Here is a 57,324-nt window from a genome sequence, read left to right as displayed (position 1 = left end):
GTCAGCTCCATGATGGCGCCGCTGCCGGCGTACTGCGAGATCTGCCGGTAGTCGAGCTGGACCACGTCGGGGATGCCGCCGCCGGCCGCCTGGGTGGCCAGCTTCTGCAGGTAGGACCCGAAGTCGGCGTTGGACGTGCGGACGGTGATGCCTGGGTGTTCCTTCTCGAAGAGGCGCACGGCCTTCTCGGTGCGCGCGGCACGGTCGTCGTTGCCCCACCAGGAGAACGTGAGGGAGACGCCGCCTCCGCCCGCTTCCCCACTGGCGGTGGAGCATGAGGTGAGCGTGGTGGTCAGGGCGGCACCGAGACCGACGGCGGCCGAGGCCAGGACGGCGCGGCGGCTGGGGGGTCGGTGCCCGCCGCTTCGGGGCTCGGGCATGGGGGCCTTCCGGGGACGGTGGGACAGGGCGTTGACGGTGGGACGGGAGGGCAGGCGGGTCAGATGCCCGGGTAGACGTCCAGGCGGCCGCACATGCCGAAGCGTCCGCGTGCGGTGGGCCCGGTCGCGGTGACCCGGGCCCCGGTCAGGTGGTGTGCGTCCTGCGCGCGCAGGGCGTCGAGTTGGGCCCTGGTGGCCTGCGCGGCCGTGTGCGCGCCCTCGCGCCACCGCTGCTCCCACGCGTCGAGCCGGGGGCGTACGAGCGCGGCGGCCGCCTCGTGGAAGGCCGCGAGCGGGCGGGGGTCGCCGTTCTCGGTGGCCTGTCGCAACTGGAGGAAGCGGCGCGTGGCCAGGTCCCTGCGGGTGCGCGCGGCCGCCACCTGCTCGGCCTCGGGAACGTCGGCAGGTATGCGCACGGCGTCCGCGTACGTCGCGGGGTCGGTGAGCAGGTCCTGGGGCAGGGTGAGTACCGCGTCGCCGGCCTCGGGCAGGCCGCTGTTCTGCATGACGACGGTGATCTCCAGGCCGCCGCCGTTGGTCAGGCGGTGGATCGTGCCGGGTGTGAACCAGGCGACGGTCCCCGGCTCCAGCGGCGTCTCCTGGTATCCGGTGGTGGTCAGTGTCTGCACCGTGCCGCGGCCCGCCGTCACCACGTACCCCTCGGTGCAGGTGAGGTGCAGGTGCGGTGTGCCGCCGCCGGGCAGTTCGTCGACGGTGGGCCAGTCGTACACGGTGAGCCTGGACACCCCGACCGCCCCGGGGAAGCCGTCGTATGCGGCGCTCACCAGGCGTGCCCGCGCAGCTGGGCGGCCACCCGGTCGCGGTCCCACGCGCCGTCGGCGACGGTCACGCGGTAGGCGCGGCTGAGTGCCTCACCGGGGGCGAGGACGAGCTCCTCGTGGAACGCCCAGGAGGGCGCGACCGCGGCGAACGGGTCGCTGCGCACGAACCAGTGTGCCGGGTGGGTGCCCTTGTCGCCGCGGTGGTCGTTGGCAGGTGCGTGCTCGAAGACCATCGTGGCCTGCCCGTCCCGCCCGTCGTGCTCGCCGACGTACGCCAGCCATGCGGCCTGGGTGCCCATCAGGTCGCCGTCGTCCGCCTCGGCGCTGAAGACCTGTCCGCCGCGGAAGGCGCGCGGGCCGCGCCAGAACAGGCCCGTGTAGCCCGCGGCGGGCCGGCCGTGGGTCGTGGGACTGCCGAAGCGCAGCGGCTCCGCACGCCGGTTGACGACGGACGAGGTCCAGGTGAGCGACCAGCTGCCGGCTTCCGGGTCGACGTCGGACACCTCGACGCGGCGCTCCTCCTCGGCCCACAGCTCGCCGTCGTACGGGTGCCAGGTCAGGCGTTCGGCGATGACGGCACGGTCGCCGTCCGCCGACACCTCCTCGAAGCCGGTGTGCGCCATCGAGCCGATCTTCTCCGGCAGGGCGAGGTAGCCCTCGCCGTGCACGTACGTGTTGCCGCCCCACAGGTTCTGGCCCGAGAGGTGCGAGGCAGTGAGTTGCAGCCCCTTGTGCCAGCGGTGGTCGTTGGGGCGGTAGTCGGTGACGACCGCGCCGGACAGCGTGCGTATCGGGTGCAGGTAGGGCTTGGGCGCCTCCCAGGCGGCCTCGGGACGGTACACGTAGGCGAACAGCTCGGTGCCGGTGGCCTCGTGGGCCACGGTGACGCGGTCGCCGTGGACGTGGGTCAGTGCCAGGGTCATGCGTGGTCCTCCTCGCCGGAGCCGGCCGGCGCCCAGCCGGGGGCGCCGCCGTGCAGTTCGGTGTAGTAGGGGTCGCCCGGGCCGATGTCACCGGCGTGTACGGGAGCGTCCGTGAACGCGGACTTGTACAGGGCGGTGATGAACTCCAGCGTCCTGCGGCCGCCGGGACCGCTGGTGGAGTGGCGCCGCCCGGACCCGATGTCGTCGACGAGGCAGCGCAGTTGGGCGAGGTGGGAGCTCGGCTCGTCCTCGCCGAACGCGCGCCAGCCCGCCACGGTCGCCTCGGGGACACCGGGGGCCGGTGTGATGCGCCAGTCCGCGTTGCGGTAGCCGTACAGATGGGTCAGCTCGATCGTGGCCCGCTCGCAGTCGATGCGGATCCGGCTGACCTCGTCGGGTGAGACCACGCTGTTCACCAGCGTCGCGACGGCGCCGCCCTCGAAGCGGACCTGCGCGGTGGACACGTCCTCGGTCTCCACGTCGTGCACGAGCCTTGCCGCCATACCGCGCACCTCGCTCCACGGCCCCATCAGATCGAGCAGCAGGTCCGTCTGGTGAATGCCGTGCCCCATCGCGGGACCGCCGCCCTCCGTCGCCCAACGGCCGCGCCACGGCACGGCGTAGTAGGCGGCGTCGCGGTACCAGGTGGTCTGGCAGTGGGCGACGAGGGGGCGGCCGAACGCGCCGTCGCGCAGCAGGCGCCGCACGTGCCGGGCGCCGGAGCCGAAGCGGTGCTGGAAGACGATCGACGCGTACGGGTCGGCGTCGCCGCCCTTCTCCGCGCCCTCGATGGCGTCGTAGTCGGCCAGGGAGGGACACGGCGGCTTCTCGCACCAGACCCAGGCGCCGGCGCGCAGCGCGGCCACGGACTGCTCGCGGTGGACTGCCGGCGGGGTGCACAACACCACGAGATCCGGGCGCACTTCGGCCAGCATCGCGTCGAGGTCCGTGGACGCGTACGGGATGGAGAACGAGTCGGCGAACGCGCGCGCGGCGGGGCCGTCCACGTCGACCGCGGCCACGACCTCCGTCCTCCCCTCCGCTGCCAGCGTGCGCAGGGCGGGCAGGTGGCTCGAGCGCGCGATGCCTCCCGTGCCGACCACGGCCGTGCGCAGTGGAGCGTCCGAACGATGCGGAGACATACGGTCCCTCTCGTGAGACGAGCACGGCAAGCGCTTGCTGCCGCTCGCATCAACGGCAAGCGCTTGCCATCGGTTCCAACGTTGTAACCGCCCGGCGTCCGCAGGGTCAACCCTTCGTTCGAAAACAGCTGAAGCCCGTGGCACTTGCTGACAGAAAGCGCGTGCGCGTGCATACTCTGGGGAGACTTCAGCGAGGGGCCGTCCGGTGGCAGCAGTGACACTCAAGGACGTGGCCGAGCGCGCGGGGGTGTCGATCAAAACGGTTTCCAACGTTGTACGCGACGCCCCGCGGGTGTCAGCGGCCACGCGGGAACGGGTGACGCGTGCCGTGCGCGAACTCGGCTACCGGCCCAACCCGTCGGCACGCCGGCTGCGTACGGGGCGCGGCGGCCTGATCGCCCTCGCCGTCCCGGAACTGACCACGCCGTACTTCGCCGACCTCGCCCACCACGTGCGGACGGAGGCCACCGCGCTCGGCCTCACCGTGCTGATCGAGGAGACGCTCCAGGACCCGACGGAGGAGCTGCGCCTGGCCACCGGGGTCGGTGCGTCGCTGCTCGACGGTGTGATCCTCTCGCCACTGCACGTGACGGCCACCGAACTCGCCCCCGTGGCCGACGCGTTCCCGCTGGTCCTCCTCGGCGAGCGCAGCTACGGGACCGAGCGGGTGGTCGCCGACCACGTGCTCATCGACAACGCGGCGGCGGCGCGCGACGCGACCGCGCACCTGGCCGGCCTGGGCCGGACGAGGATCGCGGCCATCGGCGCGGACAGGAAGGCGTCGGCGACGAGCCGCCAGCGTCTTGAGGGCTTCCAGCTGGCGCTGCACGGGGCGGGGCTGCGCTTCGACCCCAGGCTGGCGCCGCCTGTGGAGGAGTTCGACCGGCGTGACGGCCTGCTGGCGATGCGCGCGCTCCTGGGCCTGCCCGCGGATGTACGGCCCGACGCGGTGTTCTGCTTCAGCGACACGCTGGCCGTCGGGGCGCTGCGTGCGGTGCACGAGGTGGGCCTGACCGTGCCGGGGGACATCGCCCTGGCCGGCCTCGACGGGTCGCAGGAGGCCCTCTACAGCACGCCGTCCCTGACGACCGTCGTCCCCGACATGAGCGCCATCGCCTCCCTGGCCGTGAAGTGCCTGGCCGTCCGCATCCGTTCGGACCGGCCCCTGCCGTTCGAGGTGCACGTGGCCCCGCACTGGCTCGAGGAGAGGGAGTCCACGGCCGGGGTGCGCCGCCCCCTGGAGGTCTGAGGAAGCCGGGAAGCCACCCGTCAGGGTTTGCGCAGCGGGGTGACCACCGGCCGCCCCTCGGGGTCCTGGGTCACCGCCACGCGCGCCGCGTAGACGCGGGCGATCAGCTCCTCGGTGATGACCTCGGCGGGCGTGCCGTTCGCGGCGACGCGTCCGCCGTCGAGCAGCACGAGCCGCTGCGCGTACTGGGCGGCGGTGGTCAGGTCGTGCAGGGTGCTGACCACCGTCAGCCGCCGGCTGCCGCGCAACTCGTCCACCAGGTCGAGGACGTGCTGCTGGTGTCCCAGGTCGAGCGCCGAGGTGGGCTCGTCGAGCAGCAGCATCCTGGGTTCCTGCGCCAGGGCGCGGGCGAGCGCCACGCGTTGTCGCTCCCCGCCGGAGAGCGCGGACAGCCGGCGGTCCGCGAACCGGGTGAGGTCGAGCGCGGCGAGTGACTCCTCCCCCGCCCGCTGGTCGCGGGCGCCCGGGTGCGCCAGGTAGCCGAGGTGCGGCGTCCGGCCGAGGAGCACGTACTCCCGCACCGTCATGTCCGGCGGCAGCACGGGCGCCTGCGGCACGTAGGCGATCAGCCGTGCCCGCTCCCGGTCGCGCAGGCCGCCGACGTCGGTGCCGCCGACGAGGACGGTGCCGCGGTGGCGGGCCAGTCCCGCGATGGCACGCAGGACGGTCGACTTGCCGGCGCCGTTGGGCCCGATCAGCGCGAGCCAGCCGCCCGGCGCGACGGTGCAGGACACGGCACGCACGACCGGGGTGCCGTCCAGGTCGACGTCGAGCCCGGTGACGTCGAGCCCGGCCGGGCCGGGAGCCGCGTCACCGGGAGCCGCGCCGCCGGGAGCCGCGCTGGTCGGCACGGGCCGTTCCTGTCCGGCCTGCCCGGGGACGGAGGGCGCGGGCCGGCTCATGTGCGCACCGATCGCGTGGTGCGCAGGATCAGCACGAACGCGGGCGAGCCGACGAGCGCGGTCACGACGCCGATCGGCAGTTCGGCCGGTGCCACCAGCGTGCGGGCCGCGGCGTCGGCGAGGATCAGGGATCCGCCGCCGAACAGGAGGGACAGCGGGAGGACGACCCGGTACGAGGTGCCGGCCAGCCGCCTGACCGCGTGCGGCACGACGATGCCGACGAAGCCGATCAGCCCGCTGACCGCCACGGCGCTCGCCGCGGCCAGCGCGCACCCCGCCACGACGATCAGCCGGATCCTGCCGGGGTGCAGGCCGAGGGAGCGGCCCTCCTCGTCGCCCACGGCCAGCACGTCGAGGTGGCGGCCGTGCAGCAGTACCACCACGGCGGCGACCGCCAGGTAGGGCAGGATCTCCCCCGTCTGGTGCCAGGTGGCGGCGGAGAGGGAGCCGAGCAGCCACGAGTAGACCTGCTGGATGTCCTGGCTGGAGCGTTGCAGCACGTACGTCTGGACGGCGGCGAGGAACAGCGAGACCGCGAGGCCGGCCAGCAGCAGCGTGGACGTGCCGGGGCCGCCCGTGACGCCGACGAGGTAGGCGATGGCCACCCCGGCGAGCGACCCGGCGAACGCGGCCGCGGGCACGGCACTCGACGCCGCGCTGCCCAGCGCGACGATGGCCAGGGTCGCCCCGAGGCCGGCGCCGGCCGACGAGCCGAGCAGCGAGGAGTCGACGAGCGGGTTGCGGAACACGCCCTGGTAGCCCGCGCCCGCGAGCGAGAGCGCCCCGCCGACCAGCGCGCCGAGCACCACGCGGGGCAGCCGGATCTGGAACAGCACCGCGTGATCGAGCGGGCTCAGCCCGGAGTGCAGATGGACGAACGGCAGCCGGTCGAGCAGCGCGGCGGCCGTGGCCGCGGGGCTGAGGCCCGCCGCCCCGGCCATGGCCCCGACGAGCACCGCGCAGGCGAGGAAGACCACCGCGACCGCGTACAGGCGCACCGTGCGGGAGCGGGCGGCTGCACGGATCACGGCCTGCGCTCGTTCCCCGTCACCGCGAAGGCGCCTTCTCGACCGCCCGGGCGATCGCGTCGACGAGCTGGGGCAGGCGAGGCCCCCAGCGGGAGGCGACGTCGCCGTCGAGGCCGATGACCGCCTTGCTCCGCACCGCGGGGATGCCCGACCAGCCGGGGCGCGCCGAGACGATCGCCGGGCTCTGCCCGCCGTCGGACTTCCCGCTGTCGCCGAGGAAGATCAGCCGCGGTTTCGCGGAGACGATGTACTCCTGCGAGAGCTGGGGGTATCCGCCGTCGGACGCCTTGTCCGCCTTGTCGGCCACGTTCTTGAGGCCGAACAGCGACGCCACCCTGCCCACGAAGGTCGAGGAGGTCGCCGAGTAGTAGGGGCTGGCGCCCAGCTCCCAGTAATAGCTGAGGCCGGAGTGATGGCTGCCGGCCCGCTTGAGCGTTGCGGCTATCCGTGACTTCATCCCGGCGACGGTGTGCTCGGCCTGCGCGGTGTGACCGGTGGCCCGGCCTATCCGGTCGATCTGCGTGTAGGCGTCGTCGATCGTCGCCGCCGCCGGCTCGATCATCACCGGGACGCCGAGCTTGCCCAACCGGTCGACGAGGCCGCCCGAGTCCTGGGATGCGACGACGAGGTCCGGGCTGTACTTGGCGATCGCCTCGATGTTCGGGGTCAGGCCGCTGAGGCTGGTGACGGGCGCGCTCGCGGGGTAGTCGGAGTCGGCGTCGACGGCGACGACCTGCTTGCCCGCGCCGACGGCGTAGAGGTCCTCGGTCGCGGTCGGCGAGAGCGACACGATGTGCGCGGGCCGTGCGGCGATGGTGACCTTGCCGTTGGCGGCCCGCAGGGTGACCGGGAACGACGCGGCGGGCGATCCCGAGGCCGAGGAAGAGGCCCGGGATGATGCGCCGTCCGACGATTTCCCGGAACCGCAGCCGGCGATGAAGGTGGTGGCGGCGAGGGCGGCGGTGGCGGCCGACAGCGCGCGGAGGAACGGCGCTCGGTGGAGTATCCGGCGTCGGCCGGGGCGGTGCGTCATGTGCGCTTCCTCCCGTGAGGACGGGAAGAAGCCGATCCATCGACAGGCCGCGACACGTGGACGCGCACAGGCGAAGACGGATCGCCCTTCCACGAGGGTCGATGTCTTGGCGCGGCAGGAGGCGACCTGGCTTCGGCCGCGGTGGGGCGGCCTTCACAGTTGCGGGACAGCGCCGGACTGGCCCGCTCGACACGGGCTTCACCGGCTTCGCTGCCTGATGCGCCACCGGCGCCCGGTGAGGTCACATGGGCGTCGGCCGCCGAAAAGTAGCACGCCGGGAACCGCACTGTAAATCGCACGACTCCGGGCTTTCGGGACGTGGGCGCACGCCTGGGGCGCGAGTGCCCGCATGGGTCAGCGGAAGACGCCGGTGTGCCCCAGGGAGTAGCGGCCCGGCTGCGGGTACACGCACAGGCCGTGCGGGCCGTCGCCGACCTTGATGCGGTGGATCAGGTGTCCGTCGGCGGTACTGATCGCGTAGACCTCGGAGTTGTAGCGCCCGGACAGCCACAGCACCTTGCCGTCGGCCGAGACGCCGCCCATGTCGGGGCTGCCGCCGCCGGGGAGATGCCACTTGGCGACCGGCTTGCCCGTGGCGAGGTCGAGGACCGAGATCGAGCCCTCGCCGCGGTTGGAGACGTACAGCCGCCGCGAGTCGCGGCTTACGTACAGGCCGTGTGCTCCCTTGCCGGTACGCAGCAGGTGCGGGCGGCCGAACGTGTCGCCGTTCAGCGTCCACACGCCATTGGCCACCATGTCGGCCACGTACCACGTCTTGCCGTCCGGGGAGATCTTGACGTCCTGCGGCTTGGCGCCCGCCATCGGCAGTTTCTGCCGCGCGACGATCTCCATCCGGGCCGTGTCCACCTTGAGCAGGTCGCCGGAGAACTCGCACGAGACGATGAAGTACCGTCCGTCGGGCGAGAAGTCGGCGTGGTTGACGCCGCCGCACTCGGCGGGCACCGACTTCACGACCTTCATGGTGTGCGCGTCGCGGAACACCAGTTGGCGGTCCTTGGACGCCATCACCACCGCGTACTTGCCGTCCGGGGTGAAGTACAGGTTGTAGGGGTCGTGCACCGGGACCGGGCGGCCCGCCTTGCCGGTGGCCGGGTCGATGGGCGTCAGGCTGTTGCCGAGATCGTTGTTGACCCACAGCGTCTTCAGGTCCCAGGACGGCACGACGTGCTGCGGCTCGTGCCCCACCGGCAGGGTGGCGATCACCTTGTACGTCGCGGGGTCGATGACGCTGACCGTGTCCGACTTCGTGTTGGGCACGTAGACGCGCGACGGGAAGTCCTTGACGACGGGCGAGAGCCGGCCGGGGCGGTCCGCGGCGTAGAGGTCGTGCGGGTCGAGCGGCGGCGGCATGCCGGGCAGCAGGTCCTGGCCGGGGCCGACGGCGGCCCGCGTCGCGGAGGGGGCCGCCGGGTGGGACGCGGCGCGGGCGGCGCCCGCCGGGTGGCCGTCGCCCGAACTCGTGCAGGCGGCCGCGGCGGTGGCCAGGACCATGGCGAGGAGGGCGGCGCGGGCCCTTGGCCGCCTCATGCCCGTACCATCCGCGTGGCGGTGACGGCGCTCAGGCCGCGGCCCCGGAGGCCGTCGAGGATGCCGGGCAGGGCTTCGAGCGTTCCGGTGTGTCCGAGGTGCATGCTGACGACAGAGCCGGGGCGCACGGCCGCCAGTACGGTCCCGCGCACGGCGTCCGCGCCGGGGTCGGTGTAGTCGAGGGAGTCCACGTCGTAGGACAGGCAGTGCGCGTACCCCGCCTTGCGGGCCTGCCGCTGGACGAGCGGGGTGGCCAGGACGGCCTGCGAGGGGCGGAACCACGTGCCGGCCGAGCCGGTCAGCCGGCGCAGGCGCCGCGCGCAGTCGTCGATCTCCCGGTACGCGTCCGCCGCGTTCATCGCGGAGATGTCGACGTGGTGCTGCGTGTGGTTGCCGAGGTCGTGGCCGCCGGACAGGATGCGCCGTGCGATGCCCGGATGGGCGTCGAGCCACGTGCCGACGGCCAGCACGGTGAGATGGGCCCCGGCGCGCTCCGCCGTGGTCAGGACCGCCTCGGCCAGGGCCGGTTCGCCCTGGCCGTGGAAGGTCAGCGCCACGTTCGGCCGGTCGCGGGGGCCGTGCCGCACCTGGTCGGGAAGGTGCGGCGGGAGGGCGGCGGGGGACGCCACGGCCCGGGACGCGGCGCTCGTGGGCGCCGCGTGCCGTGCGGCGGGCGAAGGCGACGCGGTCCCGGGCCGCTCCGGCGGGGCCGCCGTGGTGTCGGAGCAGGCGCCGAGCAGGGTCCCCGCGGCGCCGGCCGCGGTCGCCCCGCACAGATTCCTCAACACGCGTCGGCGTTCGACCGCCATGGCTGGCACCTCGCAGGTCGCTGCGGCCGGCCGCGGGACGCGGCCGGCTCCTCGGCGCGGCGACCGCGGGCAGCCGTCGCGGACGGCCGCATCCGCCGTCCTCAGCACGGTAGGCAGGCGGTACGCGGCCGCGCACTCCGCCGGGGTCCGTGCGTGTGACGCCGGCTCTCCGCGCCGCCGAACACGTTCGTTAAGCTGGGCGTGTGACGCCGAGTACCCCCGCACCCCGCAGCCGCCGCGAGCGGCCCGCCAAGCCCGCGCTCACCTACGAGGGCATCGTCGCCACGGCGGTGCGCCTGATGGAGGCCGAGGGGCTGGGGCGCGTGACCATGCGCCGCCTCGCCCAGGAACTCGACACGGGCCCGGCGTCGCTGTACGTGTACGTGGCCGGCACCGCGGAACTGCACGCGGCGATTCTGGAGGAGCGCCTCGGCGCCGTCGACCTGTCGCCCGCCGCCGGCGGCGTCGACGACTGGTCCGATCGGCTGGTGCGGTTGCTCGGCTCCTACATGAGCGTGCTGTTCGAGCACCCGAGCCTCGCGCGCTCCGCCCTGGTCGCCCGGCCTTCGGGCCCCAACTACCTGGCGCTGGTCGAAGGTGTCCTGGCTCTCCTGCACGAGGGCGGTGTGCCGGGAGGGCAGGCCGCGTGGGGCGTGGACGTCCTGCTGCAGATGGCCACCGCCGACGCGGCGGAGCACTCCTCGCGCGGTCAGTCCTCCGACGCGGAGGCGGAGCACGGCGCGGCCATGGCCGCGCTGTCCGGCGCGTCCCCCGCGAGGCACCCGCGGATCGCCGCGCTGGGCGACGACCTCTTCTCCGGGGCCCCTGGGCAGCGCTTCGACTGGGCGTTCCACGCGGTGATCAACGGCATCGCGGCGACACCGCGTCCGGCGCGGTGAGGCGCCCGGCACCTGCCCGCGGGCAGGTGCCGGGCGCCGGGCGCCGCGGCTCGTTCAGACCAGCAGGTTGAAGATCTGCCAGCCGGTACCGATCTCGGCGCGCGTCGCGAACGGGGCCGACGCCTTGCCGGTGCCACGGTAGAACCACAGCTTGCCGGAGGTGTCCCGGGCGATGAGGTCACCGATTCCGTCGCGGTTGAGGTCACTGGGACCGGCGAGTGTGTTGTACACCTGCCAGCCCTTCCCGATCTGGGTGCGCGTCGCGAACGGCGCTGCCGCGTTGCCGGTGCCCCGGTAGAGCCACAGCATGCCCGAGGCGTCCCGGGCGACCATGTCGGGCTTGCCGTCGCCGGTGAGGTCGCCCGTGGACGTCATCATCTTGTAGGTGTTCCAGCCGGTGCCGATCTTCTGCTTGGTCAGGAACGGCCTCGTCATCGTGCCGGTGCCGCGGTACAGCCACAGCATGCCCGAGGTGTCGCGGGCGACCATGTCGGGCTTGCCGTCGCCGGTCAGGTCGCGTGCGCCCCAGATCCCGTTGAACTGGTTCCAGCCGGTGCCCACCTTGGCCTTGGTCCTGAACGGCGCACTCGGGTTGGAGCTGCCGCGGTAGTACCAGAGCGTGCCGCTCTTGTCGCGAGCCACCATGTCGCCGGTGCCGTCGGCCCGCAGCGCGGTCAGGGGCGTGATCGCGCTGAACTGCTGCCAGCCGGGGCCGACGCGGTAGCGCTTGAAGAACGGCGCGGTGGCGCTGCCGGTCCCCTGGTACTGCCAGAGCACACCGGAGGAGTCGCGGGCGACCGCGTTGTAGCGGTCAGTGCCCGGGTCGGCGGGCGTGCTGGTGGCCACCTGCACGTCGCTCGACTTCACCCATGCGATGCGGTGGTTGTAGCGGATCGGGTAGAACGTCGTCGTTCCGGTGACCAGGGTCCTGTCGTGGGCCGCGGTGCCGGAGAACGTCCCCGCGTACCAGTAGTCACCCGCCTTCGCGGGACCCGCCTGCACATAGGCCTGGCCCGCCGGAAGGCTGTACTTCGTCAGGGAGGCGCTGTTGCTCGCCTGCACGGGCACTCCGGTGCCCGCGTAGGCCGCGTCCTCCGGGTAGGCGCGTCCGTACACCGGGATGGACGAGGCACCCGCCTTGGCCTTGAGCACCGGCGTCCCGCTCTTGCCGACCGGCGAGGTGAACTGGCCGCTGGAGTTCCAGAACCAGGCCTTCCTGCCGCCGTACCAGATGGCGGTCCAGCCGCCCTTGGTCTCCGCGACGACGTACTCGCCGCCGGCCACGACCTTGTCCCCCCAGTTGGGGCCGTCGGTGGACCTGACCGACGGCATGTAGGGGTCGGCGATCTTCGCCGAGCTCGTCGAGGGCGAGGTGTAGAGGTAGCCGAAGTTGGCCGGCTGCTTCGCGACCGTGCTGCCGCCGTAGGTGATCGTCGGCTGGTTGTCGGTCGTGAACGGCGGTACCACCCGGACCACTTGGCCCACCTTGAGCGGACCGCCGGCGCCACTCGCGCCGGTGGGGGCGCCGAGCAGGGACATGTAGTGGTTCCAGTCCCAGAACGGGCCCGGGTCCCAGTGCTGGGTCGCCACGTTGGCGTTGAGGACGCCCGGCACCTCGTCGTGGCCGATGATGTGCTCGCGGTCCAGCGGGATGCCGAAGCGGGCCGCCAGGTACTTCACGAGCGTGGCGGAGGACTCGTACTCGGACGGGGTGTACCAGCTGCCCGCCTTGATGGCGTAGCCCTCGTGCTCGATGCCGATCGAGTGCATGTTGATCGTCTTGTTGGCGGCGTGCCAGGCCTCGTCCTTGGTCGGCACCATCTGGGTGACCAGGCCGTCGGACGCGCGTATCAGGTAGTGCGTGCTGGCGTACGTGGCCGAGTTCTGGAAGCTGGCCACCGAGCCCGCGTAGCTGCCCTCGGTGTCGTGGATGACGATGTAGCGGATGTCCTCGCCGCCGGACGGGCGGTTGGCCACGTTGTAGTTGCCGAAGTCGTCCGAGGTGCTGCTGTTCTGCTTGAACGCGGCGGGCTTGAAGTCGCAGGCGAGCCCTGACGGGCACTCCGGCGCCTGGGTCGTCGTGAGGGCCGCCTGCGAGGCCAGCGGCACCTTCGACGCGGTGTTCGGGTTCACGGACGGGTCGGCCGGCAGTGACACCTGCTGCCCATCGGCCGTGACGTCGCTCTGCCCGCTCTTGACCGTGTCGAAGACGCGCTTGGCGAACAGCCCGGCACCCTTGCGGTCCGGGGACTGGCTGTAGCGGGCGACGGCGGCGTACCACTGGCCCGGGTCCTTCGAGAGGGAGCCCTTCGCGTCGTGCTGGTACTTCGCCAGCAGTGCGGCGCCGGCGCGGATGCTCTGGGCCGGGTCGTGTCGCACGGCGGTGGCCGGCTTGTCGATGAGCTTGGCGCCCTCGTCCAGCGTGTGCAGCCGCGGACTGCTGGTGTCGACCGCGGGCGGTGCCGACTTGAGCGCGCGCTTGGCGTCGAAGTGCTTCATGACGGCCGGGTCGCCGCTCATGTTGAGGTGATCGAGGCGCTGCCGGTCGGTGGGGGTCGCCACGTCGCCCGGCGTGACCTGGGTCAGGCCCATGACGTTGTAGGAGCCCGTGGTGCTCGGCTGCCCGTCGTGGGTGTCCCAGTTCGACGACTGGTAGGAGACCGCCATCAGGACGCTCTCGGGGACGTGGAACTCACGTGCCGCGCTGTCGAACTGTGACTGCAGACGCGCGTCCGCGGCCACGCTTTCCGGGGCCGCGGTGCCCTGGGCGGCGAGGGCGGCCGTGCCGGCGGCGGCCGCGATGACGACGCCGGAGGCGACGCCGTAGATCAAGAGCCGCTTCTTGCGGTCTCTTCGGTGCTGCTTCAAACCCCACCCCTGTGCGGTGTCACGGGTTGCTGAGGAACCCGTGGAATCTGAGAAAGATGAGAAAGCCGAGAGACACGGAATGTAGCAAGCCCCGGAGACGTCCGCGACGTTGGTGTGCCGATAGCGCCCCGGGCCCGTGCGACGCCGGTGCGCGGGTGGGGCGGTGGGGCTGTGCCCCCGCGGTGGTGCCCCGGGGCGGGCCCGGGGCACCGGTGACCGGTCGTGCTACCGGTGTGCGGGGAACTCCACGACCTGCTGGTAGGTGGGCCGGTTCTGCCAGGAGATGCGGTCGTCGGTGACGCCGCCCAGCGGGCGCTGCACGATGCTGTCGGCGCACCACTGGTCGCCTGTCGCGCAGCCGTCGTCGCCGGGGTAGACCTGGCTCGCGGGCTCGGCCGCCGCCTGCTTCAGCGAGTCGAGGAGCACTGTGCGGCACGCCGAGAGGTCGCCGCCGCCGCAGTACTCCTCGCCCAGGGCGCCGCTGACCGGCTTGCCGAGCACCGACCTGAGGTCCTTGTCGACGTAGGACCACCAGCCGTACTGGAAGGCGCTGCCCGCGTGGCTGCCGGTGGGTCCGTGGCCCGCGGAGGGTGCCTCGTCGACGGTGAGCGAGGCGGTCAGCGCGGAGTACAGGCCGTCGCCGAGGCCGGGCCGGAACTCGGCCTTGACGAGCGCGGGCCACCACGCGTCCATGACGCGGATCGCGTCGGAGTCGGCGTAGGTGCCTGAGCCCTCGCTCGTCTCGCGGCGCTTGCTGCCGTCGGCCACCCAGTTCTCCAGCTTCTGCACGGTGTCGCCCAGTTGCGGGTCGGTGATGGGCGCGCTGCGCAGCACGGCGAGGAGGTCGGGCAGGACGTCCTCGCCCCGCAGGTCGGTCACGGCCGCGTCGGCCATCGCGCGGGTGAGCCGGGCGCGGGTCACACCGCCCTTGGCGACGAGCGCCTTGACCCGGTCGTCGAGCAGGTTCGCGCGGTGCACGGAGCCGTTGCCGAAGGTGGCGGAGTCGTACCCGGTGGCCTGCTTGTTGTTCCAGGAGACGTAGTAGTCCTGGTCGACGGAGTGCGGGTGCTGTGCGGGCGGCGTGTAGTCGGCGGTGTTGCCGTCCGGGTCGAACCCGCGCCACTCGTAGGCGGGTTGCGCCAGCACGGGAAGTGACGCGTCGACGCCGGGCGCCCGCACGGGGTTGCTGCCCGAGTTGTAGTAGGCGGTGTGCCGGCTGTCGGCGTAGAACCAGTTGAAGGTGTAGTCGATGTGCTGCGCCGCGCTCTGGAAAGTGGCCGGATCGTGCACGTAGCCGGGGTCGTTGAGCATCTGGAAGCCGATGATGGAGTCGGCCTCGTGCCGGTAGGAGCTGCGCAGTGTGGTGTAGGCGACGGGTTTGCCGTCGATGGTGGCGCGGTACTGCACGGGCCCGTACTTCGTGCGGTACACCTGCATGCGGTAGGAGCCCTTGGCGGTGGAGTCGGCCAGGGTCGGCGACCAGGAATCGGTCCGCTCCAGCTTCTCCATCGGCACGCAACTGCCGTGCCACAGGTAGGAGGTGGCGTCCTTGGACGGCGTCCCGCCGTCCGGGTCGCACAGCTGGACGGCGTAGGTGTCGGTGACGTCCTGGGCGGCGGAGGTGGCGCTCCAGGCGTAGTCCTGGCCCCTGCCGAGTTCCACGTAGAGGCTCAGACCGGCGAACGCGGCGCCGCGTGCGCTGATGCCGGGGCCCTGCAATTCCTCCAGCATGAGGAGTTGCGGTGCGAAGTACCCGGTCTGCGGGCCGAACACGGCGACGGGGTGGCCGCTCGCGGTGTGCGCTGCCGACACGAGGAGGGCGTTGGACATGCCCTTGCGCGGGGTGGCGAACAGGTCGGCGGGCAGCACTCCGTGGTCGAACACGCCCTGGAGCGGCTTGAGGTTCGCGGGCGCCTTGACGGGGGTGCGCTCGGCCGCCGCGCCCTGCACGGCGGACCCGGTGCGGTCGTACACGAGCGGTTCCTGCGTCACGGAGCCCGGGTCGGGCATCGCGGTGCCGCGTGCGTGTGCGGGTTTGACGGCGTACGGGAAGGTCTGGCCGTCGTGCAGGGTGCGGACGGCCTCGGGGTCGTCGCGCTCACGGAAGGACTCCCAGACCTTCGTGCCCCGCGTGACGCCGTACTTGGCCTGCGCGGCCTGCAGCGAGAGCGCGCTCTGCACCTCTCCCCCGCCGCCCGAGCCGAACAGGGCGCCCACGACGGAGGCGAGGGCGATCAGGTCGGTGAGCTTGAACTTGTCGATGGACCCGGCGTTGGTGATGGGGTCGATGTGGCCCGTCAGGTCGTACTCGCCGGGGAAGTACCGCCCCGGCTTCGCCTTGGCTATGTAGGCGTTGATGCCGTCGACGTACGCCTGCGCGTCCGCGAGCGCCTGCGCGCCGCGTTTCCCTTGGGCGGCGAGGTGGTCCACCTGCGCCTGGAGGTCGGCCTCCGTGTAGGGGGCGGCACGCCAGAACTGCTGCTCCAGGCCCTGGTTGGCGGCCGCGCCACCGGCGAACGAGGTCAGCTCACCGCGTCCTACGTGGCGGAAGAGGTCCATCAGCCACAGCCGGTCGTGGGCCGCGGCGTAGCCGGCGCCGAACTCGGTGCCCGAGCGGGTGGTGCCCTTGATGTGCGGCACGCCGGTGGCCTTGTCACGGGTGATGGTGACGTCGGCGCGCGGGCTGTAGGTGGAGGCGACCTGGTCCTCGGGCACGCCGAAGGAGGAGTCGTTGTAGAACGAGCCGATCTTGGCGTCGGTCAGCCCCTGATAGCCGGAGGCGAGGTCGGCGTAGGGGCCGAGCTGGTCACTGGTGTGTGCGGGCCGGGTGCCGAGCACGCGGTTGGCGAGGATGTCGGCGAGGGTGGCGTTGCCGTTCTCGCCGGGCGGCAGGATGTCGCCGCACTGGCTCTGGCAGTAGTCGTCGGTGGGGCCGGCAGCCGCCGCGGCCGTCGGCAGTGGGGTGACGAGCCCCATGCCGAGGGCGATCACGGCGCCTGCCGCGGCTGTTCTGAGACTGAGGGTGCGTCGTCGCATTCCCGCTCCTCCCGGAAGGCAGTGCGACAGAGGTTACCGCCGGTAGGCCCGAGGGTCGCGGGTGTGCGACGCCGTTTTCAGGCCGAGTTGACGCGCACGGCGCTCGCGGCGCGCGGTCGACGCGGTGGCCACGACGGCCGCGGGCCGCTCTCCGCGGCGTCGCCCCCGCCCACCACGTCCGGGCCTGAGCGGCCGGTACGCGGGGACAGGGGCGTGACGTACGGGCCAGTGGACCGAGCCCGGCACCGTGGATGTCGTCGAGAACCTCAATTGAGCACGAGTGACGCCACATCGTCGGCGGCGTCGGGGTCGAACGCGGGGCGCCCGCCTGCGCCGCCCTCCTCGCCCCAGCCCATGCTCACGCTTCCCAGTGCTCCCGGGACGACTTGGTCCACCCTCAAGGTGACTGAGAAGTCGTACCGCTTCCCGTCGGGCACCAGGTAACTCGCCTCGCACCAGTAGGGCCCGTGGGCGGTGACTTCCGGGTCGTCGTAGACGGACGGTTCGCAGCCGCGGGACGCGCTCACCACCGTCGTACCAGGCGGCGGCGTCATCTCGACCCCCATGGGCGACCCGCTACGGTCGAATATGGTCGCAGGACCGTTGTTCACCATCCCGAACGTCAAAGTGACCGTATCGCCCTGGGCGGCATGCGCCGATCCACCGGTCACCGCGAAGTCGGCGGTGTTGACCGCCGAGAGGGCGGCGATCCGGTAGTCGCTGTGCGTGCCGGTCTCCGGCAGCGAAACGGCACCGGCAGGCGCGGCGGAGGCCGTTCCGGCCTTGACCACCTTGAGCCCCAGGGCGCTGCCGGTGCCCTGCTTCCATGTCCGCCCCGTCACATAGGCACCGAAGGCCGGGTCACCGGCGGGTGCGACAAGAGTGTCCAGGTACGTGGAGTACGCGGTCGAGCGCATCCGCAGCCGCACGGGCTCACTGAGCGCATCGGTCTGGCCGACGGGTACGTCACCGGGGATGGTGCAGAGCGCCAGGTCGGCCTCGGCGTCTCTGGGCCGCATGCTGTACCGGCAGTTCGCGTAGTGCTTGGTGAAGGTCGCGCCGGGGGACGCGGCGAGCAGGATCTCCGTCGCACTCGCGGGCCGGTCACCGATGTTGGTGAAACGAACGGGCTCCCGCACCGTGGAGCCGACCTCGAGGCCGGTGTGATCCACGAGCTTCTTCTGGCTGAAGGCGGGCCCACCGATCTCCACCGAGCCGGTGGCGCCCACGACGGTGGCGCCCTCGGCCGTGCCGCTGACACCGTAGTCCGCGACAGCTCCCAGGGCGGCACCGGCACGAGCGCGCACGGTCATCTGCGTCACGCCCCACAGTCCACTGCGCGGCGTCAGGTGATCGCTCGTTACCTGGTCCTCGCAGGTGGCGATCCCGGCGTCCACAGTGCAGTTACCGGAGAACGAGACACGCGCGATTCTGCTGAGCCTGCTGATGTCGATCTTCAGAGTGATCGGCGCGTTCACCTTCCTCGCCGATGTGCGGAAGGAGAAGTTCGGTTGCACGGTCTTCGCCACACCCGGGGTGCCCGCCGGGGCGACCGCCACCGGAGACAGCCCCTCCAGGGTGAGCACCGGATCGGACGAAGGCGTGGCGGCGGCCGCCGGGCCGACACCGCTCAGTGCACCGACCGCGGACACGGTCAGCACCGCTGCGACCGACAGCGCCCGGCGCACGACAGAATGTCTCATGTAATGGCTTCCCTCAGCAGGAGCTCGGAGAAGGCCGGAACGCCCGTGACAATCCGCGCCTTCACATCAGGTTCACGGCGCACACTAGATAAGGTCACAGGCTTTGTCGTTGGGCCCGGGAGGGAGCAATGGGGCTCCTGGGTGCGAGGGCAGGCAAACGGACCGTACTTTTTCCCGGCGCTTGCCCAACACACGAGTGAGGCTTTACCCGGTCGCGCACCATCCCGGTGGGCCGGTGTCATCGGCGGCGCGATCGCCCCGCTCGTCTTCACGGCTCTGCTGGGATCGTTCGGCACGTGGCTGCCGCTGGCCGGGTACGTGGCGGTCGCGGCCGCGGTCACGGTCGCGGGCGTGCTGCTCGGGCGGGACGCGGGGCGCGGCGGCGCCGAGCACCCCGCGTCCGCGCGCGTGCCGTACCCGGCGGAGCATGGGGCCTCCGCCGCCACAACGAAATGAGGAGTGAGACGGATGCGGATCAGCCTGTGCCAGACGGCCTCGACCGATCAGCCGGGGGAGAACCTCGCCGAGATCCGGCGGTGCGTGCGCCGGGCGGCCGACGAGGGCGCCGACCTGGCCGTGCTTCCCGAGGCGGCGATGGCCCGCTTCGGGGTGCCGCTCGGTCCCGTGGCCGAGACGGTCGACGGTGCGTGGGCGGGGGCCGTGCGCGAGGTGGCGCTGGAGACCGGTGTGACGGTCGTCGCGGGCATGTTCACGCCCGCGCCCGGCGGGCGGGTGGCGAACACGCTGCTGGCGACGGGCCCCGGCGTGTCCGGGCACTACGACAAGATCCACCTGTACGACGCCTTCGGCTACCGCGAGTCGGACACGGTGGCGGCGGGGCGGCGGGTGGTGACGGTGGACGTCGCGGGTGTCCGCGTCGGCCTCGCCACCTGCTACGACGTGCGCTTCCCCGAGCTCTTCCGCGCGCACGCCGACGCCGGCGCGGTGCTCTCGCTGCTGCCGGCGTCCTGGGGTTCGGGACCCGGCAAGGGCGACCAGTGGGAACTGCTCGTACGGGCAAGGGCGCTGGACGCCACGGTGTGGCTCGCCGCCGTCGACCAGGCGCTGCCCGCCGGCACTGAGGCCGAGGCGCCGACGCCCGCGCCGAACGGGGTGGGACGCAGCCTCCTGGTGGGCCCCGACGGCGTCGTCAGGGCACGTATGGACGGGGAACCCGGCCTGCTGACCGTCGAGTTCGACCCGGCGGAGGCGGCGCGCGTGCGCAAGGCGCTGCCCGTCCTCGCCAACCGCAGGCTGCCGCTGGGGCCTTCGCCGGCGGCATGACGGCAGCCGCTCAGGGCAGGACCGCGATGCCGTCCAGCTCGACCAGGGCCTGCTCGTCCCAGAGCCTGACCACTCCCACCACGGCCATGGCCGGGTAGTCGCGGCCCGCGAGCCGTTGCCAGACGCGGCCGAGCTCGCGGGAGTTGGCCCGGTAGTCGGCGACGTCCGTGGCGTAGACCGTGACCCTGGCCAGGTCGGCGGGCGCGCCGCCCGCCGCCGCCAGCGCGTCGAGCAGGTTGGTCAGCGCCGTCTCGAACTGCTCCGTCAGGGACGTGCCGACGAGCGCGCCGCCCGCGTCCAGCGCGGTCTGGCCGGCGAGGAACACGAGCGTGCCGCCCGTGGCGGTCACCGCGTGCGAGAAGCCTGTGGCCGGGGAGAGTTCGCCGGGGTTGATCCGCTCCAGGCTCATGCGTACAGCTCCTTGGCGATGATGGTGCGCTGGACCTCGCTCGCGCCCTCGTATATGCGGGGCGCGCGTACCTCACGGTAGAGGTGTTCGAGCAGGTGCCCGGTGCGTAGCGCGCGGGCGCCGTGCAGTTGCACGGCCGCGTCGACGACGTACTGCGCGGTCTCGGTGGCGAACAGCTTGGCCATGGCGGACGTGCGCGGTACGTGGGCGGCACGCGCGTCGTACGCGGCGGCCGCGGCGTGGACCATCAGGCGGGCGGCCTCGGTGCGGGTGGCCATCTCGGCGACCTGGTGCGCGACGGCCTGCAGGTCCTTCAGCGGCCCGCCGAACGCGGTGCGCCCCGCCGTGTGCGCGAGCGTGGCGTCGAGTGCGGCGGCCGCCATGCCCACGGCGAAGGCGCCGACGCTCGGGCGGAAGAGGTTGAGCGCGTTCATGGCGACGCGGAACCCGCCGCCGGCCTCGCCGAGCACGTCGTCCGGCGTCACGGGCACGCCGTCGAAGGTGAGCGAGCCGATGGGATGGGGCGAGAGCATCTCGATCGGCTCGCCCGTCAGGCCCGGGCGGTCGCCCGGGACGAGGAAGGCCGTGATGCCGCGGGCGCCCGGCTCGGGTCCCGTCCTGGCGAAGACCGTGTAGAAGTCGGCCTCGGGCGCGTTGGAGATCCAGCACTTCTCGCCGGTCAGGCGCCAGCCGCCGGCGCGGGTGTCGCGGGAGGCCGCGAGCGCGAGGGCTGCGGCGTCCGATCCGGCGCCCGGCTCGCTCAGCGCGAAGGCCGCGACCGCCGAGCCCTCCGCGACCGCGGGCAGCCACCGCCCGCGCTGGCCCTCGGTGCCGGCCTGGGCGACGGCGGCGGCGCCGAGCCCCTGGAGGGCGAGGGCCGTCTCCGCCTCCGTGCAGCCGTAGGCGAGGGACTCGCGCAGCAGGCACAGGTCGAGCGCGCTCGCGCCGAACACCTGCCCGAGCAGCCCGAGGTCCCCGAGGGCTCGAACGAGCGGCCGGTTCACCCGGCCGGGTGTGCCCTGCCCGGCGATCGTGCGCAGCCGCCCTGCCGCCAGGGCGCGCACCTCCTCGCACCGCGCGGTCTGTACCGGATCGAGCGAGAATGCGGACATCCGGGGCCCCGTTTCCAGCGTCTTCTATCGCGGACCGTTGACTGTCGTCACTCTCACGATACGCTCGTAGGGCGACCCCGAGAGGATGAGGGGCGAATCATGGAGCTGACGCCCTCGGCCCACGTCGACACCTTCACGCGCGACGGTCTGCCGCCGTCGAGTGAATGGCCCGAGCTGCTGCTCGACCCGCGGGAGCGGGCGCCAGGCGCCCGGGTGAACTGCGGCTCCGCCCTGCTCGACCCGTCGGCGCCCGCGCACGGCGACGAGCGGCCCGCGCTGCGCACCGCGTCCGGCGAGGTCTGGTCGTACGGCCGTCTGCGCGAGCGGGTCGACGCGATCGCCCACGTGCTGACCGGCCGCCTCGGCGTCGTGCCCGGCAACCGCGTCATGCTGCGCGGGCCCACCACCCCCTACCTCGCGGCGTGCTGGCTGGCGGTGATGAAGGCCGGCGCGGTGGCCGTGACGGTGCTCGCGCAGGCGCGGCCGGCCGAGCTGGCCGCGATGTGCTCGATCGCCCGCGTCTCACACGCCTTGTGCGACGCCAGGTGCGTGGACGCCCTGGCCGCCGCTCAGGTGCCGGGGCTGGGCGTCACGCCGTACGGCGGGGAGGGCCCCGGGAATCTGCTGGCGCTCGCCGCGGCGCCGCACGGCCCCTACGAGGCGGTGGACACGGCGGCCGACGACGTGGCGCTCATCGCGTTCACCTCGGGCACCACCGGCAGGCCCAAGGGGTGCATGCACTTCCACCGTGACGTGCTCGCGATCGCCGACACGTTCTCGCGCCACGTGCTGCGGCCCGAGCCGGACGACGTGTTCGCGGGCAGCCCGCCGCTCGGCTTCACCTTCGGCCTCGGCGGCCTCGTGGTCTTCCCGCTGCGGGCCGGCGCGTCGTCGCTGCTCCTGGAGGCAGCGCATCCGCGCCAGTTGCTGGCGGCGGTCTCAGAGCACCGGGTGTCGGTCCTGTTCACCGCGCCGACCGCGTACCGCGCGATGCTGGACGAGCTGGCGGCGCGCCCCGGCGCGTACGACACCGCCTCGCTGCGGCGCTGCGTGTCCGCCGGCGAGAACCTGCCGGCCGCGACCTGGCGCGCCTGGTACGAGCGGACCGGGCTGAGGATCGTCAACGGCATCGGCGCGACCGAACTGCTGCACATCTTCGTCTCGGCGGCGGACGACGCGATCAGGCCGGGCACGACCGGCCTGCCCGTGCCGGGCTGGCAGGCCAGGATCGTCGACGGGGCGGGCGCCGAGGTGCCCGACGGGCAGCCCGGCAAGCTCGCGGTGCGCGGCCCGGTGGGCTGCCGCTACCTCATGGACCCGCGGCAGAGCGACTACGTGAGGCACGGCTGGAACATCACGGGCGACACCTACGTGCGCGAGGCCGGCGGCTACCTGCGCTACGTCGCACGCGCGGACGACATGATCATCTCGGCGGGCTACAACGTGCCGGGGCCCGAGGTCGAGGACGCGCTGCTCGCCCACCCGGACGTGGCGGAGGCCGCGGTGGTCGGCCGCCCGGACGAGCGGCGCGGCCAGATCGTCGCCGCGTACGTGGTGGTGCGCGAGGGCGTGGCGCGCGACGAGGCCACGGCGCGGGCGCTCAAGGACTTCGTGCGCGACCGGCTCGTGCCGTACAAGAGCCCGCGCGCGGTGGTCTTCCTCGACGCGCTCCCCCGCACGCCCACGGGCAAGCTGCAGCGCTTCCTGCTCAGGGAACTACAGTGATCACGTGTCCGAGCAGCACGAACCGCGCGAGCGGCAGGAGCGGCAGGAGCAGGGCGATCCGGCCGCCGCGCCGCACACACCGCGGTCCCTGATCGTCACCCTGTACGGGGCGTACGGCCGCGCGCCCGGCGGCGCGGCGCTCGCGGTGGCCGAGCTGATCCGGCTGATGGAGGCGCTCGGCGTGGACGCGCCGTCGGTGCGCTCGTCCGTGTCCCGGCTGAAGCGGCGGGGCCTGCTCGTGGCGCGGCGCACCCCGGACGGGGCGGCGGGGTACGCGCTGTCGGACGAGGCGCGTCAGGTGCTGGACGACGGCGACGCGCGGATCTTCACCCTGCCGCGGCGGCGGCTCTCGGACGGCTGGGTCCTCGCGGTGTTCTCGGTGCCCGAGGCCGAGCGCAGCAAGCGCCACCTGCTGCGCTCACGCCTCGGCGGCCTCGGCTTCGGGACGGTGGCGCCCGGGGTGTGGATCGCGCCCGGCCGAGTCCGCGACGAGGCGGCGCACACGCTGCGCAGGCTGGGCCTCGACGGGTACGTCGACCTCTTCCGCGGAGAGCACGTGGGATACGCGGCGACCGCGGACGCGGTGGCCCGCTGGTGGGACCTCGACGCGCTCGCCGCGCTGCACGAGGAGTTCCTGCGCCGCCACGAGCCGGTGCTGCGGTCCTGGCGGGAGCGGCCCGCGCGCCCGGCCGCCGACGCGTACCGAGACCATCTGCTCGCGCTGGACGCGTGGCGGCGGCTGCCCTACGCGGACCCGGGGCTGCCGGCGGCCCTGCTGCCCGCGCGCTGGCCGGGCGAGCGGTCGGCGGACGTCTTCCTCCACCTGGACGAGCTGCTGCGCGGTCCCGCGCTCAGCCATGTGCGCCAGGTGCGCGGGGAGCTCGCGCGGCGGGCGGCACGCCACCGGCGGACGGAGCCCGGCCGGGGCTGAGGCGCGGCTTCGGCGTGCTGTCGCGTCCGTCGGGCGGCTTGCGGCTGCCCGCCGCGTACGGCAGGGGCCAGGGCGCGGCCTCCCCCGCGTAGCCCTGCTCCGCAGCCGCGTGCAGGGTCCAGTGCGGGTCGTACAGGTGGGGCCTGGCGAGGGCGCACAGGTCGGCGCGGCCGGCCAGCAGCAGCGAGTTGACGTCGTCCCAGGAGGAGATGGCTCCGACCGCGATGACCGGTACGTGCGCGGTGTTGCGGATCAGGTCGGCGTAGGGCGTCTGGTAGGAGCGGCCGAACTCGGGCCGCTCGTCGGCGACGACCTGGCCGGTGGACACGTCGATCGCGGCGGCGCCGTGCGCGGCGAAGGCCCGGGCGATCTCCACGGCTTCGCCGGGCGACGTGCCGTCCGGGGCCCAGTCCGTGGCGGAGACGCGGACGGTCATGGGCCGGCCCGCGGGCCAGGCGGCGCGCACGGCGTCGAAGACCTCCAGGGGGTAGCGCAGTCTCGCGGCGAGGTCGCCGCCGTACCGGTCGGTGCGGCGGTTGGTCAGCGGGGAAAGGAACCCGGACAGCAGGTAGCCGTGGGCGCAGTGCAGTTCGAGCACGTCGAAGCCGGCGTTGGCGGCGCGGCGCGCGGCCGCGGCGAACTGGCCGCGTACGGCGGCGAGCCCGTCCTCGTCGAGTTCCGCGGGGGTCTGGCTGACGCCGGTCCTGTACGGCAGCGGGGACGCGGCGGCCAGCGGCCAGTTCCCCGCGGGCAGCGGCTCGTCCATGCCCTCCCACATCAGCCGGGTGGAGCCCTTGCGCCCCGAGTGGCCGAGCTGGACGCCGAGCACGGTGCCGGGCGACTCGGCGTGTGCGAAGTCGGTGATCCTGCGCCAGGCCGCCGCCTGCTCGTCGGTGTAGAGGCCGGTGCAGCCGGGGGTGATGCGCCCCTCGGGGCTGACGCACACCATCTCGGTCATGACGAGCCCCGCGCCGCCGAGGGCGCGGGCGCCGAGGTGGACGAGGTGGAAGTCGCCGGGGACGCCGTCCTGCGCCCGGTACATGTCCATGGCGGAGACCACGACGCGGTTGCGCAGCTCGGTGGCGCCGAGCCGGAACGGCGTGAACATCGGCGGCGTGCCCGGCGGGCAGCCGAACTCGTCCTCGACGGTGCGCACGAACGCCGGGTCGCGCAGCCGCAGGTTGCCGTGGGTGACCCGGCGGCTGCGGGTGAGCAGGCCGAAGGCGAACCGGTGCGGCGGCTGGTCGATGTAGCCGGCGAGCTGCTCGAACCAGCGCAGGCTGGCCGCCGCGGCGCGCTGGGTGGACTCGACGGCGGGCCTGCGCTCGGCCTCGTACGCGGCGAGGGCGGCGTCCGTGCCCGGCTGCTCCTCGACGCAGGCGGCGAGGGCGAGGGCATCCTCGACGGCGAGTTTCGTGCCGGAGCCGATCGAGAAGTGCGCGGTGTGCGCGGCGTCGCCGAGCAGGACGGTGTTGCCGTGGCTCCACCGCCGGCAGACGACGGTGCGAAACGCCGTCCAGGCGGAGTCGTTGGAGCGCAGCGGCCGGCCGCCGAGGGCGTCGGCGAAGATCTTCGCGCATCGCTCGGCGGACTCTCGTTCGCCGAGCGTGTCGAAGCCGGCCGCGCGCCAGACCTCTTCGCGCATCTCCACGATGACGGTGCTCGCCGCGGCCTTTGGCCCGCCGTGCGTGGGCCGCGCGTACGGGTAGCCGTGCAGTTGCATCACGCCGTACTCGGTCTCCGCGATGTCGAAGCGGAAGGTGCCGAACGCGATGTCGGCGGCGAGCCAGATGTAGCGGTTGCGGTGCCGGGTGACGGTCGGCTGGAAGACGTCCGCGTGGGCGGTGCGGGTGGCGCTGCCCGCACCGTCGGCGGCGATCACCAGGTCATGGCGTCCCGCCAGCTCGGCGGCGGGCGGCGCCTGGGTGCGAAAGCGCAGGTCGACGCCGAGCTGTGCGCAGCGGTCCTGGAGGATGTCGAGGAGCCTGCGCCTGTCGAGTGCGGCGAAGCCGTGGCCGCCGGACACGAGGGTCCTGCCGCGGTGGGTGATGCCGATCTCGTCCCAGCGCACGAACGCGTCCTGAAGCGCCTCGTACACGACGGGATCGGCGTGCTCGATGCCGCCGAGCGTCTCGTCGGACAGCACCACGCCGAAGCCGAACGTGGCGTCGGGCGCGCCGCGCTCCCAGACAGTGATGTCGCGCCCGGGGTCGCGGCGGGCGAGCAGGGCCGCCGCGTACAGGCCGCCGGGGCCGCCGCCGATGACCACGACGCTCCGCGGGTCGCCGTCCACGCTGTCACCGCCCCTGCCAGTGGGCGTCGCGCCTGCCGGTGAACGCCGCGTGGAACTCGGCGTAGTCGGCGCTGTTCATCAGGAGTGCCTGCGTGCTCGCGTCCATCTCCACGGCGGCGGCGAGCGGCATGTCGAGTTCGGCGGTGAGCAGCGCCTTGGTCTGCGCGTAGGCGAGGGCGGGGCCGTCGGCGAGGTGGCGGGCGAGCGCCGCGGCGCGCTCGCCCGCGCCGCCCGCGTCGGTGAGCTCGCTGATCAGGCCGATGCGTTCGGCCTCGGCGGCGCGTACCGGCTCGCCGAGCATCAGCAGCCTGGTGGCGTGACCCAGGCCGACGACGCGCGGCAGCAGGTACGCGGCGCCCATGTCGCCGCCGGAGAGGCCGACGCGCGTGAAGAGGAAGGAGAACCTGGCGGACGGGTCGGCGATCCGGAAGTCGGCGGCGAGCGCGAGCACGGCGCCGGCGCCCGCGGCCACCCCGTGCACGGCGGCGACGACCGGGAACGGGCACTCGCGCACTGCCCGTACCACCTGTCCTGTCATCCGGTTGAAGTCGAGCAGTTCAGCGGTGTCGAGCGCGAGGGTGGCGCCGATGATCTCCTCCACGTCGCCGCCGGAGCAGAAGCCCCTGCCCTCGCCGGCGAGGACCAGCGCGCGCACGGAGCGCTCGCGGGACAGCTCGGCGAGCAGGTCGCGCAGGTCGGCGTAGGCGCCGAAGGTGAGCGCGTTGAGCTTGTCCGGCCGGTCGAGGGTGACGGTCATGACGCCGTCCTGCCGGGTCAGCCGCAGGTGTCGCCAGGTCTCGGTGCGGGGCGTGGAGCCGGTGAACGGGCTCATGGAGCCTCCCCTTCGGCGGATGCCCATACCGTATCACCGCATTGTGACTACCGTCACGACCACGCGATACCCGGGGCACCGATATGTGGCACACGTCCCATGACGGACCTGTTGTCGCTTCCGGAGCCCCGCCTTTAGCCTCCGATAACGTCAGCCACCGTCCAGGAACCGGATCGCCTTGTCCGACAGTCCACGCCGTTCCCCCTGGGGCATCGCGCTGCCGCACTCGCCCGCGGCGGTGCCGATGGCGCGTGCGCTGGTGCGGGCCGCGCTCGCGACCCGCGAGGGGGGCGCCGACGCGGACACGGCGGAGCTGCTGACGGCGGAACTGGTGGCGAACGCGGTGGAGCACACGGCGGGCGACGAGCCGATACGGCTGGTGGTCGCGGTGGACCCGGCGGGATGCTGCCGCGTCGAGGTGCACGACACCGACCCAGAGCCGCCGCGCGGACTGGCCAGGCCGGGCCCGGCCACGATGCCCGACCCCTGGCAGGAGGACGGCCGGGGGCTGCTGCTGATCCGCACGCTCAGCGCGGAGTGCGGGCACCGCCCGACCGACGCCGGCGGCAAGGCGCTGTGGTTCACGCTGCCCGAGCACGCCGCGCCGGGAGGCGGCCCGCCGGCGCCGGCGATCCCCCAGCAGGCGTCGGGGCCCCGGCACACCTGACGGGGAGAGAGCGGGATTCTGCCCTGGGGCACCTGCGCGCGGTCCTGGGGGCGCCCGCACGCGGTCCTGGGGGCGCCTGTGCGCGCCGCTACGCGTCGCCCATCGTGGCGACGAGGATCGCCTTGATGGTGTGCAGCCGGTTCTCCGCCTCGTCGAAGACGACCGAGTGCTCCGACTCGAAGACCTCGTCGGTGACCTCGAGCTCGCGCATGCCGTAGCGCTCGTGGATCTCGCGGCCGACCTCCGTGCCCAGGTCGTGGAAGGCCGGCAGGCAGTGCAGGAACTTCACGTCCGGGTTGCCGGTGGCACGCAGGACGTCCATGGTCACCGCGTACGGGGCGAGCGCCTCTATGCGCACGTCCCAGACCTCCTTCGGCTCGCCCATGGACACCCAGACGTCGGTGACGACGAAGTCGGCGCCCGCGACGCCCTCCGCGATGTCCTCCGTCAGGGACAGCCGGGCCCCGCTGACCTCGGCGGCCTTGCGCGCCGCGCCGACGACCTCGTCGCCGGGCCAGAACGCGCGAGGAGCGACGATCCGCACGTCCATGCCGAGCAGCGCCGCCGTGACCAGGTAGGAGTTGCCCATGTTGAAGCGGGCGTCACCCAGGTAGGCGAAGCTGATGCCGGTGAGCGGCTTCGCGCAGTGCTCGGTCATGGTGAGCACGTCGGCGAGCATCTGGGTCGGGTGCCAGTCGTCGGTGAGGCCGTTGAACACGGGCACGCCCGCGTATGCGGCGAGCTCCTCGACGGTCGCCTGGGCGTCCCCGCGGTACTGGATGCCGTCGAACATGCGCCCGAGGACCCGGGCGGTGTCCTTCGCGGACTCCTTGACGCCGATGTGCGAGCTCGCCGGGTCGATGTAGGTGGTCGAGGCGCCCTGGTCGGCGGCGGCCACCTCGAAGGAGCACCGCGTGCGCGTGGAGGACTTCTCGAAGATCAGCGCGATGTTCCTGCCGCTCAGCCGCCGTACCTCGGTTCCCGCCTTCTTGGCGGCCTTCAGCTCGGCGGCCAGGTCGACCAGGCCGCGGAACTCCTCGGCCGTGAAGTCCAGCTCCTTGAGGAAGTGGCGGCCCGGGAGGTGGATGGCCATGGGACTGCTCCTGCGGGATCGGCGACGACGGGACGAGTGAGACTATATACGACACACCGCATGGCTATACAGGGGGGATTTCCAGGGCTCAGACGGCGTCCCTCTCGACCGGGCAGCTCATGCAGCGCGGCCCGCCCCTGCCCCGGCCCAGCTCGCTGCCGCGGATCTCGATCACCTCGATGCCCTGCTTGCGCAGGTGTGTGTTGGTGGTGGAGTTGCGCTCGTACGCGACGACGACGCCGGGCTCGACGGCGAGCACGTTGCACCCGTCGTCCCACTGCTCGCGCGCCGCGGAGTGCACGTCCTGGGTGGGGGTGAGCACCCGGATCGCGTCCAGGCCGAGCGCCGCCGCGATCGCCCGGTGCATGTGCTCGGGAGGGTGGTCGGTGACCTTCAGCTCGTTGCCTCCGTCGCCGGGCTCGATGGTGTACGAGCGGAGCATGCCGAGGCCCGCGTACTGGGTGAACGTGTCGCCGTCGACCATCGTCATCACCGTGTCGAGGTGCATGAACGCGCGTCGCTTCGGCATGTCGAGCGCGATGATCGTGGTGGCGGAGCCCTCGGCGAACAGGCCGCGGGCCAGCATCTCCACGGCCTGCGGCGTCGTGCGCTCGCTCATGCCGATCAGGACGGCGCCCCTGCCGAGCACCAGCACGTCTCCGCCCTCGATGGTGGACGGGTAGTCGTCCTGCCCCTCTGACCAGTGGTGGAAGGGGCCGGCGCCGGGGCCCGCGAAGAGCGGGTGGTGCTTGTAGATCGCCTCGAAGTGCACGGTCTCGCGCTGCCGGGCGGGCCAGCGCATGGCGTTGATGGAGACACCGTCGTAGATCCAGGCCGAGGTGTCCCGGGTGAAGAGGTGGTTGGGCAGCGGGTCGAGCAGGAAGTCGTCCTGCTCCATGACGTGGAAGCGCACCGAAGTGGGCTCCGCGTGGTCATCGAGGAACTCCCGCTTGGTGACACCGCCGATCAGCGCCTCGGTCAGCTGCGCGGTGTCCAGCTCGTCGAACGCGGCCCTGAGGTGGCGGGTCGCGAGAGGGCCGTACTCCTTCTCGTCGAAGACCCGGTCGAGCACCAGGCCCCGGGCCGCGGGGATCTCCAGGGACTCGCGCAGCAGGTCGCCGAAGAGGTGCACCTCGACGCCGCGCTCCCGCAGGAGCGCGGCGAAGCCGTCGTGCTCCTCCTGGGCGCGGCGCACCCACAGCACGTCGTCGAAGAGCAGCGTGTCCGCGTTCCCCGGAGTCAGCCGCTTCAGTTCGAGACCGGGGCGGTGCAGGATGACGCGGCGCAGCCGCCCGGTCTCTGAGTCGACATGGAAGCTCATGCCTCCATCCTGACCGCGCGGCGCCCCCTTCACCCCCGGGAGACGCCCGCAATCCACGCGCCCCGCTTCGGGCGGCCGGCCGCCGGCTCCCGCACTCCCACGGTCGTGGTCAGACACTCGCTACGGTCGCGGCGACCTCGGCGATCGCTCCGGGGCCCACCTGGCAGCAGCCGCCCACGAGACGTGCCCCCGCCGCCTGCCACGCCCGCACGAGCGAGGCGTCGAACGTGGCGCGGCCGCGGAAGCGGCCGGACGCCGCGTCCCACCGCTCACCGCTGTTGGGGTAGGCGACGACCGGCTTGCCCGTGACCCCGGCGGCGACCTCCACGGCCTGCTCCGTGTCGCCGGGCTCGCAGCAGTTGACGCCCACCGCGATCACCTGCCCCTCCCCCCTGGCCAGGGAGAAGGCGTCGGCGATCGGCTGGCCCGCCCGGGTACTTCCGCCCGCGACGGTGTACGAGAGCCACACCGGCAGCCCGGTGGCGCGGGCCGCCGCGAGCAGCGCCTCCGCCTCGTCGGTGTCGGGAACGGTCTCCAGCGCGAGGACGTCGGGCCCCGCCGCGGCGAGCGCCTCGATCCTGGGCCGATGGAAGCGGGTCAGCTCCCGCACCGTCAGCCCGTAGCGGCCGCGGTACTCGGAGCCGTCGGCGAGCATGGCACCGTACGGGCCGACGGACGCGGCGACCCACACCTCCTCCCCCACCGCCTCTCCCGCCGCGCGGGCCGACTCCACGCTGCGGGCCAGCAGCCGCGCCGCCTCCGCGGGCCCGGCGCCGCGGCGCGCGAACCCCTCGAAGGTGGCCTGGTAGCTGGACGTGATCACGACCCGGGCGCCCGCCCGCACGTACGCGGTGTGGGCCGCCGTGATCTGCTCCGGCCCGTCCACCAGCAGCCGCGCCGACCACAGCGCGTCGGACAGGTCGCAGCCCTGCGCGGCGAGTTGGTTGGACAGGCCGCCGTCCAGGACGACGGTCCGCTCGGCCAGCGCAGCGGCGAGCGGGCGGACGGGCCGCACGGTTCCCGCTCCCGTCAGCCGAGCTGGGGCGCGACCTGGGAGGCGACGAGCTCCAGGTGGTCCAGGTCGTCGAGGTCCATGGTCTGGAGGTACATCCGCCGCGAGCCGGCCGCCGCGTACCGGCCGATCTTGTCGACCACCTCGGCGGGCGAGCCCGCGAGGCCGTTCTCCTTGAGCTCGTCCACCTCCCTGCCGAGGAAGGCGGCCCTGCGGGCCACCTCCGCGTCGTCCTTGCCGACACAGATCACCAGCGCGCTGGAGTACACCAGGTCGTCCGCGCTCCGTCCGGCCTCCTCGGCGGCCGCCCGTACCCGGCCGAACTGCCGCTCCGTGTCCTCGATCGAGGCGAACGGCATGTTGAACTCGTCGGCGTAGCGCGCCGCGAGCCGCGGCGTGCGCTTCGGACCGTGCCCGCCGATGATCACCGGCGGCTTGGACTGGGCCGGCTTGGGCAGTGCCGGCGAGTCGGTCAGCCGGTAGTGGGCGCCCTCGTACGAGAAGGTCTTGCCCACCTCCGTCGCCCACAGGCCGGTCACCACGGCCAGTTGCTCCTCCAGGCGGTCGAAGCGGTTCCCGGGGAACGGGATGCCGTACGCCTGGTGCTCCTGCTCGAACCAGCCCGCGCCGAGCCCCAGCTCCACCCTGCCGCCGGACATCCGGTCGACCTGGGCGACCTCGATGGCGAGCACGCCGGGCAGCCGGAACGTGGCCGCCGTGACCAGCGTGCCGAGCCGGATCTGCTTCGTCTCCCTGGCCAGTCCTGCCAGGGTGATCCAGGCGTCCGTCGGCCCGGGCAGGCCGTCCGCATCGCCCATGTGCAGATAGTGGTCCGAGCGGAAGAAGGCATCGAATCCGAGGTCCTCGGTCGCCTTGGCGACGCGCAGAACGGTGTCGTACGTGGCCCCTTGCTGGGGCTCGGTGAAGATGCGGAGATCCATGTTCCCCATCCTGCACCTTCGCCCGTGGCGGCCCGCCCGCACACCCCGGTCTCCCCGGTCACCCCGCCCTCCCGGCGCCGGCGGCCCCTCATACCCCGCCGCCGCGCGGAGGCCCAGGACCGTGCCGCTCGCACGGCTCCGGCTCGCGCTCCCGCCCCGCCACGAGCCCGAGCAGCGCCGTCACACGGTCGCCCGACTCCGCGGCCGCGTCGATCGCCTCCACGCACTGCCAGTAGACCCAGGCGTCGTCCGCGGCGGTGGCGACGGCCACGAGCGCCATCCCTGCCTCTTCGAGCAGCAGACCGAGCGCGGTCAGCGCCGCCCGGGCGTCAACCGGGCCCGTCAGCGCCTCCGCCCTGAGCCCGCCCGCGGCGCGCAGCGCCGCGTGCCCGACGGGGCCGCATCCCCGTTCCCCAGCGTCGGCCAGCTCGCACGCCGCCGTCCGCTCGCGCGGCGGCGCCTGAGCGGCCAGCCGGAGCCCGACCGCCTGTGCCAGGGCCTGCGCCTGCCAGGCCTCGGCCACCACCTCCGCCGTGCTGCCGCTCAGCGCCAGTGCGTCCCTGCCCGCCTCCGCGATCCGTACCGCGTCCATCTCACGCCCCGCCCTTCAGCACGCCGATCACCGACACCACCCAGCGTGACGGATGGCAAGCAGTGCGTACAGGGGCGTCAGCGGATCTGTGGACAAGAGTGGGATTGTGGACAACTCCGTCACCCGCAGGCGAGGTCAGGGCGCCGGCGGGAACCGCGTCTCGTTGCGTTCGATCTTGGCCGCGACGGCCGCCAGCGGGTCGACGCCCAGGACCTCGCAGAACTGGAGCAGGTAGGACAGCACGTCGGCCACCTCGTCCTCGACGCGGTGCGCGCTCTCCGGGTCCGCCATGACACCGGCGGACTGCTCGGGCGTCAGCCACTGGAAGATCTCCAGCAGTTCGGACGCCTCCACGCTCAGCGCGGCCGCCAGGTTCTTCGGCGTGTGGTACTGGCCCCAGTCGCGCGCCGCGGCGAACTCGGCCAGCCTGCGCTGCAGGCCGCGCACGTCGAGCGGCCCGGCGCCCGTGTCAGGCCCGGAGCCTCCGCCCGCTTCCGGCCCCGCGCCCGGCGCGCTCCGTTCCGTCACGAGCCGGGCACCGCCGCGGCCTCCGTCCCCTCGACCTCCGTGCCGACGGGCGCGAGCAGGAAGACGTTCTTGTCGACCCGGTGCATCACGCTGCCGAGCCCGAACACGACCCCGCTGCTGAAGTCCAGGATGCGCTTGGCGACGTCGATGTCCGCCGCCGTCAGGTCGAGCAGCACGGGGATCTGGGCCATCAGGTGCTCGGCCACCTCGCGGGCGTCCGCGAACACCTGGACCCTCAGCACCACGAACCGACGCTGCTCCTCCGCCATGTCCTGGGGGACGGTGCGGTGATCGACCCGCGAGGGCCATTCGTCACGGTTGCGCAGCGGCACGACCTGGGCCAGGCCCTCCCACTGCTCGTCGGTGACGTCGTACTCGTACCCGTCGTACCGGCTCACCGAATCACCCCGCCCGTGTGCTGTGTCTGCATCCGGTCATCCTCCCCCGACTCACCCGTTCAGCCCATCAGCGACACGGGCCGGCGCGGCGCGGAGATGGCCGGCCCCCGCGCGGACCGCCCACGCGAAGACGGCGAGCGCCACCAGCGCGACGGCCACCGAGTCGTACGGTGCCGGCAGCCGCCCCGAGCCGCCGAACGACCCGAGCCAGGACAGCAGCGTCAGCACGGCGAGGTGGCAGACGAGCCACGCGCCCTGCCGCAGCTCGACCCGGCGCGGGAGTTCGCCGGGGAAGCGCCGCAGCAGCAGGAACATCGGCAGTCCGAGGAGGACGAAGGGCAGCGCCAGGCGGAGGCTGTGCCACCCGGACCAGTAGATGAACTCGCTCGACACGACGAAGCTGACGGGCGCGATCCACCGCATCCCCGGCATCCGGCCCGGCTTCCTGGGCACATGTGCCACACTCTGCGCCGCACCACCGGCAGCCTCGCCCGCCGCGAAGTCCTCGCGCTCGCGCTCGTGCGCGCGGAAGACGGCGACCGCGACCGCCGATGCCGCGTAGATCAGCAGGTACATGTCCCCCATCACGCTGACGATCTGCTGCCAGCCGCCGAACGGCAGCAGGAAGACCACGATCACCGCGAGGTTGAGCACCAGGGCGCGCCGCGCCGACCCCGAGCGCGGGTCGATGCGCATGAAGAACCGTGGCAGCAGCCCGTTCTTCGCGAGCGCGTAGGTGTGCCGCGCGTCGATGGCCACGCCCACGTAGGCCGATCCGCCGGGCGAGATGACGGCGTCGGCGTAGAGCAGCGTGGCGAGCCACTGGAGGTTGAGTACCAGCGCGAGCTGCCCGAACGGCGAGTCGAAGCTGACGCCCTGCCACCCGTGCGCGAGGTTCGCGTCCGGGACCGTGTAGAGGAAGGCGAGTTGCAGCAGGAGGTAGACGACCACGGCGAGTCCGATGCCGGTGAGCACGGCCGCGGGCACGGTACGGCGCGGCCTGCGGGCCTCGCCGGAGAAGTCGAGCGGCGCCTGGAAGCCGTTGACGGAGTAGACGATGCCGCCGCCCGCGAGTGCGGTGAGGCACGCCGCGTAGCCGTACGGCGCGAAACCGCCGTGCGCCGGGTCGGTGAGGCGGCCGGCGTGCGTGCCCGACAGGAACAGGGCAACCACCGTGACGAGCGGGATGATCACCTTGAGCAGCGAGACGAGGTTGTTGAGCCGGGCGAACAGCCGCACCGCGAACCAGTTGAGCGCGGTGAGCAGCACGCTAAGACCGGCGGCGAGCGCGAGGCCCGAGCCGGTGAGCGAGTCGCCCTGGTAGATGCCGGGCACGTAGTGCGCCGCGTACTGCATGATCGCGCTGATCTCGGCCGCGGTACCGCCGACGGAGAGCAGCACCGACCAGCCGATCATCGTGCCGACGAGCCGTCCGCTCGCGTACAGGGGCCAGCGCGCGGTGCCGCCGCCCTCTGGGCGTGTGGCGCCCAGTTCGACCATCACGAGCGCGACGAGCGCGCACAGCACGCCGGCCCCGACCCAGGACAGGAGGGCGGCGGGGCCCGCGGTCTGTGACGCGTAGAGCGCCGCGAACAGCCAGCCGGAGCCGAGGATGTTGGAGAACCCGATGGCGGTCAGGCCCCAGAAGCCGAGATCGCGTTTGAGCCGGTGCTCCTGGGACAGCGCGTCCGGCACGCCGGGCGTTCCCGGGGCGGTCTCCGCGGGCGGTGGCTTCGACGACACGTGGCCGGTCCCCTCGTACGGTGGTCCGTTCCCGGGCCTGGCGGGCGCATGGGACGCCTGCTCCAGGGAGTGAGCGTGCCCAGCCTGGCACGGACGACGCGTCGCGAGGGGCAGGGAACGTGACAGGCGGTGTGGAAACGGCGGGTGTGTCCGCGTACGGGCGGACGGCGCCGCCGCAGCGCTCCGGGACCCGCCGCACAACGGCGAACGAACCCCAGTTCGAGCAACGGCCGCCCGTGGCGAGTGGTGGGGCGCCTGCCGCCGTGAGACCTTCGAGCTCCGGCATGAAGCCCGCCCCGCCTCCTTCAGTACGAGCTCCGCGGGCCGAGGCGGATCGACAGCCGCTGTTACGTCTTCTCCCGTCCCAGGAGGCATGGTGACCGCTGAGACGACCGCACTGCCCGTCGCCCGGTTCGCGCACGGCCACGCGGCAACCCTGCCGGCCCGCGCCGGGGCCCGTCCGGCCGCCCGCCGATCGGGTGGTCCTCGCCCGGCGCCCGGGACGGAAGAGGAGCCGACGTGACGGCGCCCGGCGCGTGTGCGGTGGTCGTGCCCGCACACGAGGAGGGCGCGTCACTGACCGCGACACTGCACTCGCTGCGGGCGGCGGCCCGCCACCCCGAGGCCGCGGGTGTGCCCGTGCTGCTCGTGGTCGTCGCCGACGCGTGCACGGACGGCACGGTCGCGGTGGCCGAGGCGGCGGGGGCCTACGTAGTGCGCGAGGGCTTCCGCAACGTCGGCAGGGCGCGGGCGAGCGGCGCCGCCGCCGCGCTGCGGCTGCTGGCCGGGTACGGGGACGGGCTGTGGCTCGCGACGACGGACGCGGACACGGTGGTGCCACCGCGCTGGCTCGCGCACCAGTTGCACCACGCGCGCCAGGGGTGGGACTGCGTCGTCGGCACCGTACGGCTGGCGCCGCACCCGCTGCTGAGCGCGACGACGGCCGCACGGCACGACGCGCACTACTTCGCGGACCGCCCGCCGGGTCCCGGCGCCTGGCGCCACCCGCACGTGCACGGCGCCAACCTCGGCGTGGCGGCCGCGCCCTACCTGGCGGCGGGCGGGTTCCCGCCGCTCGCCCACAGCGAGGACAGGTGCCTCGTCGCTGAACTGGAGCGCGCGGGGCGCCGGATCCTGCGCACCGACACCTGCCCGGTGCTGACGTCGGGCCGTGTCGACTCCCGCGCGCCGCACGGTTTCGGCGCGTTCCTCACCTCGCTCGCGAACCGCTGAGCGGCGTGGCGTCCTGGCCGCCCACCGCCCCGGCGCCCGCGGGGATGGCGATGGCGGTCTCCTCGTCGGGCGAGACGAACACCGGGTCGCCGTGGGACAGGCCGACCTTCTCCTTGTAGATGCGCGAGCGCAGCAGGGTGTCGCCGACGCGCACGTGGTAGTCCCAGCAGTCGCCGTGGTAGATGGAGAACTCGACGGTGCCCTTCCAGCCGCGTCCCGTGGAGTCCTTGCGGGACAGCGACAGGCTCTCCGGCCTGACGAAGACGTTGACCCGGTCGCCCTCGGCCAGCTCGCCCGCGGCCACGCAGCGCAGCTCGCCGTGGGCGAGTGCGATGTCCGCGAGGCCGTCGCCGCAGGTGGTGACCGAGCCCGGCAGGCTGTTGGAGATGCCCATGAACCGGGCGGTGAACTCGCTGCGCGGCCGGGCGTAGACCTGCTGTGCGGGGCCGCGTTCCACGATGCGGCCGAACTCCATCAGGATGACCTCGTCCGAGACGGCGAGCGCCTCGTCCTGGTCGTGGGTGACGAACACCGTGGTGATGCCCAGGCGTTGCTGCACCGCGCGGATCTCGTCGCGCACCCGGTCGCGCAGCCCCTTGTCGAGGTTGGACAGCGGCTCGTCGAGCAGCAGCACCTCGGGCTCCCTGGTGAGCGCGCGGGCGAGCGAGACGCGCTGCTGCTGCCCGCCGGAGAGCGCGGGCGCGGGCCGGTCGGCGAGGTCGGCGAGGCCGACCAGGTCGAGCGCCTCCATGGCCTTGCGGCGTGCCTCGGGCACGGGCAGCTTCTTCTGCCCCGAGCGCAGCGGGAACATCACGTTCTGCACGGCCGTCATGTGCGGCCACACGGCGTACGACTGGAACACGACGCCGATGGGCCGCTGGTGCACACCGACGTAGACGTGGTCGTCGGAGGAGTAGACGACCTTGTCGCCGATGCGGATCTCGCCCGCGTCGGGCCGTTCGAGGCCCGCGATGAGGCGCAGGGTGGTGGTCTTGCCGCAGCCGCTGGGGCCGAGCAGGGTGACCAGTTGCCCTTCGGGCACCGTGAGGTCGATGCCGTCGACGGCGTTGCGGGTGACCGCCTTGCCTTCGAATCGCTTGATCAGTCCGCGTATTTCGATCACGAGACTCTCCTTCGAGCGCTCAGTGGCGGTTCCGGTTCAGCCCGGTCTTCCTGGTGACGAGGGTGACGAGGCCGACGATCACGGCCAGGAAGACGACGATGAGGACGCCGAGCGCGGCCACGATCGGGTAACTGCCGTTCGCCCACTCGGTGTAGATGGTCACCGACACCACCTGGGTGTCCTGGGTGTAGAGGAAGATCGCGGCCGAGATCTCCCGGAACGCGACGATGACGGTGTAGAGGAACGCCGCGAGCAGCGAGGGCGCGAGCAGCGGTACGTAGATGCGCCGGAAGGTGCGGATCCACGAGGCGCCGCTGACGGCCGCCGCCTCCTCGAGCTCGTCCTTGATCTGGGCGATGCCGGGGACGATGTAGCGCATGCCGTAGGGCAGGCCGATCGTGACGAACGCGATGACGAGGATGGTCAGGGTGCCGTACAGGTGGAACGGCAGGGGCGCCGTCAGATACCAGTAGAGGATGCCCACGCCCATGACGACGCTGGGCACCGCGATGGGCACGGTGGCGAGCCCGTCGAGCAGGCCGCGGCCGCGGGCCTTGGTCTTGATGGTGATGTAGGCGACGAGCGAGCTGAGCACGGTGACGATGACGCCGGCGAGTACGGCGGTGATCAGGCTGTTGGTGACGGACTTGGTCAGCGCGGGGGTGTGCAGGACGGCGCTGTAGTTGGACAGGGTGAGCCGGTGCAGGGCCGACAGCGACGGCGGCTGGTAGCCGGGCAGCAGGGACGACCACACCAGCATCAGCAGCGGCAGCGCGACGGCCACGACGAAGAAGACGACGAACGCGGCCAGGCCCAGCCACTTCCACCGGCCGAGGTCGATGGAGGTGGGCCTGAAGCCCTTGCCCGTGATGGTCTGCGCCTCCGCGCCCGAGCCGCCGAGTCTGCGGGAGAAGTACAGGCCGACGCTGGCGACGGCGAGGATGAAGACGCCGATGACGCCGACCGTGCCGTAGTCGGTGGGGAACTGCTGGAGCGCGTTGTAGATGCGGCTGACGAAGACGAACTTGTGCCCGGGTACGCCGATGAGCTGCGGCACCTCGAACGTCGAGATGGTCTGCACGAACATCAGCAGGGCGGCGGACATCACGGCCGGCCTGATCAGCCGTGCGGTGATGGTGCGGAACACGCGCCACGGCGGCGCGCCCGAGCTGAGCGCGGCCTCTTCGAGCGAGGAGTCCATGTTGCCGAAGGCCGCGGTGCCCATCAGGAACGCGACCGGTGTGACGTGCATGGACTGGACGAGGACCATGCCGGCCAGCGAGTAGATGTCGAACGCCGGCAGGTGCACGTCGCGCAGCAGGACGTTGAGGGCGCCCGTACGGGGGGCGAACAGCAGCGCCCATGCGACGGTGTTGAGGATGCCGGGGATGATCAGCGGGACGAGCGCGGCGATCTGCGCGAAGAACTTGGCCGGTGTGTTGGTGCGGGAGACGAGGTAGGCGAGTCCGAAACCCACCACCGTGCAGACCACGGCGGTGGCGGCGGCATAGGCGAAGGAGTTGCCGACGAGGGCCCAGAAGTCGGAGGTGCCGAGCGTCTCGCTGTAGTGGCGCAGGGTCCACGAGACCTTGTCGGCCGAGAGGAAGGACGACTGGAGGCTGGCCACGGCCATCGTGCCCGCGGGTACGACGGCCAGGTAGGCGACCACGAGGGCCACGACGGCGAGCAGGATGTTCCGCGGGTTGCGGAACCAGGCGGCGATGCGGGAGGTGCCGGCGCGGGCGGGACGCAGGGTGCCGCGGGTCGGGGGTGGCGCTGGACGCGAGCGACTGAGCAGGCTCATGGCTTGGCCGTCCTCGGAGGATGTGGGACCGGGCCCGGTGGTGGCGGGCCCGATGGGGGATGAGGGGGCACGGTGGGGGCGCGCCGGGCGGCAGGGGCGCCGCGTGGTCCGGTCAGAGGGCGTGCAGAGCCTTCTGGTACTCCTGCAGCAGGATGTTGTACTTGTCGGGTTCGATGACCGGTGTGGACCAGGCGGGCTTCCACTTCTTCTCGTTCCACACCGTGGGGTCGTCGTGCGCCAGGTCGCTCAGGGAGATGTGATTGGTGATGGAGACGACCTTCTCCTGCCCTTCCTTCGACATGATCCAGTCGATGAAGAGCTTCGCGGCAGCGGGGTGGGGGGCCTTCTTCGCGAGTTCTTCGAGGACGGCCGCCGAGGGCAGCGGGTTCGGGTTGGAGAACGCCAGGCGCTTCGGTGTCTTCTCCTTCAGCGCGGCGGCCTTGTAGCCGTAGGCGTTGGCGACGGCGGCGGGTTCGCCGCCCTGGACCTCGGTGAGCGACTGGGTGTGGCTCTCGACGAGCCGCGGCTCGTTGTCGCCGAGCTTCTTGACCAGTCGCAGCGCCTTGTCGTGGCCCATCGCCGAGATGAGTCCCTCGTACCAGTTGATGGCCTTGGGGTCGATGGAGAACCGGCCCTTCCAGGCGGGCTTGGTCAGGTCGGCGAGCTCGGTGGGCACCGGCAGGTGCTGCGCCGCGACCGCCTGGGGGTTGTAGGCGATGGTGCTGGTGTTGATGTACACGACGTTGCGGTAGCCGTCGGGCAGGTCTTCGAGCTGCGGCGGCAGCGGGGGGATCTCGGGCACCCGGTACGGCGCGAGGGTGCCGACCTTGATCAGCTGGTAGACGGGCTCCGAGTCGGCCGAGATCACGTCGGCGTTGAACTTGCCGCCGCGCTGCTCGGTGACGAGCCGCGAGGGCAGCTTGTCCGCGCTGAGGCGCAGCGCCTCCACCTTGACGCCGGGGTAGGTCTTCTCGAACGCGGAGACCATCTCGGCGACGTCGTCGTCGGCGAACGTCGTGTACCACAGCAGCTTGCCCTCCTTCCTCGCCTGCGCCAGCAGCTGGCCGGGCTGCTTCGCCGGGGCCACCTCGGTGACGGCGCCGCCTCCGCCGGCCGTGCCGCAGGCCGTCAGGGTGCCGGCGAGCAGCAGTGCGCCAGAGGTCCGTACGGGGGAACGGAGTGTCGTCAGCAGGGCCCGTGGTGCGTGCGGTGCGCCACGTCGACGCATTCCGTCACCTCCAGTCGAAGGCCCCGTGGGAACCCGACCGGTGGGTGTCTTTCGTGGGGCCTCGCCGAAAAACAAGTGTCATTCTGGGCTGAGGGTATGACCATTGCAAGAGCGGCGCAGGGATTTCCCGGGAGTTGTGCGATCCTGCCCCGAAAAAGGAGGGACGGGCCCCGCGCCCGCGACACGCCTCAGGACGCCCGGGCCGAGCGGAAGTTGACCCGTGGGACACTGGACGGGCCCGACGACGGAAGGAATGCGAGCGACGGCGGCGGCGAATCCCGCTCCGCGGACCGGCGGGGGCGCCGGACGGCGCGGGCCACGGGATGTGCGCGGCGCCGGGAATCCGGGCAGGCCGCATCCACCCGCAGGGATCATTGGTCTTACCGTAATCCGGTAAACTAGGACGGTCAATACATGGCGAAAGGACTCCCTATGCCGGCGCGCCGAACGAGCGCAAAGGACGACGGCCTGCAGGCCGGCCTCCTCACCCCCGTGAACGACCGCCGCATCTCCGCGTTGATCGTGGACCAGGTGCGGACCCTCATCCACGAGGGCAAGCTCACCCCCGGGGACCGCCTGCCACCCGAGCGTGAGATGTGCGAGCGCTTCGGTGTCAGCCGCGTCACCGTGCGCGAGGCCCTGCGTGTCCTGGAGGCCGGCGGCCTGGTGGAGATCCGGGTGGGCGCCCACGGCGGCGCGTTCGTCACCCAGCCGACCAGCGACCGGGTGGGCGCGAGCATCGTCGACCTGCTGACGCTGTCGTCGGTGACGGCCACGGAGGTCACCGAGGTCCGCATGGTGCTGGAGGTCGGCATCATCCCGCTGCTGTGCGAGAGCGTCGACGAGGAGGACATCGCCGAGCTCAACGCCATCTGCGACCGCCAGGAGGCCGCGCTCGACAGCGGCGACTACCACGTGTCGCTGTCCGCGGAGTTCCACACACGGCTGGCCGCGGCGACGCACAACACCGCCTTCGAGATGCTCGTCCAGTCCTTCCACGGCCCGCTGCTGATGTCGCTGGCCAAGGCGAAGAGCACCGCGCCCGAGATGGGCCGCAGGGGGCTCGACGAGCACCGCGCGATCGTCGCCGCGGTGCGCTCGGGCGACGTGGCGACGGGCGAGCGGATCATGCGCGAGCACCTGACACGCACGGCCGACCGCCTCTGCCTGGACGAGATGCCCGCCAAGGGCGCGTGACGGAGCCGCCGGCCGGTTCCACCCGGCCGCGCGGCCCCGCCCCGCGGCGCGCCGCCACGTGCGCGGCGCGCGGTGTCAGTAGCCCTGCGGGCGCAGCACGAGGCAGCAGCCCAGCGAGATCATCACGGACACGAACAGCACGCCGAACCCGGCGGTGTACGAGCCCGTCGCGGTGAGCAGTGTGCCCATGAGCGCGGGCAGCGCGGCGCCGGCCAGGTTGGTCAGGGACGAGAAGACACTGCTCGAGTACTCGGTCTTGTGGGTCGGCATCAGGCTGTGCAGCAGCGTCCAGTTGGTCACCACGCACCACGCGTTGCCTGCCAGGCCGAGGAAGATGAAGAAGCTGTCCACGCCCGCGTTGCCGAACAGCGCGGTGCCCGCGATGCCGACGCCCTCGACGGCGAACCCCCAGGCGGCCCAGCCCGCGCGTTTGACCTTGCGGTCAGAGGCGCGTCCCACGAGCACCATCACCACGATGGACAGCACGTTGGCCACGGTCAGCACGATCCCGATGTTGCCGAGGGTGACGTGGCGCGCCTGCCGCAGGTAGAGCGGCACCCAGGTGACCAGGCCGTAGAACGGGGCGTTGGTTCCGATGTACATCAGCATCGTCAGCCAGTACCGGTAGTTGCGGAACGGCGACTCGGGGCCGCGCTTGGGCACCGTGGTCGTGTTCTCGAACCGGTCGGCCTCGATGTGCCTGACCTCCTCCTCGCTGACGCCGCCCGCGTCCTCGGGACGGTCCTGCAGGAGGACGAGCACGACGCAGAAGGCGAAGAGCGCGGCGACGATCGCCTGGGTGAGGAAGGTGACCCGCCACCCCGTGCCGGAGATCATCACGGTGGTCAGCGAGCTGCCTATCGCGGATCCCACGAAGATCCCGGAGAGCCAGGAGGCGTTGGCGCGCGCCCTCTCCTGCATCGGGAACCAGCGTGCGGTCAGGGTGTGTGCGACGGGGTAGAAGCATGCCTCGCCGACGGCGAGCAGGATGCGGGTGCCGTACAGCTCGTTCAGGCTGTCGACGAACGGCGGGAGGGCCAGGGCCAGGACCCAGATCGCGGTGCCGATGAGCATCGACCTGCGCGGGCCGAGCCGTTTGAGCACGAAGCCCCAGCCGAACAGCGCGATTCCGTAGGCGTAGAGGAAGAGGCTGGTCAGCCAGCCCACGGAGCCGGGGTGCTCGTCCAGTCCGAACTGGTGGCTGAAGGCGTGGTCGGTGACGATGACGCCGATGGAGGACTTGCTCAGCTGGGCGACGGAGAAGGCGATCAGCAGCGGGAGGCTGACGTGCAGCCATCTCTGGAGGTGCCGGCCGCGCAGGGCGGCCGGGCGTCGCGTCGCGGGTTCGGCCCTCAGGTCTGTCTCGGGTGTCACGTGCTTGCGTCCTTGCGTGTACGTGCGAGTGAGCACGCGCGTCGGTAGCGGCGGGGTGTCCCCACCGGGCGCGCGTGCTCACGAGATGTGCGCGGGGCTCGGAAGGCTCAGCCCCGGGGGAGTTCAGCCCTGTGGGCGACGGCCCAGGAAGAGGCAGGTGTAGAACGCCTTCCAGGCCACGTCCACGTCGGTCAGACCCGCCGCGCGGTATCCGTCGAGGTGGTCGCCCACGCTGGTGAGGGGGTAGTTGTGGTGGTGGGCGGGGGCCGGCTTCCGCGGTGACCAGTGTTTCCTGCGCACCGAGCGGTACCGCCGGTCCCAGATGTCCTCGGGGCCGATGTGGTCGAGGTTGGCCAGCCAGCCGCCTGGCGCGAGCAGCCCCGCCGCCTCCGCGTAGAAGGCGTGCAGTTCCGCACGGTCGAGGTGGTGGCTGGCCCGCGAGCTGAGGACGACGTCGGCGCCGTCCGGCACCCCGGCCGCGCGCAGCGCCCGCATGTCGCCGACGGTGAAGTAGACGCGGTCGCCGAAGCCGGCCAGGTCCTTCCTCGCCTGCTGGAGCATGGTGTCGGAGACGTCCATCCAGACGCCCCTGGCCTCGGGGAACGCGGTGAGCAGTACGGAGAGGAACTTCCCCGCGCCGCTCGCGATGTCCACGATCAGCTGGGGCTGCGGCGTCTCGTCCGCCACCAGCTGCGCGGCGATCGTGCGGGGCAGCTGGAGCAGGTCGTACTCGCCCTGCGGATCCCCGCCGAGCCACGCCGTGGCGAAGGCCGGATCGGACCACACCTGGGCGGCCGACGGTTCCTGTTGTCGCATCTCGTCTCCTCGCCGGCCCGGCGCGGGGCGCTCGTGCCCCGCGCCGTCCGGTGGGCTGGAGGGCCGGTTCAGGACCGGGCCCCTTCGGGACCGTCGTACTCGGGGGCGTTCTCGAGGAACACGGTGTTGTCGTACCCGAGCTCCTTGAACAGGCGGTTCTGCGCGGAGATCAGCCGCAGCGGGGTGCCGTCGGCCGCGAAGTGCTGGGCGACGGTGTTGTGCGGGACGTAGAGGGTGTCGCCCTCCTTGAAGTCGTGCCGGGTGGGCTCGTGCGCGATGCGCGCGTAGTACTTCTCCGCGATCTCCGCCTCGACCTCCCAGTGCAGGCTGTAGCCGGAGCCCTGGCGCACGTAGAGCACCTCGTCGGCCATCGTCCAGCGCTTGCCGGAGCGGCTGCCCGCGGGCACTTCGAGCACGAACGCGTCGACGCTGAACGTGCGGACGTCGTCGCCCGGCTGCGACATCACGCGGACCTTGCCGAGCGGTGTGGACTGCCACGGGGTGTCGGCGGCCTTGACGACCTTGCGCTTCTTCTCGACGTCCGGGGTCCACAGCTGCGACCAGTCGACGCGCTCGCCGAACTTGTCGGGGTTGTCGATCGGCCCGCTGCGGCCCTGCTGGATCAGTCCGAGGTACATCCACATCGACTTGGCCTTGAAGATGAGGCACTTCGCGGTCTCGTCGTACGGGTTGAAGTGGCGGTGCACCGAGTCGGTGTGGACGATGACGAGGTCGTCCTTCTCCCACTCGTAGCGCTGGTCGTCGTGGATCTCGTAGCCCGCGCCCTCCAGGATGTAGAAGGCGGCCTCGTTCTGGTGGCCGTGGCCGTGGTTGGAGGACTGGGGCGGGAGTTCGACGAAGTGGATCTGCAGGCTCTGGGTGAGGAACGGGTCGTCACCGGGGCCTATCCGCCACCAGGTGCGGGACTTCTCCGAGTCGCCCGAGTGCGCGACCTTCGCGTCGTCGACCACGACCGAGTCGTCGCGCACGCGGGGGGCGTCCAGCTGGCTGCGGCGGAACTCCTTGAGGCCGTAGGTCTCCGAGGTGATCCCCCTGAGGAAGACCCGCCCCTTCTTGTCGCTCATACACTTCTCCTCATGTGTCGGACGGGACGCGCCGGCGCCCGGGTCCGTACGGCGGTCTTGTCCCGGGCACCTGCCGGGGAGAACGGACTCAAACGCGCAGGCCACTGGCTCGGCTCTGTGGGGAAGTCGGGAGTCCGTCGGCCGGAGACCGCTGGCTCGGCCGGATTCGATTCGGGCATTCAGCCTGACTTCATTGGCCTAACCTTTATATCAACGGGCCGGAGAACGAGTCAACGATCCACCGATGCGGGCAGGAACTCACAGGAGCGGGCACGAGGCGCCGTTCCGCTCGATGGTTCAATGGTATTACATTAAGCACGAGCACTGACTGAGAGGGGTTACCGATGCCAGGCAAGGACGGCGAGGGCCGCGCGGGGCGCGAAGGCACGCTGATCGTCGGCGCGAGCCAGGCCGGCCTCCAACTGGCCGTCTCGCTGCGGCAGCTGGGCGACACCGGGCGGATCACACTCGTCGGCGAGGAGGCGCACGCGCCGTACCAGCGGCCGCCGCTGTCCAAGGAGTTCCTCGCCGGAGCAGCGGAGCTCGACTCGCTGGCCTTCCGCGCGCCGTCCTTCTACGAGGACAACGGCATCGACCTGGTGTGCGGGGAGCGGATCACGGCGGTGCGGCGGGGGCTCGCGACCACCGCGTCCGGGCGTCCGCTCCCCTACGGCCGGCTCGCCCTGACCACCGGCGCGTCGCCCCGGCGGCTGCGGGTGCCGGGCGCGGGCCTGGCCGGTGTGCACTACCTGCGCGACCACGAGGACGCCGTCGGCCTGCGCGGCGAACTCGCGTCCGCACGGCGGGTCGTCGTGGTGGGCGGCGGGTTCATCGGCCTGGAGGCGGCGTCCGTCGCGCGTGCGGCCGGCTTGTCGGTCACGGTGGTGGAGGCGGCGGACCGGCTGCTCGGCCGGGCCGTCACACCGCTGGTCTCCGAGTTCTACGCGCGGGCACACCGCCGCCGGGGCGTGGAGGTGCTGCTGTCGACGGGAGTGACGGGGTTCGAACCCGCGGACGGCGGCGGCCGGGTCGGCGCGGTCGCGCTCGCGGACGGCTCGTCGCTCGCCGCCGACCTGGTGCTCGTGGGGGTGGGCGCGGTGCCGCGCACCGAACTCGCCGAGCAGCTGGGTCTCGCCTGCGAGGGCGGCATCGTCGTGGACGCGTACGCGCGCACCAGCGACCCGGCCGTCGTCGCTGCGGGCGACTGCACCGTGCAGCCGCACCCGCTGACGGGCGAGGGCCTGGTGCGGATCGAGTCGGTGCAGAACGCGGTGGCGCAGGCGCAGACGGCGGCGGCGACGCTGCTCGGCCGGCCGGCGCCGGCCGGGGCGGTCCCCTGGTTCTGGTCGTTCCAGGGCGACTTGCGGCTCCAGATCGCCGGTCTCTCGGCGGGGCACGACACGTACGTGGTACGCGGCGACGTCGACGACGAGCACTTCTCGGTTCTGTACTACCGCGACGGGCGGCTGCTCGCCGTGGACGCGGTGAACCGCCCCGCCGACTACATGGCGGTGCGCAAGGCGCTGGCGCAGGGCGCGACCGTCCCGGCGGGCGCGGCGGCGGACGGCTCGGTGCCGCTGAAGTCACTGATCACCCGCACCGAGAACGCGGCCCCCGCGGCGTGACGCCTCCGGCGCGGGTCGCGTGACGACGCGCGGGTGGCATCCCGCGCGTGTGCGTCGTCCCGCCCCGGGCCGCATCCCCGGCCCCCGGGCCGCCCGAAGTGATACCCGCTGCCGCGTGGCGTCCCGCCGCGGACTGCGGCGGCGGTAGCGGGCTACCGGCCCGCTCGGGGCGCGGCGGGCGCAGCGTGAGCGCACGTCCCGCGTTGGGACGGCCGGGCTTCGGGCGGCGGGCCTGCCGCCGGACCGAAGTGCGGGCGCGAACTCGGCGGCGGGCGGATCGGGCGCGGTTCGGCAACGGCCGGTTCAGGCAAGCCCGTTGTCTGGGCCCCGTCCCCGCGGCGGGGGCGTCAGGCGGTGGCGGGTGGGGTCTCGTGGAAGATCAGGGACTTGATCGTGACCGGGACCGTGCGTGAGGGGAAGCGGAGCCGGCCGATGTCGATGTAGTCGAAGTCCCGCAGGCTCACCCCGTCGATCACCAGCATCTCGTTCTCGACGTCCAGTTCGTCCCTGAGCAGCCGGCCGAGTGTCATCGCCACGTCGCCGTCGAGCAGCACGTACACCGGCCGGCCCGCGGCCGTGCGCGGTGCCAGGCCGTCGCGGATGCCCTCCGCGAACGCCGCCACCCGCGCGTAGTCGGGCGGGCCCTGCCAGGACATGGCGAGGGCGACGTCGGCGCCGGCCTCCACGTCCAGGGCCGTCAGGTGGCGGCGGACCGCGTCGGCGACCGCGTCCGCGTTCACGGTGCCGCCCAGCTCGTACACCGGCTTGACGACCTGGAGGTTGCGCCGGGGCAGCAGGGCGTCGGGCGCGGTGATGAAGCCCGTGTTGCCGCTGAGCTGCACGCTGTACTCGCTCGCGCCGAGCGCGGTCGCCCGGATGCACTCCCCCGCCGGCAGCAGCGGGTACGGCAGCGCACCCGCGTCGAGGCGGCGGCGCAGCGCGTGGCCGAGCGGCATGCCCAGGTCGCCGAAGCGGCGTTGCTCGCGGTCGTACACGTACTCGGCGACGCCTCCGGAGACCATCACGCCGTCCACGTCGCCGAGGGGGCCGAGGGGCTCCGTCAGGTACAGCGCGGCCAGGTCGGCGGGGAGCGGGTCAGCGGTGATGGCCGCGACCAACGCGTCGGCCATCACCTCGGCGACCTTCTCGGCCTCGGCCACGCCGGCCGGGTCGCCGAGGCTCCAGGCGTACCCGGCGCGTTCGGCGTGCGTGCGGCCCGCCGGGTCGAGCCGTACGATGCGGCCCGCCTCGTCGGTGACCTGGAGGCGGCCGCCGATGTGCACGGCCGCGGTGCGCAGCACGCGGCCGCCCTCGACGAGCGCGAGCTTCGTGGTGCCGCCACCGATGTCGATGTTGAGTATCCGCAGGCCGCGGTCGTAGGACGCCTTGGCGGCGCCGGAGCCGTACGCGGCGAGCATGGCCTCCATGTTGTGGCCCGCGGTCGCGGTGACCAGCTCGCCGCCGCGTTCGGCGAGCACCCCGGCGATGGCCTCGGCGTTGCTGCGCCGCAGCGCCTCTCCGGTGAGGATGACCACCCCGGTGTCCACGGCTTCCGGGCGCACGCGCGCGGTGTTGTAGGCGCGGTCGATGATCGAGCCGAGCGCCGCGGCGTCGATGTGCTCGGCGCTCGCATAGGGCGTGAGCTCGACCGGCGAGCGGTACACGGTCTCCCGGCGCACGACGATGTACCGGCTGGTCAGCTCCTCGCTGATGCGGCGCAGCCTGAGGCGCGAGAAGACGACCTGTGTGCCGGACGATCCGATGTCCATGCCGACGCTGTGCAGTGTGACGTTGTCCTGCTGCCAGATCGGGTTGTCCTCCAGGGGGCCGAGCGGCTCGTCGTCGTGGACGTGGTCGTCGCCGGGCGCGTGCGCGGCGGAGTAGACCGTCCGCTCCTCGCCGTCGTGGCCGTCATGGCCGTGGCCGTCGTGGTGGTCGTGGCCGTCGTGGTGGTCGTGCACGTACGTACTCCTCACACGCCGTGCGGCCCGCCGGAGTCGCCGGACGGGCCGCACGGAACAGGGTCGGGCGCTGGGACCGGGCGCGTGCGCTCAGGACCCTGCGCGCGCGGTCACGGCCTGGGCGGCAGGTTCGGGATCTCCGACTCGTAGACCTCGTCCATCTGCGGCTTCATGCCGATCTTGGCGAGTTCCTCGCGGAACATGTCCCGCACGACGGGCGACTCGTCCGCGTAGTCGATCTGGTCGCCGCCGATGCGCATGCTGATCCACGCCTTGGGCACGCCCTGCGCGTTGCGCACGGAGACCACCTCGTGCTTGAACGCGAGGTAGCGGCCGGGCTCCTCGCCCGTGTTGAAGTGCTGGTGGAACCACATGTTGGGCGGCACGATCAGGGTGCCGGGGCCCCACTCGTAGCGCTTGGGCTCCTCGCCCTCGGGCCACATCAAGCTGTAGCCGGTGCCGGAGAGCATGATCACGTGCGCGCCGGGGCCGTGCCGGTGGCCCTTCTTGTAGGTGCCGACGGGAAACTGCGAGATGTGGCTGTTCATCGAACCGCGCGCCATGTTGAAGCGGATGTGGCCGCCGCCCGCGCCGCGCTCCTTCGCCTCGATCAGCGGCAGGTTGGCGGCATCGGCGACGAAGTTGGTGTCGAGGAGCAGGCCCTTCTGCTCGCCCTTGGGCGAGAAGTAGTCGGGCTCGCCGTTGAAGCGGCTCGGGAAGTCCTTCTCGGTGCCGAAGACGAAGTCCGCGTCGTCGTAGAGGTTGATGATGGGCGGCATGTTCGTCGAGGAGACGAACCGGGCCGCCTTGCGTCCTGAGCCGTTGAAGTGCTGGTGGTGTGCGTTGAGCGGGATCGCGAAGAGCGATCCCGGCCCCCACTCGAAGGTGACCTCGGCGCCCTGGTCGTTCCAGACCTTGGTGGAGCCCTGGCCGTCGAGGACGAGGATCATCTCCTCGAACAGCTGCCGCTGGGGGGCGAGCTTGCCGCCGGCGGGGATCTCGCACACGTAGCAGTCGTTGGACGTGCGCGTGGCCTCGTGGTTGATGAAGACGCCGCGGCCGCCCCTGCGCTCCCAGTCCTTGAGCTCCACGGTGCGCAGGTCGGGCACGTAGTGCGCGGCGATGATGTCGAGGCCCTCGTCCGCGACCCAGCGTGTGTAGGGGGAGTCCTTCTCGGTGGCGAACTTCGCCGCCAGGGTGTCGTTGACGATCGCGTCCTTGGCCATGCGGGGCCCTCCCTGTCGTCGTACCGGGCCCCGCGGGAGGGGGCCGGCGGCGCCGCGGGACGGTCCCTCACGGACCTCTCCTGCGCACCTCGCCGGAACTTCTTCTCCGGTGGGGGTGCCACGGCGGCGCATTGGTAGGACCCTAAGGCCAGGGTTTTCGGCCTGTCAACGGCGCCCGCACGGCCACCGACGGGCGCTTGTGGAGTCGCGCGACCTTCTGGTCTAATGGACATACCAACGGCCCCGCACGGCGAGGCCGCGCGTCCCGCCACGCAGGGGGACGACCGAGCGAGAGGACACGAGGGATCTTGTCCAAGGTGACCTATACCGACAGCTCAGGCCGTGTGTACACGGTCGACGCGACGGTCGGTGAATCCGTCATGGCAGCGGCGGTCAAGAACGGGGTCCCCGGGATCGTCGCGGAGTGCGGTGGCAACTGCTCCTGCGCGACCTGCCACGTGTACGTGGGCGAGGAGTTCGCCCACCTCGTGGGAGGCCCGGGGGACATGGAGGACGACCTCCTCGACATGGCGGTCTCCGAGCGGCGCGACACGAGCCGCCTGTCCTGCCAGATCCGCGTCACGCAGGAGCTGGACGGGCTGGCCGTCGAGATCCCTCCGGATCAGCCCTGACGGCTGTGCCGCGCGCCAATGCAGGGTTGCCGCCACACCGGTGGCGGGCCATCACGTGAAAGGGAAACGGCCGTGCTCAGAAAAGACATCAACGAGCTCCTCACGCAGACCGGCCCGGGGACCGCGATGGGCGAGATGTTCCGGCAGTACTGGATGCCGGCGATGCTCGCCGAGGAACTGCCCGAGGACGACTGCCCGCCGGTGCGCGTGAAGCTCCTGTCCGAGCGCATGGTCGCCTTCCGTGACAGCGAGGGACGGTACGGGCTCGTCGACGAGTTCTGCGCGCACCGCGGCGCCTCGCTCTGGTTCGGCCGCAACGAGGGCTCCGGGCTGCGCTGCCCGTACCACGGCTGGAAGTACGACGTGACGGGGCAGTGCGTCGAGGTCCCGTCGGAGGCGGACAACAGCAGCTTCTGCCAGAACGTGAAGCTCACCTCGTACCCGCTGGTCAGGATCGGCGACGTGCTGTGGACGTACATGGGCGACCCGGCGAAGACGCCGCCGCTGCCCGAGTACGAGTTCGCGCAGGTCCCTGCGGAGCAGACGTACACCTCCAAGCGCTGGCAGCAGTGCAACTGGCTCCAGGCCTTCGAGGGCGGCATCGACTCCAGCCACGTGACGTTCCTGCACTCGGGCGGACTGAAGAGCGACCCGCTGTTCAAGGGCGCCAAGGGCAACGAGTACAACATGAAGGACACGAAGCCGTTCTTCGAGGTCGCGGACACCGAGGGCGGGCTGTTCGTGGGCGCGCGGCGCAACGCCGAGGACGGCACGTACTACTGGCGCATCACACCATGGGTCATGCCCAACTTCACGATGGTGCCGCCGCGCGGCGACCATCCGGTGCACGGCCACTTCTGGGTGCCGATCGACGACGAGAACTGCTGGGCCTACTCGTTCGACTACCACCCGGTGCGCGCGCTGACCGCGACGGAACGCCAGGCGATGGTCGACGGGCACGGCGTGCACAGCAAGAACATCCCCGGCACCTACCGGCCCGCGGCCAACATGGACAACGACTACCTCATCGACCGCGAGGCACAGAAGCGCGGCGAGACGTACTCGGGCGTCGCGGGCATCGCCATGCAGGACGCGTCGCTCCAGGAGTCGATGGGGCCGGTCGTCGACCGCACCAAGGAGCGCCTGGTGCCGGCGGACAGCGGCATCATCAAGGCCCGCCAGAAGCTGCGGAAGGCGGCGCTCGCGCTGCGCGACGAGGGGGTGACGCCCCCCGGCGTCGACCCCGAGCACCACAGGGTGCGCTCCGCGGCGATCGTGCTGCCGCAGGCGGAGTCGTTCCTCGACGCGTGCCGCGACGCGGTGACGGTCCAGCCCGGCGTGCGTCAGACGACGGTGTGACGGTGGCCAGGACGAGTCAGGCGCCCACGCCCCCGGCACAGCAGCGGCAGCAGGAGGCGCACCAGCAGCTCAGCCAGTGCGCGCGGGCGACGTCGGCGTACGAGTCGCGCTTCCGCATCGACCGGCCGATCGTGCCGGCGCGTGCGGCGCGCGTCGTCGCGCTGGACGAGCGCGCCGTCGCCGTAGCACGACGGGTCGCGGGGCGGCAGTGGGCGCACGCCAGGTTCTACGCGTGCGAGGGCGGCGACCCGCTCGACCCGGTGCTGCGCAGGCTCGACGGCGTGCCCGCGCCGCTGCGGCAGGTGCTGACCGGCACCGACGTGGTGGTCGTGCTGGCGACGGAGGACTCGGGCGAGGCGTACGCGGCGGCGATCGGCAGGACCTGCTGGGAGCGCGGCATCACGACGGCGGGCCTGGTGCTCGGCATCGACTACGAGGCGCAGGACGCGGTCGCGGCGCTGCGTCCGTACGCGCGGGTGCTGCTGCCGTCGGCGGACGAGAGCGACGTCCTCGAACTGCTCACCGCGCTGCGGGTGTGAGCGGCGCGGACGACGCACGAGGGCACGGACGGCACACGAGGAGAGGCGGTGCGGCCACCATGGCCGAGAAGGTCACCACGGGCACGCTGCAGCGGATGAAGGACGACGGCCGCAAGATCGTCGGCGTCGTCGCCTGGGACTACCAGATCGCGCGGATCGTGGACCGCGCGGGCGTGGAGATCGTGTCGGTCGGCGACACGGTCGGGGTGAACCTGTGGGGGCAGGCCAACCCCTTCGAGATCACGATGGACCAGATGGTGACGGTCGCGCAGGCGGTGCGCCGCGGTGTGCGCCGGGCCCTGGTGAGCGTCGACTTCCCGTTCGGGCCGCTGCAGGAGGGCACGGACAGCGCGGTGCGCGCGGCCATCCGCTTCGTGAAGGAGGCGGGCGCCGACATGGTGAAGGTCGACGCGGCGTCCGACTTCCCCGAGGCGGTCACCGCGATCACCCGGGCCGGCATCCCGGTGTTCGCGCAGTTCGGCATCACACCGCAGACCGCGCTGCGCTACGGCGTCGAGTACAAGTCGGTCCCGTCGGCCGCCGACGCGGTGCCTGACGAGATGACGGACGCCATGGTGGCGGAGGCGAAGCGCCTTCAGGACGCGGGCGCGGTGCTGCTGAACTTCACCAACTCGGGCCCGGTGGCCGGCGCCGCCGTCGCCGGCGCGGTGTCCGTCCCCGTGGTCGGCGGCTTCGGCGGCGGCCCGTGGCTGGACGGGCGGATGCGGATGGCGCACGCGGCCATCGGGTACGCGGCGTCGGCCGTGGACGACCCGCCGGACACCTACGCGAACGTCGCGCGGACCACGCTGGACGCGATCAGCGCCTACGCGGCCGATGTGCGGGCGGCACGGCAGGTGGCGGGCGGCATCCCCGTGCCGCCTCCGGGAAACTGAGAGGAGCGGGCCATGCCCGTCACGGAGATCGACGGCCTGCGCACCAGGTACGAGGTGAGCGGACAGGGCCCGGCCCTGCTGATGTTCTCGCCGGGCGGCTTCGACTCGACGCTGGAGAGCTGGCGCACGGTCGGCGTCTACCGGCGGCTGAACCTGCTGGAACACCTGTCGCGCTCCTACACCTGCGTCACGTTCGACCGCAGGGAGTCGGGCGGCTCGGGCGGCCGGGTGGAGCGCGTGTCGTGGGCCCACTACGTGGCGCAGGGAGCCGGCCTCCTGGACCACCTGGGCATCGAGCGCGCACACCTGATGGGCGGCTGCGTGGGGTGCTCGACGGTGGCCTCTTTCGCGGTCGCGCACCCCGGCCGGGTGCTCAGCATGGTGCTGTACTCCCCCGCGGGCGGTGTGAAGTACCGGATGCGGCAGCACGCGCGCTTCGTCGAGCACCTGGCGTACGCGCGCGGCGAGGGCCTGAAGGCGGTCGTGGAGCGCGCGCGCGGTTCGGACGCGGGGTTCACGGCCGACCCGCGGGTGGGCCCCTGGGTGTCGGTGCTGCGGACGGACGACGCGTTCGCGCGGCGTTACGCGGCGATGGACGGGGAACGGTACGCGACGACGGTGACGGGGCTCGCGCGCCACCTGTTCGACCGGGACACCGTGCCGGGCCCCGAGCCCGAGGACCTGCTCGCGCTGGACGCCCCCACGCTGATCGTGCCTGGCCAGGACACCTCGCACGCGCCGTCGGCCGCCCGGTACCTCCAGGAGTGCGTGCCGGGCGCGGAGTACTGGGACGTGCCGGTCGCGGAGCAGACGGAGAAGAGCGCGCCCGCGCGGGTGCTGCGGTTCCTGCGGGAGGCCGGGAGCGGCGCATAGGCGACCCACGTGGGTAAAAATGACATATGGCACGACATGGGCACATGGCGCGCTCCTCGCCGCACGACCGGGCCGAGGGCGCGCGTCGGCGCGGCCGGGCGGTGGCCAGGCCGCTGCTGAGCCCGCGCAGTGTCGTGGGCCAGATGTTCTTCCTCCAGGTCGTCGTGGTGATCCTCGTCGCGCTCGCGTCCGGCACGCTGCTGGTGCTCACGCTCCAGCACGAGGAGGCACAGGACGCGGCGCACCGCTCCCTCTCCGTCGCCGAGGGGTTCGCCGACTCCCCCGGCGTCGCCGCGGCGATCACGTCCCCTGACGCGCCGCTCGAACTGCAGCCCCAGGCGACCGCGGCGATGCAGGGGGCCGACGTCGACTTCCTGACCGTGGTGGACCAGCGCGGGGTCCGGCTCACGTCGTCCACCCCCAGCCTGATCGGGCAGCCGAGCGACCAGGACATGGCGCCGCTGCTCGCGGGGCAGACGGTTCAGTCCAAGACCACCGGCACGCTCGGCCCCCAGTACCGCGCCTACGTCCCCGTCGAGGCGTCGAACGGCTCGGTGGTGGGCGCGGTGGGCGCCGGTGTCAGGACGAGCAGTGTCAGCGACACGGTCAACCGCCAGATGCCCGTCGTGCTGGGTCTCGCGGCCGCCGCCATCGCCGTCATCACCGCGGGCGCGGCCCTGATCAGCAGGCGGCTGCTGCGCCAGACCCACGGCCTCGGCCCGGCCGAGATCACCCGGATGTACGAGCACCACGACGCCGTCCTGCACGCGGCCCGCGAGGGCGTGGTGATCGTGGACGGCGACGGCTCCCTGCTGCTCGCCAACGACGAGGCGCAGCGCCTGCTCGACCTGCCGGAGGACGCGCAGGGCAGGCCGGTGCGCTGCCTCGGCCTGCCACCGCCCATCGCGCAGCTGCTCGCGGACAACAGGGCGGCGAGCGACGAGGTGCACCTGGTGGGCGGCCGGGTGCTCGCCATCAACCAGCGGCGTACCGGCGCGGACGGCGGGCCGCCGGGCAGCGTGGCGACGCTGCGCGACTCGACGGAGCTTCAGGCACTCGCGGGGCGGGCCGAGGCGGCGAGCGGGCGGCTCAAGCTGCTGTACGACGCGAGCATCGGCATCGGCACCACGCTGGACGTGCGGCGCACGGCGGAGGAGCTGGGCGAGGTGGCCGTCCCCGAGTTCGCCGACTTCACCACCGTCGACCTCGTCGACACGGTACTGAGCGGCGAGGAGCCCGAGGAGGGCGCTCAGCGGTGGTTCCGCCGCGTCTCGGCCGCCGGCGTCACCGCCGGCCATCCGCTCATCCCCACCGGGTCCAGGCACAGGCCGTTGGCCGCCGGGCCGCAGCTGCGTGGCATCACCTCCGGGCGCGCCGTGCTCGAACCCGACCTCAGGCGCAGCAACGAGTGGTGGGCGGAGGGCCAGGAGCAGGCGGACCGCGTGGTGGACCACGGAATCACGTCGCTGATCTCCGCCCCCTTGTACGCGCGGGACACGGTGCTCGGTGTGGCGACGTTCTGGCGGTACGAGGAGTCCGGCGCCTTCGAGGCGGACGACCTGGCGCTGGCGGAGGAGCTCGCGGCGCGGGCCGCCGTGTGCATCGACAACGCCCGCAGGTTCACCAAGGAGCACGGCATGGCCGTGGCGCTCCAGCGCAGCCTGCTGCCGAACCGCCTGCCGGACCAGGGCGGCCTTGAGGTGGCGTACCGCTACCTGCCGGCGCAGAAGAACGTGGGCGGTGACTGGTTCGACGTCATCCCGCTGCCGGGCGCGCGGGTCGCGCTCGTGGTGGGCGACGTGGTCGGGCAGGGGCTGCACGCGGCCGTCACCATGGGCCGGCTGCGCACGGCGGTGCACGTGTTCGCGGCGCTCGACCTTCCGCCGGACGAGCTGCTGGCGCACATGGACGAGCTCGCCGACCGCATGGACCAGGAGGGCGGGCCGCCCGACTCCGACGAGGGGATCGTCGGCGCGACGTGCCTGTACGCGGTGTACGACCCCGTCGGGCGGCGCTTCACCATGGCGCGTGCCGGGCACCTGCCGCCGGCCCTGATCGGCCCGGACGGCGCGGTGCGCTTCCTCGACCTGCCCGCGGGGCCGCCGCTCGGCGTGGGCGGCCAGCCGTTCGAGGCGGCGGAGGTGGTGGTGGAGGAGGGCAGCCAGCTGGTGCTGTACACCGACGGCCTGGTGGAGGAGCGCGGACGCGACATCGACGAGGGCCTGACGCGCCTGGCGCGGACGCTGGCCGTCGCCCGCGGCGGCCCGGAGGAGGTGTGCCGCACGGTGCTCGACGCGCTGCTCCCCGGCCGTTCGGCGGACGACACCGCGCTGCTCGTGGCGCGCACGCGCGCGGTGCCGCCCGGGCGGGTGGCGCGCTGGGAGGTGCCGAGCGACCCGGCGGCGGTCGCGCGGGTGCGCGCGGCCGTGGCGGCGAGGCTCGAGGAGTGGGGGCTGCGGGAGACGGGCTTCACGACGGAGCTGATCCTCAGCGAGCTCGTCACCAACGCCATCCGGTACGCGGACGGGCCGATCACAGTGCGGCTGCTGCTGGACCGCCGCCTGATCAGCGAGGTGTCGGACGCCAGCAGCACGGCCCCGCACCTCGGCCACGCGGCCGCGACCGACGAGGGCGGCAGGGGCATGTTCCTGGTGGCGCAGCTCGCCGAACGCTGGGGCACCAGGTACACGCGCGACGGCAAGATCATCTGGGCGGAACAGCCACTACCACCCGGCTACCACCCACCGCAGCCGGCCCAGCCCCACCCGGCAACACACCCGACCTGACCGGCCCGGCCGGTCCGCCCACCGCGCCACGGGGCGCCGCCGTGCCGCCCGAGCCGTCGCCCCGGCCACCCCGCCCCTGCGATCCGGCGCGACTGCCGGCCGGTCCCCGCTCGGCCGGACGGGGGCCACCCATCGCCTGTGGCGCCCCATTCGGCTTGCACCGGGCAACAGCACCGCCTGCGGCCCCAGGCAGCCGCCCGGAGCCACAATGGTCGCGGGGATCTGCGGGCGCAGCCCCCCAACCGCTACGCGACGCCCCGCCGACCGGCCGGTCAGAGCCGCCGACGGGCGGGGCCTGCGGTCCACCCGGCTGACGCCACGATCCGGCGCGGCGGCCCGCCGCGGACCGGCGCTCAGCCGCAGGCGCGGATCGGGGCACGCGCG

48 protein-coding genes (1 of these 48 only partly in view) are annotated in these 57,324 nt (G+C 72.7%); 16 read left to right on the top strand and 32 right to left on the bottom strand.

Translation table 11 applies throughout. From position 1 onward, the window contains the following. The 4 genes in view from JFN87_RS06295 to JFN87_RS06280 are tightly spaced (at most 59 nt apart) and all read right to left on the bottom strand, a layout consistent with a single transcriptional unit that may run on beyond the window. A protein-coding gene (locus tag JFN87_RS06295) for an ABC transporter substrate-binding protein (RefSeq protein ID WP_209338885.1) crosses the window boundary here: on the bottom strand, nucleotides 1-380 show its beginning. It extends 961 nt beyond the left edge of the window; 380 of the gene's 1,341 nt are visible here — the first part of the coding sequence; its start codon is at nucleotides 378-380; the stop codon falls past the left edge of the window. 59 nt (nucleotides 381-439) lie between these two features. Then, entirely contained in the window at nucleotides 440-1,165 is a 726-nt protein-coding gene (locus tag JFN87_RS06290; RefSeq protein ID WP_209338884.1) for a cupin domain-containing protein, read from the bottom strand. Then, nucleotides 1,162-2,085: a DUF6807 domain-containing protein gene (locus tag JFN87_RS06285; RefSeq protein ID WP_209338883.1), complete on the bottom strand. Its 924-nt coding sequence runs from the start codon at nucleotides 2,083-2,085 to the stop codon at nucleotides 1,162-1,164. Before JFN87_RS06285 ends, JFN87_RS06290 begins: the two co-directional genes overlap by 4 nt. Then, nucleotides 2,082-3,227: a Gfo/Idh/MocA family protein gene (locus tag JFN87_RS06280; RefSeq protein ID WP_209338882.1), complete on the bottom strand. Its 1,146-nt coding sequence runs from the start codon at nucleotides 3,225-3,227 to the stop codon at nucleotides 2,082-2,084. Before JFN87_RS06280 ends, JFN87_RS06285 begins: the two co-directional genes overlap by 4 nt. Before the next feature lie 205 nt (nucleotides 3,228-3,432). On the opposite strand from JFN87_RS06280, the gene JFN87_RS06275 reads away from it, so the two are divergent. Continuing rightward, on the top strand, nucleotides 3,433-4,476 hold the full coding sequence (locus JFN87_RS06275; protein ID WP_209338881.1) for a LacI family DNA-binding transcriptional regulator: 1,044 nt from the start codon (nucleotides 3,433-3,435) through the stop codon (nucleotides 4,474-4,476). A 20-nt stretch (nucleotides 4,477-4,496) separates the two neighbouring features. Here the strand turns inward: JFN87_RS06275 and JFN87_RS06270 are convergent, their stop codons facing one another. From JFN87_RS06270 to JFN87_RS06250, 5 genes are all read right to left on the bottom strand, one after another. Beyond that, on the bottom strand, nucleotides 4,497-5,327 hold the full coding sequence (locus JFN87_RS06270; protein WP_307865325.1) for an ABC transporter ATP-binding protein: 831 nt from the start codon (nucleotides 5,325-5,327) through the stop codon (nucleotides 4,497-4,499). A gap of 47 nt (nucleotides 5,328-5,374) precedes the next feature. Then, nucleotides 5,375-6,406, bottom strand: coding sequence for a FecCD family ABC transporter permease (locus JFN87_RS06265; protein WP_209338879.1), 1,032 nt, complete (start codon nucleotides 6,404-6,406; stop codon nucleotides 5,375-5,377). Nucleotides 6,407-6,425: 19 nt separating this feature from the next. Further along, entirely contained in the window at nucleotides 6,426-7,439 is a 1,014-nt protein-coding gene (locus tag JFN87_RS06260) for an ABC transporter substrate-binding protein (protein WP_209338878.1), read from the bottom strand. A gap of 354 nt (nucleotides 7,440-7,793) precedes the next feature. Next, nucleotides 7,794-8,987, bottom strand: coding sequence for a YncE family protein (locus tag JFN87_RS06255; RefSeq protein ID WP_209338877.1), 1,194 nt, complete (start codon nucleotides 8,985-8,987; stop codon nucleotides 7,794-7,796). Continuing rightward, the gene (locus JFN87_RS06250; RefSeq protein WP_209338876.1) at nucleotides 8,984-9,796 is read right to left on the bottom strand and encodes a polysaccharide deacetylase family protein; all 813 of its coding nucleotides are present in this window, start codon (nucleotides 9,794-9,796) and stop codon (nucleotides 8,984-8,986) included. Before JFN87_RS06250 ends, JFN87_RS06255 begins: the two co-directional genes overlap by 4 nt. 203 nt (nucleotides 9,797-9,999) lie before the next feature. Here JFN87_RS06250 and JFN87_RS06245 point away from each other — a divergent pair, with 203 nt between their 5' ends. Beyond that, nucleotides 10,000-10,695 carry a TetR/AcrR family transcriptional regulator gene (locus JFN87_RS06245; RefSeq protein WP_209338875.1) on the top strand — a complete coding sequence of 232 codons (696 nt, stop codon included), beginning with the start codon at nucleotides 10,000-10,002 and terminating at the stop codon, nucleotides 10,693-10,695. 54 nt (nucleotides 10,696-10,749) lie between these two features. Here the strand turns inward: JFN87_RS06245 and JFN87_RS06240 are convergent, their stop codons facing one another. From JFN87_RS06240 to JFN87_RS06230, 3 genes are all read right to left on the bottom strand, one after another. Then, nucleotides 10,750-13,563 carry an N-acetylmuramoyl-L-alanine amidase gene (locus tag JFN87_RS06240; RefSeq protein ID WP_209338874.1) on the bottom strand — a complete coding sequence of 938 codons (2,814 nt, stop codon included), beginning with the start codon at nucleotides 13,561-13,563 and terminating at the stop codon, nucleotides 10,750-10,752. A gap of 225 nt (nucleotides 13,564-13,788) precedes the next feature. Continuing rightward, entirely contained in the window at nucleotides 13,789-16,599 is a 2,811-nt protein-coding gene (locus tag JFN87_RS06235; RefSeq protein WP_209338873.1) for a penicillin acylase family protein, read from the bottom strand. A gap of 266 nt (nucleotides 16,600-16,865) precedes the next feature. After that, nucleotides 16,866-18,302, bottom strand: coding sequence for a hypothetical protein (locus tag JFN87_RS06230; protein WP_209338872.1), 1,437 nt, complete (start codon nucleotides 18,300-18,302; stop codon nucleotides 16,866-16,868). 141 nt (nucleotides 18,303-18,443) lie between these two features. On the opposite strand from JFN87_RS06230, the gene JFN87_RS34285 reads away from it, so the two are divergent. Together JFN87_RS34285 and JFN87_RS06220 are read left to right on the top strand one after the other, a co-directional pair. Next, complete coding sequence (locus JFN87_RS34285) at nucleotides 18,444-18,758, top strand: hypothetical protein (protein ID WP_307865324.1); 315 nt, start codon at nucleotides 18,444-18,446, stop codon at nucleotides 18,756-18,758. A 12-nt stretch (nucleotides 18,759-18,770) separates the two neighbouring features. Continuing rightward, complete coding sequence (locus tag JFN87_RS06220) at nucleotides 18,771-19,586, top strand: carbon-nitrogen hydrolase family protein (protein ID WP_209338871.1); 816 nt, start codon at nucleotides 18,771-18,773, stop codon at nucleotides 19,584-19,586. Nucleotides 19,587-19,596: 10 nt separating this feature from the next. Here JFN87_RS06220 and JFN87_RS06215 read toward each other — a convergent pair whose 3' ends face one another. Together JFN87_RS06215 and JFN87_RS06210 are read right to left on the bottom strand one after the other, a co-directional pair. Continuing rightward, on the bottom strand, nucleotides 19,597-19,995 hold the full coding sequence (locus JFN87_RS06215) for a RidA family protein (RefSeq protein WP_209338870.1): 399 nt from the start codon (nucleotides 19,993-19,995) through the stop codon (nucleotides 19,597-19,599). Continuing rightward, nucleotides 19,992-21,107: an acyl-CoA dehydrogenase family protein gene (locus JFN87_RS06210; protein ID WP_209338869.1), complete on the bottom strand. Its 1,116-nt coding sequence runs from the start codon at nucleotides 21,105-21,107 to the stop codon at nucleotides 19,992-19,994. The genes JFN87_RS06215 and JFN87_RS06210 overlap by 4 nt, the downstream gene beginning before the upstream one ends. Before the next feature lie 99 nt (nucleotides 21,108-21,206). Between JFN87_RS06210 and JFN87_RS06205 the strand changes: the two genes are divergently transcribed. Next, on the top strand, nucleotides 21,207-22,832 hold the full coding sequence (locus JFN87_RS06205; protein ID WP_209338868.1) for an AMP-binding protein: 1,626 nt from the start codon (nucleotides 21,207-21,209) through the stop codon (nucleotides 22,830-22,832). Between the two features lie 88 nt (nucleotides 22,833-22,920). Continuing rightward, nucleotides 22,921-23,763, top strand: coding sequence for a PaaX family transcriptional regulator (locus tag JFN87_RS06200; protein WP_245178845.1), 843 nt, complete (start codon nucleotides 22,921-22,923; stop codon nucleotides 23,761-23,763). On the opposite strand, the gene JFN87_RS06195 is transcribed toward JFN87_RS06200, so the two are convergent. Then, entirely contained in the window at nucleotides 23,684-26,056 is a 2,373-nt protein-coding gene (locus tag JFN87_RS06195) for a bifunctional salicylyl-CoA 5-hydroxylase/oxidoreductase (RefSeq protein WP_209338866.1), read from the bottom strand. The genes JFN87_RS06200 and JFN87_RS06195 overlap by 80 nt on opposite strands. Before the next feature lie 4 nt (nucleotides 26,057-26,060). Next, nucleotides 26,061-26,888 (bottom strand): enoyl-CoA hydratase family protein, encoded by an 828-nt coding sequence (locus JFN87_RS06190; RefSeq protein WP_209338865.1) that lies wholly within the window; start codon nucleotides 26,886-26,888, stop codon nucleotides 26,061-26,063. A 178-nt stretch (nucleotides 26,889-27,066) separates the two neighbouring features. Between JFN87_RS06190 and JFN87_RS06185 the strand changes: the two genes are divergently transcribed. Continuing rightward, nucleotides 27,067-27,555 (top strand): ATP-binding protein, encoded by a 489-nt coding sequence (locus tag JFN87_RS06185; protein WP_245178834.1) that lies wholly within the window; start codon nucleotides 27,067-27,069, stop codon nucleotides 27,553-27,555. 88 nt (nucleotides 27,556-27,643) lie between these two features. Here the strand turns inward: JFN87_RS06185 and argF are convergent, their stop codons facing one another. The 8 genes from argF to JFN87_RS06145 form a co-directional block, all read right to left on the bottom strand. Further along, nucleotides 27,644-28,648 (bottom strand): ornithine carbamoyltransferase, encoded by a 1,005-nt coding sequence (argF, locus tag JFN87_RS06180; protein WP_209338864.1) that lies wholly within the window; start codon nucleotides 28,646-28,648, stop codon nucleotides 27,644-27,646. Between the two features lie 88 nt (nucleotides 28,649-28,736). Next, nucleotides 28,737-29,969, bottom strand: a complete 1,233-nt coding sequence (locus JFN87_RS06175; protein ID WP_209338863.1) for an arginine deiminase — start codon at nucleotides 29,967-29,969, stop codon at nucleotides 28,737-28,739. Between the two features lie 109 nt (nucleotides 29,970-30,078). Beyond that, nucleotides 30,079-30,984, bottom strand: coding sequence for a homocysteine S-methyltransferase (mmuM, locus tag JFN87_RS06170; protein WP_209338862.1), 906 nt, complete (start codon nucleotides 30,982-30,984; stop codon nucleotides 30,079-30,081). Between the two features lie 14 nt (nucleotides 30,985-30,998). After that, a complete protein-coding gene (locus JFN87_RS06165) occupies nucleotides 30,999-31,922 on the bottom strand; it encodes an LLM class F420-dependent oxidoreductase (RefSeq protein ID WP_209338861.1) in 924 nt (307 codons plus the stop codon). A gap of 88 nt (nucleotides 31,923-32,010) precedes the next feature. Then, entirely contained in the window at nucleotides 32,011-32,514 is a 504-nt protein-coding gene (locus tag JFN87_RS06160) for a DUF6099 family protein (protein ID WP_209338860.1), read from the bottom strand. 135 nt (nucleotides 32,515-32,649) lie between these two features. Next, the gene (locus JFN87_RS06155; protein ID WP_209338893.1) at nucleotides 32,650-32,961 is read right to left on the bottom strand and encodes a nucleotide pyrophosphohydrolase; all 312 of its coding nucleotides are present in this window, start codon (nucleotides 32,959-32,961) and stop codon (nucleotides 32,650-32,652) included. Between the two features lie 77 nt (nucleotides 32,962-33,038). Further along, nucleotides 33,039-33,440 carry a cell division protein SepF gene (locus JFN87_RS06150; RefSeq protein ID WP_209338859.1) on the bottom strand — a complete coding sequence of 134 codons (402 nt, stop codon included), beginning with the start codon at nucleotides 33,438-33,440 and terminating at the stop codon, nucleotides 33,039-33,041. Nucleotides 33,441-33,491: 51 nt separating this feature from the next. Then, the gene (locus JFN87_RS06145; protein WP_209338892.1) at nucleotides 33,492-35,135 is read right to left on the bottom strand and encodes an APC family permease; all 1,644 of its coding nucleotides are present in this window, start codon (nucleotides 35,133-35,135) and stop codon (nucleotides 33,492-33,494) included. Between the two features lie 567 nt (nucleotides 35,136-35,702). Between JFN87_RS06145 and JFN87_RS06140 the strand changes: the two genes are divergently transcribed. Continuing rightward, nucleotides 35,703-36,416, top strand: coding sequence for a glycosyltransferase family 2 protein (locus JFN87_RS06140; protein ID WP_209338858.1), 714 nt, complete (start codon nucleotides 35,703-35,705; stop codon nucleotides 36,414-36,416). Here the strand turns inward: JFN87_RS06140 and JFN87_RS06135 are convergent. The 3 genes from JFN87_RS06135 to JFN87_RS06125 all read right to left on the bottom strand — a co-directional run bounded on the left by JFN87_RS06135 (nucleotide 36,394) and on the right by JFN87_RS06125 (nucleotide 40,571). Next, on the bottom strand, nucleotides 36,394-37,539 hold the full coding sequence (locus tag JFN87_RS06135; RefSeq protein ID WP_209338857.1) for an ABC transporter ATP-binding protein: 1,146 nt from the start codon (nucleotides 37,537-37,539) through the stop codon (nucleotides 36,394-36,396). The genes JFN87_RS06140 and JFN87_RS06135 overlap by 23 nt on opposite strands. A 19-nt stretch (nucleotides 37,540-37,558) precedes the next feature. Beyond that, on the bottom strand, nucleotides 37,559-39,343 hold the full coding sequence (locus tag JFN87_RS06130) for an ABC transporter permease (RefSeq protein WP_209338856.1): 1,785 nt from the start codon (nucleotides 39,341-39,343) through the stop codon (nucleotides 37,559-37,561). Nucleotides 39,344-39,455: 112 nt separating this feature from the next. Next, a complete protein-coding gene (locus JFN87_RS06125) occupies nucleotides 39,456-40,571 on the bottom strand; it encodes an ABC transporter substrate-binding protein (RefSeq protein WP_209338855.1) in 1,116 nt (371 codons plus the stop codon). Between the two features lie 432 nt (nucleotides 40,572-41,003). On the opposite strand from JFN87_RS06125, the gene JFN87_RS06120 reads away from it, so the two are divergent. After that, nucleotides 41,004-41,768 (top strand): FadR/GntR family transcriptional regulator, encoded by a 765-nt coding sequence (locus JFN87_RS06120; protein ID WP_209338854.1) that lies wholly within the window; start codon nucleotides 41,004-41,006, stop codon nucleotides 41,766-41,768. Between the two features lie 75 nt (nucleotides 41,769-41,843). On the opposite strand, the gene JFN87_RS06115 is transcribed toward JFN87_RS06120, so the two are convergent. The 3 genes from JFN87_RS06115 to JFN87_RS06105 all read right to left on the bottom strand — a co-directional run bounded on the left by JFN87_RS06115 (nucleotide 41,844) and on the right by JFN87_RS06105 (nucleotide 45,043). Next, a complete protein-coding gene (locus tag JFN87_RS06115) occupies nucleotides 41,844-43,142 on the bottom strand; it encodes an MFS transporter (protein ID WP_209338853.1) in 1,299 nt (432 codons plus the stop codon). Nucleotides 43,143-43,265: 123 nt separating this feature from the next. Continuing rightward, nucleotides 43,266-43,958 (bottom strand): class I SAM-dependent methyltransferase, encoded by a 693-nt coding sequence (locus JFN87_RS06110; protein ID WP_209338852.1) that lies wholly within the window; start codon nucleotides 43,956-43,958, stop codon nucleotides 43,266-43,268. A gap of 68 nt (nucleotides 43,959-44,026) precedes the next feature. After that, nucleotides 44,027-45,043, bottom strand: coding sequence for a cupin domain-containing protein (locus tag JFN87_RS06105; RefSeq protein WP_209338851.1), 1,017 nt, complete (start codon nucleotides 45,041-45,043; stop codon nucleotides 44,027-44,029). Nucleotides 45,044-45,387: 344 nt separating this feature from the next. Here JFN87_RS06105 and JFN87_RS06100 point away from each other — a divergent pair, with 344 nt between their 5' ends. Next, nucleotides 45,388-46,668 (top strand): NAD(P)/FAD-dependent oxidoreductase, encoded by a 1,281-nt coding sequence (locus tag JFN87_RS06100; protein WP_209338850.1) that lies wholly within the window; start codon nucleotides 45,388-45,390, stop codon nucleotides 46,666-46,668. Between the two features lie 347 nt (nucleotides 46,669-47,015). Here JFN87_RS06100 and JFN87_RS06095 read toward each other — a convergent pair whose 3' ends face one another. Both JFN87_RS06095 and JFN87_RS06090 read right to left on the bottom strand, forming a co-directional pair. Further along, entirely contained in the window at nucleotides 47,016-48,629 is a 1,614-nt protein-coding gene (locus tag JFN87_RS06095) for an ethanolamine ammonia-lyase reactivating factor EutA (protein WP_209338849.1), read from the bottom strand. A 110-nt stretch (nucleotides 48,630-48,739) separates the two neighbouring features. Beyond that, the gene (locus tag JFN87_RS06090) at nucleotides 48,740-49,855 is read right to left on the bottom strand and encodes a cupin domain-containing protein (RefSeq protein WP_209338848.1); all 1,116 of its coding nucleotides are present in this window, start codon (nucleotides 49,853-49,855) and stop codon (nucleotides 48,740-48,742) included. Between the two features lie 317 nt (nucleotides 49,856-50,172). Between JFN87_RS06090 and JFN87_RS06085 the strand changes: the two genes are divergently transcribed. From JFN87_RS06085 to JFN87_RS06060, 6 genes are all read left to right on the top strand, one after another. Next, nucleotides 50,173-50,487: a 2Fe-2S iron-sulfur cluster-binding protein gene (locus JFN87_RS06085; protein WP_307865322.1), complete on the top strand. Its 315-nt coding sequence runs from the start codon at nucleotides 50,173-50,175 to the stop codon at nucleotides 50,485-50,487. 72 nt (nucleotides 50,488-50,559) lie between these two features. After that, nucleotides 50,560-51,846, top strand: coding sequence for an aromatic ring-hydroxylating dioxygenase subunit alpha (locus JFN87_RS06080; protein ID WP_209338846.1), 1,287 nt, complete (start codon nucleotides 50,560-50,562; stop codon nucleotides 51,844-51,846). Between the two features lie 2 nt (nucleotides 51,847-51,848). Next, nucleotides 51,849-52,385, top strand: coding sequence for a 3-methyl-2-oxobutanoate hydroxymethyltransferase (locus JFN87_RS06075; RefSeq protein ID WP_245178833.1), 537 nt, complete (start codon nucleotides 51,849-51,851; stop codon nucleotides 52,383-52,385). A 59-nt stretch (nucleotides 52,386-52,444) separates the two neighbouring features. Further along, complete coding sequence (locus JFN87_RS06070) at nucleotides 52,445-53,281, top strand: 3-methyl-2-oxobutanoate hydroxymethyltransferase (RefSeq protein ID WP_209338845.1); 837 nt, start codon at nucleotides 52,445-52,447, stop codon at nucleotides 53,279-53,281. A 12-nt stretch (nucleotides 53,282-53,293) separates the two neighbouring features. Beyond that, on the top strand, nucleotides 53,294-54,154 hold the full coding sequence (locus tag JFN87_RS06065; RefSeq protein WP_209338844.1) for an alpha/beta fold hydrolase: 861 nt from the start codon (nucleotides 53,294-53,296) through the stop codon (nucleotides 54,152-54,154). A 26-nt stretch (nucleotides 54,155-54,180) separates the two neighbouring features. Beyond that, on the top strand, nucleotides 54,181-56,940 hold the full coding sequence (locus JFN87_RS06060; RefSeq protein WP_372449192.1) for a SpoIIE family protein phosphatase: 2,760 nt from the start codon (nucleotides 54,181-54,183) through the stop codon (nucleotides 56,938-56,940). The last annotated feature ends 384 nt before the right edge of the window (nucleotides 56,941-57,324 follow it).

The organism is Streptomyces montanisoli, from assembly GCF_017813245.1.
Classification (GTDB): domain Bacteria; phylum Actinomycetota; class Actinomycetes; order Streptomycetales; family Streptomycetaceae; genus Streptomyces; species Streptomyces montanisoli.
The sequence above is the reverse complement of the archived record's forward strand: the minus strand, read 5'-3'. Positions and strand labels throughout refer to the sequence as shown.

Excerpts from the sequence above, each read along its gene's own strand:
- JFN87_RS06235 (WP_209338873.1), bottom strand. The coding sequence starts at position 16,599 with ATGCGACGACGCACCCTCAGTCTCAGAACAGCCGCGGCAGGCGCCGTG.
- JFN87_RS06255 (WP_209338877.1), bottom strand. The coding sequence starts at position 8,987 with ATGAGGCGGCCAAGGGCCCGCGCCGCCCTCCTCGCCATGGTCCTGGCC.
- JFN87_RS06165 (WP_209338861.1), bottom strand. The coding sequence starts at position 31,922 with ATGGATCTCCGCATCTTCACCGAGCCCCAGCAAGGGGCCACGTACGAC.
- JFN87_RS06060 (WP_372449192.1), top strand. The coding sequence starts at position 54,181 with ATGGCACGACATGGGCACATGGCGCGCTCCTCGCCGCACGACCGGGCC.
- JFN87_RS06120 (WP_209338854.1), top strand. The coding sequence starts at position 41,004 with ATGCCGGCGCGCCGAACGAGCGCAAAGGACGACGGCCTGCAGGCCGGC.
- JFN87_RS06205 (WP_209338868.1), top strand. The coding sequence starts at position 21,207 with ATGGAGCTGACGCCCTCGGCCCACGTCGACACCTTCACGCGCGACGGT.
- JFN87_RS06280 (WP_209338882.1), bottom strand. The coding sequence starts at position 3,227 with ATGTCTCCGCATCGTTCGGACGCTCCACTGCGCACGGCCGTGGTCGGC.
- JFN87_RS06215 (WP_209338870.1), bottom strand. The coding sequence starts at position 19,995 with ATGAGCCTGGAGCGGATCAACCCCGGCGAACTCTCCCCGGCCACAGGC.
- JFN87_RS06250 (WP_209338876.1), bottom strand. The coding sequence starts at position 9,796 with ATGGCGGTCGAACGCCGACGCGTGTTGAGGAATCTGTGCGGGGCGACC.
- JFN87_RS06230 (WP_209338872.1), bottom strand. The coding sequence starts at position 18,302 with ATGAGACATTCTGTCGTGCGCCGGGCGCTGTCGGTCGCAGCGGTGCTG.
- JFN87_RS06125 (WP_209338855.1), bottom strand. The coding sequence starts at position 40,571 with ATGCGTCGACGTGGCGCACCGCACGCACCACGGGCCCTGCTGACGACA.
- JFN87_RS06070 (WP_209338845.1), top strand. The coding sequence starts at position 52,445 with ATGGCCGAGAAGGTCACCACGGGCACGCTGCAGCGGATGAAGGACGAC.
- JFN87_RS06175 (WP_209338863.1), bottom strand. The coding sequence starts at position 29,969 with ATGAGCTTCCATGTCGACTCAGAGACCGGGCGGCTGCGCCGCGTCATC.
- JFN87_RS06285 (WP_209338883.1), bottom strand. The coding sequence starts at position 2,085 with ATGACCCTGGCACTGACCCACGTCCACGGCGACCGCGTCACCGTGGCC.
- JFN87_RS06190 (WP_209338865.1), bottom strand. The coding sequence starts at position 26,888 with ATGAGCCCGTTCACCGGCTCCACGCCCCGCACCGAGACCTGGCGACAC.
- JFN87_RS06090 (WP_209338848.1), bottom strand. The coding sequence starts at position 49,855 with ATGGCCAAGGACGCGATCGTCAACGACACCCTGGCGGCGAAGTTCGCC.
- JFN87_RS06220 (WP_209338871.1), top strand. The coding sequence starts at position 18,771 with ATGCGGATCAGCCTGTGCCAGACGGCCTCGACCGATCAGCCGGGGGAG.
- JFN87_RS06100 (WP_209338850.1), top strand. The coding sequence starts at position 45,388 with ATGCCAGGCAAGGACGGCGAGGGCCGCGCGGGGCGCGAAGGCACGCTG.
- JFN87_RS06210 (WP_209338869.1), bottom strand. The coding sequence starts at position 21,107 with ATGTCCGCATTCTCGCTCGATCCGGTACAGACCGCGCGGTGCGAGGAG.
- argF (WP_209338864.1), bottom strand. The coding sequence starts at position 28,648 with ATGGCCATCCACCTCCCGGGCCGCCACTTCCTCAAGGAGCTGGACTTC.
- JFN87_RS06110 (WP_209338852.1), bottom strand. The coding sequence starts at position 43,958 with ATGCGACAACAGGAACCGTCGGCCGCCCAGGTGTGGTCCGATCCGGCC.
- JFN87_RS06160 (WP_209338860.1), bottom strand. The coding sequence starts at position 32,514 with ATGGACGCGGTACGGATCGCGGAGGCGGGCAGGGACGCACTGGCGCTG.
- JFN87_RS06260 (WP_209338878.1), bottom strand. The coding sequence starts at position 7,439 with ATGACGCACCGCCCCGGCCGACGCCGGATACTCCACCGAGCGCCGTTC.
- JFN87_RS06130 (WP_209338856.1), bottom strand. The coding sequence starts at position 39,343 with ATGAGCCTGCTCAGTCGCTCGCGTCCAGCGCCACCCCCGACCCGCGGC.
- JFN87_RS06105 (WP_209338851.1), bottom strand. The coding sequence starts at position 45,043 with ATGAGCGACAAGAAGGGGCGGGTCTTCCTCAGGGGGATCACCTCGGAG.
- JFN87_RS06065 (WP_209338844.1), top strand. The coding sequence starts at position 53,294 with ATGCCCGTCACGGAGATCGACGGCCTGCGCACCAGGTACGAGGTGAGC.